This is a genomic window from Paractinoplanes rishiriensis, assembly GCF_016862375.1.
Lineage (GTDB): Bacteria > Actinomycetota > Actinomycetes > Mycobacteriales > Micromonosporaceae > Actinoplanes > Actinoplanes rishiriensis.
The window spans coordinates 1-51,183 of sequence record NZ_BOMV01000111.1; the positions used below are offsets into that span (position 1 = coordinate 1).

Annotated in this window: 55 protein-coding genes and 1 pseudogene; 31 read left to right on the top strand and 25 right to left on the bottom strand. The window is 69.6% G+C overall.

Annotated features, from left to right (window positions below):
• The 5 genes from Ari01nite_RS45825 to Ari01nite_RS50580 all read left to right on the top strand — a co-directional run.
• Positions 1-223, top strand: a 223-nt coding sequence (locus Ari01nite_RS45825; protein ID WP_203790599.1) for an efflux permease Rv1217c-related protein, incomplete at its 5' end; no start/stop codon positions are given.
• 146 nt (positions 224-369) lie between these two features.
• A complete protein-coding gene (locus Ari01nite_RS45830; RefSeq protein WP_239163585.1) occupies positions 370-1,935 on the top strand; it encodes a TrkH family potassium uptake protein in 1,566 nt (521 codons plus the stop codon).
• Complete coding sequence (locus Ari01nite_RS45835) at positions 1,928-2,593, top strand: potassium channel family protein (protein WP_203790601.1); 666 nt, start codon at positions 1,928-1,930, stop codon at positions 2,591-2,593. The genes Ari01nite_RS45830 and Ari01nite_RS45835 overlap by 8 nt, the downstream gene beginning before the upstream one ends.
• A gap of 439 nt (positions 2,594-3,032) precedes the next feature.
• The gene (locus Ari01nite_RS50575) at positions 3,033-3,350 is read left to right on the top strand and encodes a response regulator (protein ID WP_239163586.1); all 318 of its coding nucleotides are present in this window, start codon (positions 3,033-3,035) and stop codon (positions 3,348-3,350) included.
• The gene (locus Ari01nite_RS50580; RefSeq protein WP_239163600.1) at positions 3,284-3,472 is read left to right on the top strand and encodes a hypothetical protein; all 189 of its coding nucleotides are present in this window, start codon (positions 3,284-3,286) and stop codon (positions 3,470-3,472) included. The genes Ari01nite_RS50575 and Ari01nite_RS50580 overlap by 67 nt, the downstream gene beginning before the upstream one ends.
• Positions 3,473-3,578: 106 nt before the next feature.
• Here Ari01nite_RS50580 and Ari01nite_RS45845 read toward each other — a convergent pair whose 3' ends face one another.
• Positions 3,579-5,213 (bottom strand): glycoside hydrolase family 27 protein, encoded by a 1,635-nt coding sequence (locus tag Ari01nite_RS45845; protein ID WP_203790603.1) that lies wholly within the window; start codon positions 5,211-5,213, stop codon positions 3,579-3,581.
• Complete coding sequence (locus tag Ari01nite_RS45850; protein ID WP_203790605.1) at positions 5,210-6,325, bottom strand: ricin-type beta-trefoil lectin domain protein; 1,116 nt, start codon at positions 6,323-6,325, stop codon at positions 5,210-5,212. Before Ari01nite_RS45850 ends, Ari01nite_RS45845 begins: the two co-directional genes overlap by 4 nt.
• Before the next feature lie 649 nt (positions 6,326-6,974).
• Between Ari01nite_RS45850 and Ari01nite_RS45855 the strand changes: the two genes are divergently transcribed.
• Positions 6,975-8,672 carry a cellulase family glycosylhydrolase gene (locus Ari01nite_RS45855; RefSeq protein WP_239163587.1) on the top strand — a complete coding sequence of 566 codons (1,698 nt, stop codon included), beginning with the start codon at positions 6,975-6,977 and terminating at the stop codon, positions 8,670-8,672.
• Positions 8,673-9,025: 353 nt separating this feature from the next.
• Here the strand turns inward: Ari01nite_RS45855 and Ari01nite_RS45860 are convergent.
• The 4 genes and pseudogenes from Ari01nite_RS45860 to Ari01nite_RS45875 all read right to left on the bottom strand — a co-directional run.
• A pseudogene (locus Ari01nite_RS45860) lies at positions 9,026-9,154 on the bottom strand (ion channel); the annotation flags it as partial.
• A 715-nt stretch (positions 9,155-9,869) separates the two neighbouring features.
• Complete coding sequence (locus tag Ari01nite_RS45865) at positions 9,870-10,496, bottom strand: DUF305 domain-containing protein (RefSeq protein WP_203790609.1); 627 nt, start codon at positions 10,494-10,496, stop codon at positions 9,870-9,872.
• 84 nt (positions 10,497-10,580) lie between these two features.
• Positions 10,581-11,000 (bottom strand): hypothetical protein, encoded by a 420-nt coding sequence (locus tag Ari01nite_RS45870; RefSeq protein WP_203790611.1) that lies wholly within the window; start codon positions 10,998-11,000, stop codon positions 10,581-10,583.
• A gap of 90 nt (positions 11,001-11,090) precedes the next feature.
• Positions 11,091-13,022, bottom strand: a complete 1,932-nt coding sequence (locus Ari01nite_RS45875; protein ID WP_239163588.1) for a heavy metal translocating P-type ATPase — start codon at positions 13,020-13,022, stop codon at positions 11,091-11,093.
• A gap of 51 nt (positions 13,023-13,073) precedes the next feature.
• On the opposite strand from Ari01nite_RS45875, the gene Ari01nite_RS50585 reads away from it, so the two are divergent.
• From Ari01nite_RS50585 to Ari01nite_RS45890, 4 genes are all read left to right on the top strand, one after another.
• Complete coding sequence (locus tag Ari01nite_RS50585; RefSeq protein ID WP_239163589.1) at positions 13,074-13,244, top strand: hypothetical protein; 171 nt, start codon at positions 13,074-13,076, stop codon at positions 13,242-13,244.
• A gap of 183 nt (positions 13,245-13,427) precedes the next feature.
• Positions 13,428-13,832 (top strand): hypothetical protein, encoded by a 405-nt coding sequence (locus tag Ari01nite_RS45880; protein ID WP_203790612.1) that lies wholly within the window; start codon positions 13,428-13,430, stop codon positions 13,830-13,832.
• A gap of 258 nt (positions 13,833-14,090) precedes the next feature.
• On the top strand, positions 14,091-14,690 hold the full coding sequence (locus tag Ari01nite_RS45885; RefSeq protein WP_203790613.1) for an alpha/beta fold hydrolase: 600 nt from the start codon (positions 14,091-14,093) through the stop codon (positions 14,688-14,690).
• Positions 14,691-15,458: 768 nt separating this feature from the next.
• Entirely contained in the window at positions 15,459-16,268 is an 810-nt protein-coding gene (locus Ari01nite_RS45890) for a CBS domain-containing protein (protein ID WP_203790614.1), read from the top strand.
• Positions 16,269-16,289: 21 nt separating this feature from the next.
• Here the strand turns inward: Ari01nite_RS45890 and Ari01nite_RS45895 are convergent, their stop codons facing one another.
• Positions 16,290-16,655 carry a VOC family protein gene (locus tag Ari01nite_RS45895; protein WP_203790615.1) on the bottom strand — a complete coding sequence of 122 codons (366 nt, stop codon included), beginning with the start codon at positions 16,653-16,655 and terminating at the stop codon, positions 16,290-16,292.
• A gap of 133 nt (positions 16,656-16,788) precedes the next feature.
• Complete coding sequence (locus Ari01nite_RS45900) at positions 16,789-17,682, bottom strand: CE1 family esterase (protein WP_203790616.1); 894 nt, start codon at positions 17,680-17,682, stop codon at positions 16,789-16,791.
• Between the two features lie 552 nt (positions 17,683-18,234).
• Between Ari01nite_RS45900 and Ari01nite_RS45905 the strand changes: the two genes are divergently transcribed.
• The 3 genes from Ari01nite_RS45905 to Ari01nite_RS45915 all read left to right on the top strand — a co-directional run bounded on the left by Ari01nite_RS45905 (position 18,235) and on the right by Ari01nite_RS45915 (position 19,894).
• A complete protein-coding gene (locus Ari01nite_RS45905) occupies positions 18,235-18,687 on the top strand; it encodes a hypothetical protein (protein WP_203790617.1) in 453 nt (150 codons plus the stop codon).
• A gap of 114 nt (positions 18,688-18,801) precedes the next feature.
• The gene (locus tag Ari01nite_RS45910) at positions 18,802-19,029 is read left to right on the top strand and encodes a PLD nuclease N-terminal domain-containing protein (RefSeq protein WP_203790618.1); all 228 of its coding nucleotides are present in this window, start codon (positions 18,802-18,804) and stop codon (positions 19,027-19,029) included.
• 67 nt (positions 19,030-19,096) lie between these two features.
• Positions 19,097-19,894, top strand: a complete 798-nt coding sequence (locus Ari01nite_RS45915) for an alpha/beta fold hydrolase (RefSeq protein WP_203790620.1) — start codon at positions 19,097-19,099, stop codon at positions 19,892-19,894.
• 155 nt (positions 19,895-20,049) lie between these two features.
• On the opposite strand, the gene Ari01nite_RS45920 is transcribed toward Ari01nite_RS45915, so the two are convergent.
• The 3 genes from Ari01nite_RS45920 to Ari01nite_RS45930 form a co-directional block, all read right to left on the bottom strand.
• On the bottom strand, positions 20,050-20,727 hold the full coding sequence (locus Ari01nite_RS45920; protein ID WP_203790622.1) for a DUF2202 domain-containing protein: 678 nt from the start codon (positions 20,725-20,727) through the stop codon (positions 20,050-20,052).
• A gap of 83 nt (positions 20,728-20,810) precedes the next feature.
• Positions 20,811-21,086: a hypothetical protein gene (locus tag Ari01nite_RS45925; RefSeq protein ID WP_203790624.1), complete on the bottom strand. Its 276-nt coding sequence runs from the start codon at positions 21,084-21,086 to the stop codon at positions 20,811-20,813.
• A 13-nt stretch (positions 21,087-21,099) separates the two neighbouring features.
• A complete protein-coding gene (locus Ari01nite_RS45930; protein WP_239163590.1) occupies positions 21,100-22,707 on the bottom strand; it encodes a glycoside hydrolase domain-containing protein in 1,608 nt (535 codons plus the stop codon).
• Between the two features lie 177 nt (positions 22,708-22,884).
• Between Ari01nite_RS45930 and Ari01nite_RS45935 the strand changes: the two genes are divergently transcribed.
• The 3 genes from Ari01nite_RS45935 (at position 22,885) to Ari01nite_RS45945 (ending at position 24,673) form a co-directional block, all read left to right on the top strand.
• The gene (locus Ari01nite_RS45935) at positions 22,885-23,151 is read left to right on the top strand and encodes a GlsB/YeaQ/YmgE family stress response membrane protein (protein ID WP_203790626.1); all 267 of its coding nucleotides are present in this window, start codon (positions 22,885-22,887) and stop codon (positions 23,149-23,151) included.
• Between the two features lie 134 nt (positions 23,152-23,285).
• The gene (locus tag Ari01nite_RS45940; RefSeq protein WP_239163591.1) at positions 23,286-23,693 is read left to right on the top strand and encodes a universal stress protein; all 408 of its coding nucleotides are present in this window, start codon (positions 23,286-23,288) and stop codon (positions 23,691-23,693) included.
• Positions 23,694-23,794: 101 nt separating this feature from the next.
• Positions 23,795-24,673 (top strand): universal stress protein, encoded by an 879-nt coding sequence (locus tag Ari01nite_RS45945; protein WP_203790630.1) that lies wholly within the window; start codon positions 23,795-23,797, stop codon positions 24,671-24,673.
• 81 nt (positions 24,674-24,754) lie between these two features.
• Here the strand turns inward: Ari01nite_RS45945 and Ari01nite_RS45950 are convergent, their stop codons facing one another.
• From Ari01nite_RS45950 to Ari01nite_RS45960, 3 genes are all read right to left on the bottom strand, one after another.
• Positions 24,755-25,918 (bottom strand): hypothetical protein, encoded by a 1,164-nt coding sequence (locus Ari01nite_RS45950; protein WP_203790632.1) that lies wholly within the window; start codon positions 25,916-25,918, stop codon positions 24,755-24,757.
• A gap of 102 nt (positions 25,919-26,020) precedes the next feature.
• The gene (locus Ari01nite_RS45955; protein ID WP_203790634.1) at positions 26,021-27,649 is read right to left on the bottom strand and encodes an ABC transporter permease; all 1,629 of its coding nucleotides are present in this window, start codon (positions 27,647-27,649) and stop codon (positions 26,021-26,023) included.
• Complete coding sequence (locus tag Ari01nite_RS45960; protein WP_203790636.1) at positions 27,639-28,550, bottom strand: ABC transporter ATP-binding protein; 912 nt, start codon at positions 28,548-28,550, stop codon at positions 27,639-27,641. Before Ari01nite_RS45960 ends, Ari01nite_RS45955 begins: the two co-directional genes overlap by 11 nt.
• A 173-nt stretch (positions 28,551-28,723) precedes the next feature.
• Here Ari01nite_RS45960 and Ari01nite_RS45965 point away from each other — a divergent pair, with 173 nt between their 5' ends.
• Genes Ari01nite_RS45965 through Ari01nite_RS45980 form a run of 4 tightly spaced genes read left to right on the top strand, consistent with a single transcriptional unit; the run spans position 28,724 to position 33,972 of the window.
• Positions 28,724-29,614 carry a universal stress protein gene (locus Ari01nite_RS45965; protein ID WP_203790638.1) on the top strand — a complete coding sequence of 297 codons (891 nt, stop codon included), beginning with the start codon at positions 28,724-28,726 and terminating at the stop codon, positions 29,612-29,614.
• 8 nt (positions 29,615-29,622) lie between these two features.
• On the top strand, positions 29,623-32,322 hold the full coding sequence (locus tag Ari01nite_RS45970; RefSeq protein ID WP_203790640.1) for a cation-translocating P-type ATPase: 2,700 nt from the start codon (positions 29,623-29,625) through the stop codon (positions 32,320-32,322).
• Between the two features lie 26 nt (positions 32,323-32,348).
• Positions 32,349-33,365: a type I glyceraldehyde-3-phosphate dehydrogenase gene (gap, locus tag Ari01nite_RS45975; RefSeq protein WP_203790642.1), complete on the top strand. Its 1,017-nt coding sequence runs from the start codon at positions 32,349-32,351 to the stop codon at positions 33,363-33,365.
• A gap of 4 nt (positions 33,366-33,369) precedes the next feature.
• A complete protein-coding gene (locus tag Ari01nite_RS45980; RefSeq protein WP_203790644.1) occupies positions 33,370-33,972 on the top strand; it encodes a CBS domain-containing protein in 603 nt (200 codons plus the stop codon).
• A 47-nt stretch (positions 33,973-34,019) separates the two neighbouring features.
• Here Ari01nite_RS45980 and Ari01nite_RS45985 read toward each other — a convergent pair whose 3' ends face one another.
• Positions 34,020-34,844: a universal stress protein gene (locus Ari01nite_RS45985; protein ID WP_203790646.1), complete on the bottom strand. Its 825-nt coding sequence runs from the start codon at positions 34,842-34,844 to the stop codon at positions 34,020-34,022.
• A 188-nt stretch (positions 34,845-35,032) separates the two neighbouring features.
• Here Ari01nite_RS45985 and Ari01nite_RS45990 point away from each other — a divergent pair, with 188 nt between their 5' ends.
• Complete coding sequence (locus Ari01nite_RS45990; protein WP_203790648.1) at positions 35,033-35,971, top strand: universal stress protein; 939 nt, start codon at positions 35,033-35,035, stop codon at positions 35,969-35,971.
• Positions 35,972-36,230: 259 nt separating this feature from the next.
• Here Ari01nite_RS45990 and Ari01nite_RS45995 read toward each other — a convergent pair whose 3' ends face one another.
• Positions 36,231-37,124 carry a class I fructose-bisphosphate aldolase gene (locus Ari01nite_RS45995; protein WP_203790649.1) on the bottom strand — a complete coding sequence of 298 codons (894 nt, stop codon included), beginning with the start codon at positions 37,122-37,124 and terminating at the stop codon, positions 36,231-36,233.
• Positions 37,125-37,265: 141 nt separating this feature from the next.
• Between Ari01nite_RS45995 and Ari01nite_RS46000 the strand changes: the two genes are divergently transcribed.
• Together Ari01nite_RS46000 and Ari01nite_RS46005 are read left to right on the top strand one after the other, a co-directional pair.
• Complete coding sequence (locus tag Ari01nite_RS46000; RefSeq protein WP_203790651.1) at positions 37,266-37,769, top strand: PNPOx family protein; 504 nt, start codon at positions 37,266-37,268, stop codon at positions 37,767-37,769.
• Positions 37,770-37,893: 124 nt separating this feature from the next.
• The gene (locus Ari01nite_RS46005) at positions 37,894-38,397 is read left to right on the top strand and encodes a hypothetical protein (RefSeq protein WP_203790653.1); all 504 of its coding nucleotides are present in this window, start codon (positions 37,894-37,896) and stop codon (positions 38,395-38,397) included.
• A 58-nt stretch (positions 38,398-38,455) separates the two neighbouring features.
• Here Ari01nite_RS46005 and Ari01nite_RS46010 read toward each other — a convergent pair whose 3' ends face one another.
• Together Ari01nite_RS46010 and Ari01nite_RS46015 are read right to left on the bottom strand one after the other, a co-directional pair.
• Entirely contained in the window at positions 38,456-39,598 is a 1,143-nt protein-coding gene (locus Ari01nite_RS46010) for a carboxylate-amine ligase (protein WP_203790655.1), read from the bottom strand.
• Entirely contained in the window at positions 39,595-40,026 is a 432-nt protein-coding gene (locus tag Ari01nite_RS46015; RefSeq protein WP_203790657.1) for a CBS domain-containing protein, read from the bottom strand. Before Ari01nite_RS46015 ends, Ari01nite_RS46010 begins: the two co-directional genes overlap by 4 nt.
• A 656-nt stretch (positions 40,027-40,682) precedes the next feature.
• Here Ari01nite_RS46015 and Ari01nite_RS46020 point away from each other — a divergent pair.
• On the top strand, positions 40,683-41,069 hold the full coding sequence (locus Ari01nite_RS46020) for a CBS domain-containing protein (protein WP_203790659.1): 387 nt from the start codon (positions 40,683-40,685) through the stop codon (positions 41,067-41,069).
• Between the two features lie 71 nt (positions 41,070-41,140).
• Here the strand turns inward: Ari01nite_RS46020 and Ari01nite_RS46025 are convergent, their stop codons facing one another.
• Positions 41,141-42,640: a CoA-binding protein gene (locus Ari01nite_RS46025; RefSeq protein WP_275410942.1), complete on the bottom strand. Its 1,500-nt coding sequence runs from the start codon at positions 42,638-42,640 to the stop codon at positions 41,141-41,143.
• 301 nt (positions 42,641-42,941) lie between these two features.
• Between Ari01nite_RS46025 and Ari01nite_RS46030 the strand changes: the two genes are divergently transcribed.
• Positions 42,942-43,295 carry a hypothetical protein gene (locus Ari01nite_RS46030; RefSeq protein ID WP_203790661.1) on the top strand — a complete coding sequence of 118 codons (354 nt, stop codon included), beginning with the start codon at positions 42,942-42,944 and terminating at the stop codon, positions 43,293-43,295.
• Complete coding sequence (locus Ari01nite_RS46035) at positions 43,292-43,666, top strand: helix-turn-helix domain-containing protein (protein ID WP_203790662.1); 375 nt, start codon at positions 43,292-43,294, stop codon at positions 43,664-43,666. The genes Ari01nite_RS46030 and Ari01nite_RS46035 overlap by 4 nt, the downstream gene beginning before the upstream one ends.
• 59 nt (positions 43,667-43,725) lie before the next feature.
• Here Ari01nite_RS46035 and Ari01nite_RS46040 read toward each other — a convergent pair whose 3' ends face one another.
• Complete coding sequence (locus Ari01nite_RS46040) at positions 43,726-44,001, bottom strand: hypothetical protein (RefSeq protein WP_203790663.1); 276 nt, start codon at positions 43,999-44,001, stop codon at positions 43,726-43,728.
• Between the two features lie 171 nt (positions 44,002-44,172).
• On the opposite strand from Ari01nite_RS46040, the gene Ari01nite_RS46045 reads away from it, so the two are divergent.
• Positions 44,173-45,018 (top strand): universal stress protein, encoded by an 846-nt coding sequence (locus tag Ari01nite_RS46045; protein ID WP_203790672.1) that lies wholly within the window; start codon positions 44,173-44,175, stop codon positions 45,016-45,018.
• Here Ari01nite_RS46045 and Ari01nite_RS46050 read toward each other — a convergent pair.
• The 5 genes from Ari01nite_RS46050 to Ari01nite_RS46065 form a co-directional block, all read right to left on the bottom strand.
• Positions 45,007-46,221 carry a serine/threonine-protein kinase gene (locus Ari01nite_RS46050; RefSeq protein ID WP_239163594.1) on the bottom strand — a complete coding sequence of 405 codons (1,215 nt, stop codon included), beginning with the start codon at positions 46,219-46,221 and terminating at the stop codon, positions 45,007-45,009. The genes Ari01nite_RS46045 and Ari01nite_RS46050 overlap by 12 nt on opposite strands.
• Positions 46,222-46,236: 15 nt before the next feature.
• Positions 46,237-47,337: a glycosyltransferase family 2 protein gene (locus tag Ari01nite_RS50590; protein WP_239163595.1), complete on the bottom strand. Its 1,101-nt coding sequence runs from the start codon at positions 47,335-47,337 to the stop codon at positions 46,237-46,239.
• Complete coding sequence (locus tag Ari01nite_RS50595; protein WP_239163596.1) at positions 47,316-48,410, bottom strand: polysaccharide deacetylase family protein; 1,095 nt, start codon at positions 48,408-48,410, stop codon at positions 47,316-47,318. Before Ari01nite_RS50595 ends, Ari01nite_RS50590 begins: the two co-directional genes overlap by 22 nt.
• Entirely contained in the window at positions 48,407-48,646 is a 240-nt protein-coding gene (locus Ari01nite_RS46060; protein WP_203790664.1) for a hypothetical protein, read from the bottom strand. Before Ari01nite_RS46060 ends, Ari01nite_RS50595 begins: the two co-directional genes overlap by 4 nt.
• Positions 48,647-48,842: 196 nt before the next feature.
• Positions 48,843-49,427, bottom strand: coding sequence for a DoxX family membrane protein (locus Ari01nite_RS46065; protein WP_203790665.1), 585 nt, complete (start codon positions 49,425-49,427; stop codon positions 48,843-48,845).
• Positions 49,428-49,529: 102 nt separating this feature from the next.
• Here Ari01nite_RS46065 and Ari01nite_RS46070 point away from each other — a divergent pair, with 102 nt between their 5' ends.
• From Ari01nite_RS46070 to Ari01nite_RS50610, 4 genes are all read left to right on the top strand, one after another.
• Positions 49,530-50,126: an SRPBCC family protein gene (locus Ari01nite_RS46070; protein WP_203790666.1), complete on the top strand. Its 597-nt coding sequence runs from the start codon at positions 49,530-49,532 to the stop codon at positions 50,124-50,126.
• Complete coding sequence (locus Ari01nite_RS50600; RefSeq protein WP_239163597.1) at positions 50,123-50,266, top strand: hypothetical protein; 144 nt, start codon at positions 50,123-50,125, stop codon at positions 50,264-50,266. Before Ari01nite_RS46070 ends, Ari01nite_RS50600 begins: the two co-directional genes overlap by 4 nt.
• Positions 50,267-50,630: 364 nt before the next feature.
• On the top strand, positions 50,631-50,966 hold the full coding sequence (locus Ari01nite_RS50605; RefSeq protein ID WP_239163598.1) for a hypothetical protein: 336 nt from the start codon (positions 50,631-50,633) through the stop codon (positions 50,964-50,966).
• Between the two features lies 1 nt (position 50,967).
• Positions 50,968-51,132, top strand: coding sequence for a hypothetical protein (locus Ari01nite_RS50610; RefSeq protein ID WP_239163599.1), 165 nt, complete (start codon positions 50,968-50,970; stop codon positions 51,130-51,132).
• Positions 51,133-51,183: the final 51 nt, after the last annotated feature.

Consider the following 51,183-nt stretch of genomic DNA (forward strand, 5'->3'; position numbering starts at 1 on the left):
CATCATCGGCAGTCTGCCCGCCACCGGCGGGTTCCTGCTGCTGATCCTCGCCGAGAGCATCGCCGCACCGGCCTGGGTCCGCGACCTCTCACCTTTCGCGCATCTGGCCCCCGTACCCCTGACCGGCCCCAACACGACGGCCTCCACGGTGCTGCTGATCGCGGCAGTCGTCCTGACGGGCGCAGGTATCGCTGGGTACCGCCGCCGAGACCTTCGAACGTGAACGGCAGCCGACCCGGCGGATCGAGGCGGCGCCGGGTCGGGAGTGTTGCGACACCGAGGTGAACGCCCTGATGCGATCGCTGACCGCGGGACAGGCGAGTCCGTGAGACGATCATCAGCGACCGCAACCGAACGGAATCGTGGCTGATGGAGTCGACCGGGGCGCAGTTGTTGATGGGGCTGCTCCTGAGCGGTGGAGTGTTCCTGGGCATTGCTCTCGGTATCGCCGTGCTGTTCTGGACACCGATCAGCCGCGAGGAGGGACGCAGGCGGCAGACACCGCCGCCTGGTTGGTGGACGAGAACGAAGCAGGCACTGCAGTCGGTAGCCGCCCGGGCAGTACACCTCCTGCGGGGACGGCTGCCGGCCGCGGCCGCTCCGCTGTCGCAGGCGGTCCGGCATCCGGCCCGACTGGTCGTCCTCGGGTTCGCCGCCGCAGTCCTGCTCGGGGCGGGACTGCTGTCACTGCCGTTCGCCACCACGACCGGCGACCGGGCGCCGATCATGACGGCGGTTTTCACCGCTACCTCCGCGGTGTGTGTGACCGGCCTGGTCGTGGTTGACACCGCAAGTTACTGGTCCGTCTTCGGCGAGATAGTGATCCTGTTGCTGATTCAGGTCGGGGGGTTCGGCATCATGACCCTGGCCTCGATGCTCGGTCTGCTCGTCGCCCGCCGCCTGCGGATCCGGCTGCAACTGGGCACCCAGGCCGAGACCAAGGCGCTGGGCATCGGGGAACTGCGCCGGATCGTGCTCGGCGTCCTGCGGATCAGCCTCCTGGTCGAGCTGCTGGTCACCATCCTGCTCGCCTGGCGTTTCGCCGACGGCTACGGTCACGCCTGGCCCCGCGCCACCTACCTCGGCCTGTTTCACGCGGTGTCGGCGTTCAACAACGCCGGCTTCGCCCTCTATCCGGACTCGCTCGTGCGGTTCGTCGGTGACCCGATCATCTGCCTGCCCATCGCCGCCGCCATCATCGTCGGCGGACTGGGCTTCCCCGTGTTGTTCGAGCTTCGTCGCGAACTACGCACCCCACGCCGGTGGTCGATCCATACGAAGATCACGGTTGGGATGACCGTGACACTGCTGTCCGGCGGCTGGCTCGCCATCAGCGCGGCCGAATGGACGAACAAGGCCACGCTGGGGCCGCTGGGCGTCGCCGACAAACTACTCGCCGGCTTCGTCACCGCCGTCATGCCCCGCACCGCCGGGTTCAACAGCCTCGACGTGGCGCAGATGCGTGACGTTACCCTGCTCATCCACGATGTTCTGATGTTCATCGGCGGCGGCAGCGCCGGCACCGCGGGCGGCATCAAGGTCACCACCTTCGCCGTTCTCGGCTTCGTGATCCTCGCCGAGATCCGCGGCGAACCCAGCGTGCACGCCCTGGGCCGCCGGCTCCCGGCGGGCGTCCAGCGTCAAGCACTGACCATCGCCCTGCTCGGCGTCGCCGCCATCGCCGTATCGACCCTCGCGCTACTCGCCCTGACGCCGTTCCGCCTCGACGTGGTGCTATTCGAAACCGTCTCCGCGTTCGCCACCGTTGGTCTGTCCACCGGTATCACCGCCCAGGTCGGGACCGCCGGGCATGTCATCCTGTGCCTGCTGATGTTCATCGGCCGGCTCGGCCCCATCACCGCCGTCACCGCGCTCGCACTGCGCGAACGGACCCGCCGCTACGAACGACCCGAGGAGCGACCCGTCGTTGGCTAGGAAACCGATCGACCACCGCATTGTCGTCCTCGGCCTCGGCCGCTTCGGTGGCTCCCTCGCCGCCGAACTTGTCCGCCGCGGCTGGGAAGTCACCGGGATCGACGCCAACCCGCAAGTCGTGCAGACCTACGCCGACCAGCTCACGCACACCGCTATCGCCAACACCACCGACGAGGAATCGCTGCGACAACTCGGCGTGTCCGACATGACCCACGCCGTCGTCGGGATCGGCACCGACCTGGAAGCCAGCATCCTGACCACCTCGCTGCTTGCCGACCTCGGCGTACCGAAGATCTGGGCCAAAGCCGTCAACCGCCAGCACGCCCGCATTCTCGAACGTGTCGGCGCGCACCACGTCGTGCTGCCCGAACACGAGATGGGCGAGCGCGTCGCGCACCTCGTCACCGGACACATTCTCAACTTCATCGCGTTCGAAGACGACTACGCCCTCGTCAAAGCCCGCGCCCCCGAGGAAGCCATCAACAAGACCCTCGCAGACTCCGGCCTACGCTCGAAGTACGGCATCACCGTGGTCTCGATCAAGCGACCCGGCGAGCCATTCACCTACGCCACCGCTGACACCACCGTCTACAGCGGCGACATCCTGATCGTCGCGGGGCGAACCAGCGAGGTCGAGACCTTCGCCAGCCTCACCTAGGCAGGCGACGTCGGTCGGCATGCTGTCACACTTGCTGAGACCGGCCGGCGGCCGTGGTCCGGCCTCGCGAACTGGGCCATCGGATTGCAGAATTCCGAGGTCAACCTTCGTGCGGCGAATACGCCGATAGCAAGCGAGATACCGGCCCCGGGGGCGGCGGACCGCATCCCCGAATGTCCGGCTTTGTCGAGCGCCGCAACGACCTGCCAAACGCCGTTACCGATACCGGCAGCGGTGATTCCTTCAGGGGAGCCCAAGGTTTCATGGCCGGTTGCTGCATGACCTCGAACCGCAGTGTCCACCGTGTACAGTGGCGATCATTGGCGTGGAAGTGCTGCTCGCTTTGATCGAAGTCGGTCATGACGTTGTGTCCGCCGATTGCGGCCGGCACAAAATCAAGTTCCAATAGTAGTTTCACCAGTCTGTCACGGGGATGAAAATGACTGGAAACGGGGATGCTCGTATTCCGATTCTGGTGGTGATCGGAGCGGCGGGTCTTTATGACTTGACCGACGCGTTCACTGCCGCTGGGTATAACGTGGTCAACGTTGACTGCGGCGAACGAGCCGTCGCCACCACCTGCGAGAAGGCGGACTTGATCCTTTTGGACGTCAAAAGGATCAAGGCGGCCGGGAAGTTCCCGCCGAAATTGACTTCTTCGCGGGCCACAGCCTCGGCGAATACAACGCCCTGTTTGCCGCCGGTGCGCTCGACTTCGGTGCCGGCCTGCGCCTTGTACGGCGCCGCGGCGAGCTGATGTCACGCATAACCAACGGCGCCATGACTGCCGTCGTCGGCCTTCCCGTGGCAGCCATCCAGGAAGCGCTGTCCGCCGGCGGGGACCCCACAGTGGGGCTCCTTATGAGCGCAGCCGTGTGACGTGTCCTTGCGCCTACCTGTCCCGGAGAGGGCAGGTAGGCGCCAAGAACATCCCAGGACGTGCCAGGCTGCGGCCTCGATGAGTTGATGCTGCGGCCGTCGCCCGTCAGCGCCGGGTCCACCGCTGGTTGGCGGCACCGGTGCAGGTCCACAAGAGGGTCGCTGTGCCGTTGGCGGTCTGGTTGTTGTCCACGTCGAGGCAGAGGCCGGACGCGTTGCCCCGGACGGTGCCGTCGGCTTGGAAGGTCCATTGCTGGTTGGTGCCGCCGTGGCAGTCCCAGATAGTCACCCTCGCGCCCGGAACTGCGCCGGTCGGCGCGTCGAGGCACTTGCCCAGCGCCTGCAGGGTCTGCCCGGCCACTACCCAGTTCTGGTTCGCGGCGCCGGTGCAGTCCCAGATGATCAGCTGGGTGCCGTTGGTGGTGTTGCTGTTGGGCACGTCCAGGCAGCGTCCGGAGGAGACACTGACCAGGGTGGCCGAGGGCGGGGCCTGCGGCTCACCGGTGACGCCGCCGCTGACCCGGTAGACCACTGTTCCATGCGCGGGCACACTCGCGCTTATCGCGCCGCCGGTGGTCGTCGTGGCGCCGCTCCAGGCATCGATCAAGGTGTACGACGACGCTCCGGACTTTCCGATCGCCGCCGCCGTGGTGGAGACGGTCCGGGTGGCGCTGCTCTGGTTGAACAGCGCCACCGCGACATCGCCGTTGGACAGTCGTTTGGCGAGCACTCGCTGGTTGGCGTCGCCGGCGACCTGGACTCCTTGGCGGCCCAGAGTGTCCTGGTTGATCGCGATCAGCCGGGGGTTCTTCAGGATCGTCTGGGTGGCGGCGCTCATGTTCCGGATGTCGTTGCCCGCGATCAGCGGCGCGGCCATGATCGCCCACATGGCGAAGTGCGAACGTTGCTCGGTGTCGGTCAGGGTGCCGCGGCCGACCTCCATCATGTCCGGGTCGTTGAAGCCGCCCGGTTCCGCGTATGCGGCCAGCGGTACATTCACGTTGATGATGTTCTGTATGCCCATCGGATAGCCGTTGATCTGGTCGGTGTTCCAGACCAGCTGGATGTCCTCGGTGGTGCGCCAGATGTTCGCCACATCGCCCCAGTCGCGCTGCGGCCCGGTCTTCGAGTGCAGGCTGTTGGAGTTGATGCTGTAGAGGATCGGCCGGCCGGTGGCGGCCAGCGCGTCACGCATTTTCGCGAACGTGGTGACCTGCTCGTTGATGGTGCCGAGGGGCGAGCACCAGTCGTACTTGAGGTAGTCCACGCCCCAGGCGGCGAACTGCCGGGCGTCCTGGGCCTCGTGGCCCTGGCTGCCGGTCGCTCCAGGGTAGGAGTCGAAGTACTGCGCGCAGGTCTGGTCCAGTGGCGCCTGGTAGATCCCGAACTTCAGCCCTTTGCTGTGGATGTAGTCGCCGAGTGCCTTCATGCCGCTGGGGAAGCGGGTCGGATCACCCTGCAGGTTGCCGTTCGCATCGCGGGTGGAAGCCATCCAGCAGTCGTCGACCACCACGTACTCGTAGCCTGCATCGCGCATGCCGGAGGTGACCATGGCATCGGCCATTCCCCGGATCAGCGCCTCATTGATGTTGCAGTAGAACGTGTTCCAGCTGTTCCATCCCATCGGCGGCGTACGGCCTACCCCGTTGTCCAGGGCCTGCGCCGGTGAGGCGGCGGTGACGACTGCGGTGCCCGGCAACAGCAGAAGGCTCGCAGCGAGCAGTGCTTTCCAGCGTCTCATCGCACAGTCCAAACCTGATTGGTGGCAGCGGTGCACGTCCACAGGACGACCGAGCTGCCGGCGGCGGTGGCTCTCCCGTTCACGTCCAGGCAAAGGCCGGACGCTGCGTTGCTGATCGTTCCGTTTGCGTTGCGGCTCCAGCGCTGATTCGCCGCGCCGGAGCAGTCCCACAGCTGAGCCTTGACCCCCGCGTTGGCGTTGGTCGGTGAGTCGAGGCACTTGCCCAGCGCCTGCAGAGCTTGCCCGTTGAAAGTCCATCGCTGGTTGGCGCTACCGGTGCAGTCCCCGATGATCGGTTGGGTGCCGTTGGTGGTGTTGCCGTTCGGCACGTCCAGGCAGCGACCGGAGCCGGCGCCGACCAGGGCTCCGCTCGTCGGGGGGCCGACCACCTCACCGATGCTGCCCGGCACCGACTGGAGCGCGGCGTTCCAGACCGCTGCCATCTTGTCGTACCCGCCCGCGGTGGGATGGACGCCGTCGATCAGGTCCGCTGTCGTCAGCGCGGCGTGCATGTCGACCAGATGGACGCGCTTGCCGCCGTTCCTTTTACTCTGCACGATGCCGGGAACGGCGGAGTTGAAGGTGCGAGCGGCCGCCGCCTGGCCGGCGGACGCCAGCGGGATGATCGTTGCCACGAACACATCCGCCATCGGCGCGGCCGTGGTGATGCGGTCGATCAGGGTGGACAGCCGGCTCGGCGCGGACGACAGGTTGTAGTTCTGCAGCACGTCGTTGGTACCGATGTGCAGCAGAACGGTGCGTGGGCTGGTGGTTTGCAGCCACCCGGTGATGTTGGCGTCGATCTGGTCGATCCGCCATCCCGGGTGGCCTTCGTGGTCGCGGTCGCCGAGAGCGGCCGGACCGTTGAACTGGGTGCCGACGAAGTCGACCCGGTAGCCGGCGCCCGCGAGTCGTTGCCATAGCCCGATGCGGTAGCCGCCGGGGACCTGAGTTCCCTCGGTGATCGAGTCGCCCAGCGGCATGACCCGCACCCCGCCGTTCGACTCCGCCGCCGAAGCGCTGGCCGCCATGACCGTGCCGGCCAGCGCCAGACCGGCGGCCAAAGCGGCGGCCAGGGCGGCGCCGAGAATCCCGCTCGTTTGTCGGTGCATCCATGTTCCTCTCGGTGGTCCGCGGCCTCACGGCGGCGGATGGGGGTGGGCACGCGGACCCCGGCGGATGTGGGCAGCGACGTCGTCGTTCGCCGGGGCGTCCTTCGGTCCCGGTGCGGTGAAGCGATGGGGCGGCATGAGTTTCGGGGGAAGGACCGCATGCGTGGTGGTGTGCCAGGCGGCCCGCGAACGGTGCGGAGACGACGCCGGCAAGCAGCGGTCCAGACAGTTGAGAACGTTAACCTCTCGGATTGAGACATTGCCAGAACATTTCCAAACATTCAAGTACGAAAATATGGTGGTCGCCCCTCCGTGATGAGTCCTAAAACCGTCTCTGCGGTTGCCGGCATTACATTTTTCAGTTGGGGGAATTCCTTCCACCTTCCCCGACGGCGGAAACCGGCGGCGAACGTTACAAGAAGTCGTCTTCTAAAAACTGTTATGCCGCTGGCGACCATTGAAGACATTGACCAACGGCAATGAATGGGGGTAGCTTTCCCGGAAGAAACTTTCTAACGGGCGGCCCGACACTTTCGGATGCGCGGTGTGCCGGAACAACGAGGGCGAGGAGTTACCCATGGGTTCGCAGCACGCGAGAAGGCGTCGTCGCGTCGGTACCTTCGCCGCCGCAGTGGTCATACTCCTGGCGGTGGGGACAGTGCCGGCCGCCGGCGCGCAGGCGGCGGCCGGCTATCGGGTGGGGGACGAGGCATCGGTCACGTCGCAGGACGGTACGGCCAAGGCGTCGCCGCAGCCGTCAAGTCCGATGGCGCGGGTGGCTGCGATGCAGCCGGGGTGGAACCTGGGAAACACGTTCGACGCGATCCCGGACGAGACCTCTTGGGGCAATCCCCGCACGACACCCGAACTGCTGCACTTCGTACGGTCGCAGGGCTACAACAGCATTCGCATCCCGGTCACCTGGAGCAACCACCACGGCCCGGCGCCCGACTACCCAGTCGACCCGGCCTGGTTGAACCGGATCCGCGAGGTCGTCGACTGGTCATTGGCCGAGGGTTTGCACGTGATGATCAACCTGCATCACGACTCCTGGCAATGGATCAACAGTTACCCGACCGAACGCACCACCGTCCTGAACCGGTACACCAGGCTGTGGAGCCAGCTCGCCGCCGAGTTCCGCGACCATTCGGACAAGCTGCTGTTCGAGAGCATCAACGAGCCGCAGTTCGCCGGAACCTCCGGAGACGCGGAGAGCGACGAGATGGTGCACGAGCTCAATCTCGCGTTCGTGCGTCTGGTACGGCAGACCGGGGGGCACAACGCCACTCGGTTGCTGGTGCTGCCCACTCTGCACACCAGCGGCGAGCAGGCCAGGATGGACGCCCTGCTCAACACTTTCAACGAGCTGGACGATCCCAACCTGGTAGCGACGATCCACTTCTACGGCTGGTGGCCGTTCAGCGTCAACATCGCCGGGGGCACCCGGTATGACACAAACGTCGAACAAGACATCCTGGGCACCTTCGATCGGGCATACAACACTTTTGTCGCCCGCGGCATCCCCGTGATCATCGGTGAATGGGCCCTGCTCAGCTACGACTACACCAGGCCAGGCATCATCGAACGAGGGGAGTTGCTGAAATTCTTCGAGGCGGTCGGTTACCACGCCCGGACCAGGAAGCTCACCACCATGCTCTGGGACGCCGGTTCGTTCCTGCACCGCCCGGACCTGCGCTGGCGGGATCGGGGCATCCACGAGTTGATGGCGGCCAGTCTGACCACCCGCTCCGCCACCGCCTCCTCCGACCAGCTCCACGTTGCGCGCAGCAGCCCCGTCACCAGCAAAACCCTCAACCTCAACCGCAACGGCCTGTCGTTCCGGGGACTGTGGCAGGGCAACAACCCGTTACGCAACGGCAAAGACTACGTGGTTTCGGGAACCACGCTCACCTTGACCTCGGCGGCAATGAGACGGCTGGCCGGTGACCGGGCCTACGGGGTGAACGCAACTGTCGAAGCCCGGTTTTCGCAGGGCGTGCCGTGGCAGATCGAAATCATCAGCTACGACACCCCGACGCAGGCCGACACGACGGGTAGCACCAGTTCGTTCGCCATCCCAACGCAGTTCCGTGGCGATCAACTCGCCACCATGGAGGCCGAATATGTGGACGGCAGCCCAGCCGGTCCGGCGAACTGGACCCCGTTCAAGGAGTTCTGGACCCATTTCCAGCCCGATTACGCCGCGGGCGTCATACTCCTGAAACCCGAGTTCTTCGCCGAGGTGAACGACGGTGCCATCACGCTCACCTTCCACTTCTGGAGCGGTACCCAGGTCACCTATACCTTGACGAAATCCGGAAGCTCGGTGACCGGTAGCCACGCCTGACCGTTCTCTCTCGCCGCAGAGGGGGGCGGCGGCTCGGTGAAGACAGGGCTGCTCGCTTGTCAGTTCAACGAGCAGGTCATCGGTGGGTCGGCTGTTGGTGTCCTGCTACGTGGCGAAGTGCGCATCGCGCCGGCCATGCGCAGTGGTTGAACAAGTGTTTAATCTGGGCTGGTGATGCCGGACGGCGCGGGCCAGGAGAGTCGAGACGGTGAGTTCGCCACCTCGACGCGGATCCTCGATGCCGCCATCGGACGATTTGCTCATGACGGCTTCCGGGTGGGTCTGCGCTGACGAGCACTTGTCCGCGGGTGAGGCTGCCGGGGTCGTCCGGCCGAGCCGCGACCGAGGCGCCCGTACTGGTGGGTGAGAACCTCAAGTGTGGTGCCGACCAGAATGATCAGGAACATCACCCGCGCCGGTGTGATGACCAGAACGTTCACCAGGCGGGCGTCCTCAGTCACCGGCGTGATGTCGCCGTATCCGGGTGGATCATCAGTTCTCCGCCTGCACCTGCGTACGGTAGCCCGGAACCAGCGTTCGTGATACGGAGGCACGCTGCAGGATTCACAACCGGCGTTCATGGTCGCCGCGCGAGGTCGAAGTCGGTAAACGCGCGTTTCTTGGCGGCATCCAGCCGGGTTACAGGGGTTTACCGTGAGCTCTGCGCCTGGAACGGTTTGACGAAGCCCACACCGTACGGCTCCCTCGAGCAGGACGGAGCCCTGGAACCGCGGTTCAGGCCGGCCTGGTGGTCGGCAAGCACCTTGGACACCATCACCGCGCTCGACCAGAATTGCCAGTCGGCTGCTGAAGGGCGACGAGGCCGTGATCGACGCGTCCGCGCAGCGGCTCGAGGCGCTTGGCGAGGTGGACGCCGCGCACAGCTCCGCGCCGGGGACCTGTCGGCGGTCGCATTTGCAGCACGGTCATTGCCGTTGTGACGCGGTGAGCACTATGTACGCCGTGGGGAAGGCGGGCACGGCGGGATTGGCGCCCGTCACGGTCGCATAGTTGTCGCGGCGCGATCATGCTGCTGGTCACGGTGCTGGTGCTGTCGGTGTACAAGCCGCGCGGCGAGACACCTGGTGCGGCCGGTCGTCTGGCCCCAGACGCGATGCGGCAGGTGCACCCTGATAGAGCAGCGCCTGTGCCGCCGTCCACGCGCTGTGGTGGACGGCGGCACAGGCGCATATTGCGTCAGAGCCGGTCGAGGATCGCCTTCATCGTGGTGATCTCGGCCTGCTGATCGGTGATGATCTTCTGGGCCAGGGCCTTGGCGTCGGGGTTGAACCCTCGCTCGGTCTCCTCTGTGGCCATGGTGATCGCCCCTTCGTGGTGGCTGATCATCATGGTAAGGAAATGCCTGTCGAACGCGGCACCGGTGGCCTTGTTGAGGGTGGCCATGTCGGTGTCGCTCATCATGCCGGGCATCGAGCTGTGGTCCGTGCCAGACATCGGAGCGGGCTGCCCCCACGTGGTCAGCCAGTTGTTCATGGTGTCGATCTCGGGCTGCTGAGACTGCCGGACCTTCGCCGCGAGTTCCTTCACCTGGGTGTCGGACGCGTGCCTGGCGGCCATGGCCGCCATGGTGACGGCCTGCTGGTGGTGCGGGATCATGTGTTCGGCGAACGCCACATCGGCGTTATTGAACGTGGCGCCAGCCACCGCCGAGGCGGGCGGCATCATGCCGTCGTGGTTCGTGCCGGAGCCGGTCGTCGGGTGATCCCCGCCGCATGCCGACAGCAGAATGGTCGTTATAGCGGCGACGCCGGCGGCAAGGCCGGCTCGCCGCGCTGCCGAGGGCAGCGCAAAGGAACGCATCATGTGGCTTAGGACCTTTCAAACGTTGATTACGGGTAGGCGCTGGCGCCCCGACACCGGCCGCGGGGGCGGGTGCCGAGGTGGGGTCTATATGCGCAGGACCGTTGTCAACGGGAGGGCCGCGTTCCAGGATTGCCGGCCCGGTGATGCGCGCGGCGGCGAGCCCGGCAGCCATTCGAGTGTGCCGGCGGCGCCACGACGGCGAGTGGCCACGATCAGCACGACCAGCATGGCGACGACGGCGACGCCGGACAGGATCGCCAGGCAGGCGCTCCACCCGGCGGGCGAACCGTGGCCGGGAGTCATCGGGCAGCTGTCGCCCGGGCAGCCTTCGGTCCACGACGCGACCCCTGCCGTCGTCGCGGTGGACCGTGCATCGCCGTGGGTTTCATGGTGGCCGGCCATCCCGGCGTGGCCGAGGCTGTGCATCGCCGTCAGGCCGATCACGGTGCAGGCCAGCACCAGCCATCGGGCCATCCGGCCGCCTGCTGTCACCGCCCCGGTCACCACCTCACGCTAGCGTGAAAACCGATGCCCGCGACCATCGCCCCCCGCACGACCGGCTGCCTACAGGCGGCCGCTGGGCGTCTTGTGGCGTCACTGCTCGTCAGGTGACAGGTGCACCCGGCGTAGCAGTTGCGCGTTGAGGGCGACCACGATCGTGGAGGCGCTCATCAGCACCGCACCGACCGCCGGACTCAGTGTCACGCCGGCCCAGGCGAGCACGCCCGCGGCGAGCGGGATCGCGAGTACGTTGTAGCCGGCCGCCCAGGACAGGTTCTGGATCATCTTGCGGTAGGACGCCTTCGACAGGCTGATCACGCCCGTGACGGCGCGCGGGTCGGAGGCGGCCAGGACTACGCCGGCGGACTCGATCGCCACGTCGGTGCCGGCGCCGATAGCGATTCCGACGTCGGCGCGGGCCAGCGCGGGAGCGTCGTTGACGCCGTCACCAACCATCGCCACGGTGAGGCCGCGATCCCGCAGCCGGGTCACGATGCGGTCCTTGTCGGCGGGCAGTACGTCGGCGAAAATCTCGTCCTCGCCGGGCCGGAAGCCCAGCTCCGCGGCGACCGCCTCGGCGACCGGGCGGGCGTCCCCGGTGATCATCACGATCTTGCGGACGCCGCGCCGGCGCAGTTGCTCGATGGCCTGCCGCGCCTCTGGGCGGATCTCGTCCTCCAAGGCGAAGGCGCCGACGACCGCGGGCCCGTTGAGGCGGATCAGGTGCAGCACGGCGGCGCCGCGCCGTGACCACGCGCCGGTCGGTCCGGCCAGCTCGTCGGGGACGGTGGCGCCGAGCTCCCGCAGCAGCGCGGGCCCGCCGACGGCGTAGGTGGTGCCGTCGACGGTCGCTTGCACGCCGCGGCCGGTCAGCGACCGGAAACCGATGGCGACGGCGGCCAGTCCTCGATCCCGCGCCACTGCGACCAACGCGCGGGCGAGGGGGTGTTCGCTGTCGGCCTCGACCGCGGCGGCGATCCGCAGCACCTCGTCGTCGCCGTACCCGGCCGCGACGGCCGAGGCGGTGACCGTGTGCGCGCCCTTGGTCAGGGTGCCGGTCTTGTCGAACAGGACCGCATCCACCGTGCGCATCCGCTCGAGGGCGAGTCGGTCCTTGACCAAAATGCCGGCCCGTGCCGCCAATGCCGTGGACAGCGCGATCACCAGCGGGATGGCCAGGCCGAGGGCGTGCGGGCACGCGATGACCAGCACCGTCACCGTGCGTACGACGGCCTGGTCGAGGTCGCCGAGCGCCCACCACGTCACAAACGTGGCCAGCCCGGTCCCGGTGGCGATGTAGAACAGCCAGGCGGCGAAACGGTCGGCGAGGGCTTGGGCGCGGCCGCTTGACGCCTGCGCCTGCGCGACCAGCCGCCCGATCCCGGCCAATGCGGTGTCGTCACCGACCGCGTCGACCTCCACCCGGATCGCCGAATCGGTTGCCACCGTGCCGGCGATCACGCGGTCACCGGTCCTGCGGGACGCCGGCCGCGACTCGCCCGTGATCATCGACTCGTCGACCTCAGCGGCGCCTTCGACGATGTGGCCGTCGGCCGGCACCCGGCCCCCGGAACGCACCAGCACCACATCGCCGACGGTCAGCGCGGTCACCGGCACCGTCTCAACCGTATCTGCGGTGACCCGCTCGGCCTCGTCGGGCAGCAGCGCGGCCAGCGCCGCCAGGGCACCCTGGGCCTGGCCGATTGCCTTCATCTCCTGCCAGTGACCGAGCAACATGATCGTCACCAGTGCGGCCAGCTCCCACCAGAAGTCCAGGCCGAACCAGCCAACGCTGGTGGCCAGCGACGCCACATAGGCGACGGTGATGGCCATCGCGATCAGCAGCATCATTCCCGGCGCCCGGTCCCGCACCTCGCTGACCGCGCCGGCCAAGAACGGCCAACCACCGTGGAAGAAAACCGCCGTGCCCAGGACCGGCCCAACCCAGGCAATGCCGGCAAACTCGAGCGAGTAGCCGAACCAGTCCATCACCATCGGGCTGGTCAGCACGATCGGCACCGTCATCGCCAGGCTCAGCCAAAACTTGCGCCGGAAGACCTCCGGGTCGTGCCCGGCGTGTTTGTCATGACCGGCATGCCCGGCCCGATGCCCGGCGTGCGCATCGTGGCCGCCGGCCGGTATCCCATGGTGCTCATGAGCGTGCGCCGAAATTCCGGCCGGGGCAGGTCTGTGCGCGTGCATCGCCGCTTCGGTCATCTCGATCGCGGCGCCGCTTACCGCCGGTGATCCGCATTGTTGCTTCATGACGGCACCTCCACCCCGAACATATACCCCATGGGGGTATCAGCCAAGGGCCTTCAGTCCATCGTTGGCGGCGAGGGCGTCACTGATTCACCCCTGCGTTGGCGCGCGTCGCCGGTGACGGCGCGGTCAGCGGGGGCAGGCGAGGAAATGACGTAACCTGGCGTCGTGTATCGCCAGCAACCGGTCACCGCCGCCCGCCGGTGGCCGTTGTGGCTGCTTCTTGTACTGGTTATGACCGCGTGGGGGCTCTGGTCAGGCGGCCACTGCGCAGACGACCACCCGGCGCACGCCGACGCCGCGGTCGTCGCATTCGACAGCCCGATCGCGAGCGCCGCTGATCCCGTTCAGCGGAACGTCACCGGCGAACCAGCCGATCACCAGCAGCCGAGCGCAGCGGACGACGACTGCCACGTCCAGGCATCGCCGACAATCGCCTACGCCCCAGGCGTGCCCGCCGCGATCCCCGCGGTTCGCGGCCACGGCCGGATCAGCGCCGACAATCGGTCGCAGCCCGTGCAACCGGCACCGCCCCCCATCACGCTCATCGCCATCGGCGTCAGCCGAACGTAGAAACGGTCACGCCCGCGTCGCCCCTCGCTCGTCAACTCCGGGCTTGACGCGTCGTTCCTTCCGTTTCTGCGTTCGAAAGTCGATCACTGTCATGAATACCGATATCAGGCTGCCCGCACAGCACCGAGCGTCCCAAATGATCCGTCAGCGGCGGTGGTCATGATCGAGCCGCCGCTACCACCCGTGCGCTCAACCGAAGAATGGCCCGCCCGCGGTGGCGTGTGGACCTACGACACCTGGGGCAGGCACGGTCGCCCTGTGCTGCTCATCCCGGCGGTGCTGTTCGACCGGGTTACCTGGTGGCCGGCCGCCGCCGACCTGCGTCCGCACGCCACCGTGGTTGCCGCGGATCTGCCGGGCCACGGTGGGTCCGACCCCCGGCTGCGATACGAGCCGGATGAACTGGTCGACGACCTTGCCGGCCTGATCGCCGCCCTCGACGTCCCGCTGGCACCGATCGTGGTGGGCCATGGCTCGTCCGCCGGCCTCGCGACCTTGTTCGCCACCCGGTACGCCGTGCACGCCCTGGTCACCGTCGACGCCGACGACAGCTTTGCTCTCGACCGCGACCGCTACCTGCAGACCATGAACCTGGACGCGCTACCGGCCCCGTACCGGAACCTCGTGGACGTGGCCGACGAGCCGCGGCTGCTGCGCGATTACGCCGCCTGCATCCGCATCCGGCCGCATCCGGACCCGCCGTCGACCGCCCGGCACGCGCGCCTCGCGATCCGCAGCCGACCGCCCGCCGATCCCGACCCGGGCGACTGCCGGATGAACATCTACGACGTGCCCGGCCGGTTCGCGCACCTCATTGATGTCGACCGTTTCGTCTGCGATATCAAGCGATTGCTCTGACCGGCTCTACGCAGTGTGTCCGCCGCAGCAAGCAAGACGGCACGTGAACCTGCCTATCAATCCTTTCCCCTGTTTATGTGCACGCGCACCGGGACCCGGTCGAACGAGACCGGGTCGTCGGCATTCACGTGGTATGCCGCCCCGGTCGCCTGGGACGGCTGCTGCCGGCGAGCGGGGCGCGTGCCTGCTTCAGGTAGCCGGTGAGGGCTTCCTCGCCTGCTTGTTCGCGGCGCTGCGGGTGAGTGAGGTGGCCGTCGGCGTCAAATCGTACGTCGCGCAGGCGTAGCGGCGGCTCGGTGGCGGCGGCCCAGTGGTGCCAGAGCCCGGTGTGCGGGTCGAACCGGTAGTCGGTCAGCAGCCGGTGGCCGCGGGTGGCGACCAGGCCGACGGCGTCGATCAGATAGTCCCGGACGGTGTCGCTGATGAAGCCCGAGCTTGTACCGGGAGGCCCGACGGCTGGCCATGATACCTCCAGGGGTATGCCGACGGCACATGCTCGCCTGACGCGAGGCCACGGAGCGAGCCGGTCCCGCCGGGACCTTCGGCTCTGTCTGCCGTCCCCGGGCCGGCGCAACCTGGACGCGAGCCACTGTGTCGGCAGTGGGGACGGCGACGATGACCGGGGACTTGAATGCTGCGGCTCGACGTGACGATGGGCCAACGCCGAGAATGCGTATCGGACCCCGCGGATCACGCTGTCCGCCGGTGACCGGCTGGTGAAGTGACTTTCCGGCCGTCATCGGCCGGCGGGCTCCGAAGGAGGATCCCATGAAGCATTGGACGGTGGAGGACGTCATGACGCGCGACGTCGTGTCGGTCCCGCCCGGTGCCCCGTTCCGCGACGTGGTGAACGCTGTCCTCGAGCATCGGATCAGCGCCGTTCCGGTGGTCGACACCGGCGGACGGGTACTGGGCATCATCTCCGAGGCGGACCTGCTGCACGAAGTGCGGGCGACCCGAGGCTACCGGGCACGGATCGTCCGCGCGCTGCGACGACCGGCGGAGATCGGCAGGGTCACCCGGGCGGCCGATCTGATGACTGCTCCGGCGGTGACCACTGGCCCGGGCGCCTCGGTGCTCGCCGCGGCCGGGCGGCTGGAGGACGAAAAGGTGAAGCGGATGCCCGTGGTCGGCGACGATGGCCGGTTGCTCGGCATCGTTTCCCGCCGTGACCTGCTGCGGCTGCAGATTCGTTCGGACGCCGACATCCGGACCGACGTCGAGGACAGCGTGCTGCGGCGCACGCTATGGACCGAACCGGCAGCGGTCACGGTCGGTGTGGACCGGGGAACGGTGACGCTGCGCGGGCGACTGGCGAGTCGCGGCCTGGCCGATCTTGCGGTGCAGCTGACCCGGGAGGTCGCCGGCGTGGTAACCGTGGTGGACGAACTCAGCTGGCAGACGGGTGAGGATCGCTGGACCGCTCGTGCTTCCCACGTGGCGGGCATCCGTGCCGTACGCTCCGCCCCGCCGTCCGCCGGCCCGGCGGCAGGGCGGAGCGATGTCCCTGCTGGACTCCGCTGCGCCGGACGGCGCGGAGCAAGCGGCCACGACGCCGAAACTGCAGCACGGCTGTAGATCACTCGTCGCCGCCGCCGGCTACACCGGCCGGATGTCCTCGTCCGTGCGCAACAGCCCCATGATGTTGCCTTCGGGGTCGCGGAACAACGCAAACGACATTCGCTCGTCGATCTGGGTCGGTGGCACGAGTGGTGTGCCGCCGAGGTCGCTGATTGCTTTCAACTCGGCTTGCAGGTCATCGACCTGGACGTAAACAGTCACATACGGCGGCATCTGTTTGCCGGCCCGCATGAGGCCGCCACCGAGGCCGCCGTCGGCGGGATCCGCCAAGCGGTAGCCGGAGCCGCCCTCCCGGATGGCCCAGCCGAACGCCTTGGCGTAGAAGTCCTCCAGGACCTCGAGGTTGTGCCCGCCGATCTCCCAGTGCACCACGGGATGTGCCATCTCATCCATCCTCTCCGCAGTAGGGGTGAACACAAGACGCTCGCCTTCAGAACACCGATCCGGTCGACGGCCGCATAGGGCCGAACGTCCTTGCCGACGGATGTCGTGGCGAGATCCCGGAGGGCGTGGGCGACTACCGGGCGGATTTGGCTTTGGCCAGCAGGAAGTCCGTCACGGCCGGGGCGAACGCAGGCCCCAGCTGTGGCACGTGGAGGCCACCGTTGATCGTCCATGCCTGAACCGCCGAGCCGCCGGCACAACCCTGCGCGTAGGTGCGCACCGTCGTTTCGGCACCCGGCAGGTCGGTGACCAGGTCAAGCTGAGGAGCGTCGCGGCCGGTTTCGGTGCATTGGTTGTAGCGCAGCCAGTGGGCGACCGTGGTGGCGGCGGAAGGATAGGCGACGCCGTCGATGTCGCCGCCGGTGAAGGTGATGGTCTCGTCGGCGCTGCCGTGGATGGCGAGGACGCTTACCGGCTCCGAGGGGTGGCATTGCGTGGTGTCGTTCCACGTCGCGCCGTTGATGGCGACGATTGCGGCGATCTGATCGGCGTGGTCGCAGGCCATCCGGAACGTCATGAACGCACCGTTGGAGTGGCCGATCAGGTAGATGCGGGCACGGTCAATCCGGTACGAGTCCTGGATCGTGGAGATGAGCCCGCTGAGGTAGCGCGAGTCATCAGGTTGCGGACTGGAGAAGGCGCAACAGGCGTCGGTGGCGTTCCAGAAACGCTCGCCGCGGTCATCGACCGAACCGTCCGGATAGGCGTAGATGAAACCATGCCGCTCGGACTCGGGTGTCAACCGCAGGTAGGTCTCGAGTTCCTTCGCGTCGGACGTGTATCCGTGCAAGGCCATGACCAGCGGCGCCGGCCGGGCCGGAGCATAGGAGGCCGGGACGTGTACGGTGACCTGGCGGCCACCGATCTCCACGGTGCCGGTGCCAAGCGCCGGCAACGCCGACGCGACAGAAGCCGGCCCGGGACTGTCCGCCGAATTGCAGGCCAGCGTCACCATGACTGCCGCCACGGCAGCCATGGTTCGAGCCGCCTGCCACCCGTGTCGAGCCATCGCACCTCCCAAAATATCGTTTGTCCCCGGTTGGCGACAGCCCGACCGCTACCCAGGCAGGTGGGCGCGCCGAACGTGATCTGCCCGGTGAAGGGCCGCATCACGTCGCCACCGCCAGGGTCACCCGGCCGAGCGGGCCACGCGGGAGGCGTCCTCGCCGACCATGGCACGGAAATCGACGGTGGCGATGAAATCGCTGCGCCATCGCGAACCGGTGCGGGCCACGTTGTGCATGCCGACGACATCGGCAAGGAAGGCGTCCAGGGGAGTAGACCGTACGCCGTACGTTGCCGAACTGCTTGAAGGTGGTGTCGAGCTCGGCCAGGAATGCCGTCGTGCCGGCGCTGGACCCGGCGCTCGGCATGACCGGCCGCAGGTCGCGGAAGTCGGCGTAATCGACAGAATCAGCGACATGGCGCGGCGGGACCTCCGGCCGCACCGTCCGGGACCGTGGGCCCTCGCAGTCGTGCGTCGCACGGACTGATGCTTCTCGCAACAAGGGAGGCACAGATGTCCGTTCGGGAAAGCGTTTTCGTATCCGATCAGCGCTTGCAACTGATCAGCCTGACCGTGCAGGTGAAGATGTCGCACGACTTGACGGCCGCATTCTTGGAGCGTTACACCGTCTTTCCCGAGGAAATGCTTTCCGCGTACGCGCGGGAACTCGTGATGATCCGAGCCGTGCTCGACCGGCATGGTCTCGTCTGCCTGGACGGCACGCTCCACGCTGGTCGTTTCACCGGCCAACCGGATCAGGAGCGGTACGCCCGCCTGCTGCGCCGGGGATTCGCAAACCGGGCCGCGGCCTTGGACGTCGTTTCGGAGATGCTCGGTGAGACGGTTGCGATGATCGACTCGGCGCTACCGCATCTACGCACGCCCGACGTCCGGCAGGCATACCTGCAGCTATACGCGGCCTCGATGCGCCAGTGCCGTCTTCTGCAGGCGTGGGCCCGCCGGTGACAGCGATCTCTTGGCGCGGACGCGTGGTTTCTCCTCATCAGGACCTTTTCCCCTACCCGCCGGACCGGGCCCTTGTTCTCCTGAAGGAGAAATCCCGTGATGCGAGGTGGGAAGATGAAGCGACGCTCGTGGCGCGATCTGTCACCGGGTCAGCGCCTGGCCGTGTCCCTCTCGGCGTCGGCGGAAATCGCGTTGACCACGCTGGCCGTGGTGGACCTGATGCGGCGTCCGCGAGAGCGCGTCCGAGGACCGAAGGCCCTGTGGTGGGCGGCCCTGTTCGTCCAGCCGGTCGGACCGATCGCCTATTTCTGGAAGGGCCGGCGCGGCGCAACAGGTCCATGATCGGGCAGCCGTTGTTCGCCGTCACTGTGCTGTCGATTACGAACGAGCAGGCGAGGAGATGGTCGTCATGGCTGCCATCGCTGCCGGGGTGCTGGCGGGCGGACTGCCGTACGCCGCCCGCGGCTCCGGACCGCCGGTCATCGTCCTTCCCGGCATCACCGGGGACAACGCGGATCCCGCCGGCCGTGATCGGCGGGCCCAGCTGCGCGTTTTCCGGTCGCTGACAGACCGGTTCACGTTGTTGGTGATCAATCGGCGGCCCGGCCTCGCGCGAGGTGCGGCGCTCCAGGATCTCGCCGAGGACTATGCGAAGGCGATCGCGCACGAGTTCGGTGGTCGTCCGGTGCCGGTGATCGGCGTGTCCACCGGCGGCTCGATTGCCCAGTTGCTGGCCGCCCGGCATCCGGAACTGGTCAGCCGGCTGGTACTGGTGTCCAGCGCATGCCGGCTTTCCGCCGGTGGCCGGCGGGTTCAGCGCGACCTTGCCCGGTACGCCGCCGAGGGCCGGCCCCGCCGTGCGTGGGCGTCCACCGGCCCCGCGCTCGCCGGCGGCGTCGCCGGACGGTGGTGTTGCACCGCCCTGTTGTGGCTGTTCGGACGCCGGATGACCGCGGCCGACCCGACCGACCTGCTAGTCACCGTCGCTGCGGAGGACACCTTCGATGCGGCCCGGGACCTGCCCCGGATAGCGGCGCCCACGCTCGTCATCGGTGGCGCCCGGGACGGCTTCTACAACCCGCAGCTGTTCCGTGAGACCGCGTACCGCATCCCGGATGCTCGCCTGGTGCTGTATCGCCGGAAGGGTCATGCCGCGACGGTGGCCGGACGCGCCGCTGCGCGCGAGATAGCGGAGTTCCTCGGCTGACCGCACATCCGGCGTGTCCCATCACCGTGCGGCCGACCGATCCAAGCATGATCAGCGAGTGTGTGGCGGCGCAGCGTCGACCGGTCACCAGGGCCGCCGCGCGTCGGACGGGAACGGGTGTGGTGGGACGGAACCGTCCCACCACACCCAGGGTGTCATCGAGCCGGCCACCTGGTGAAGGCGGCCAGGTGCCGTTCGGACGCGGCCAGCAGGTTGGCGTAGACCTGTTTGACGTCCGGGGCGGTCAGCCCGCCGCGGGCGGCCTCCAGGGCGGCGATGTCATCGCGTTCCGCCTGCTGGGCGGCGGCCATGGCTTCGGACAGGCTGGCTTTGCCCTGCGCCACCAGCTTGTCGTATCGGGCCTTGAATGCTGGATCGGTGAATGTGCCGTCTGGCTGGTTCGCGGTCGGGTCGGCGACGCCGTAGCGCTGCAACAGCGTACGGATCATGATCAGATGGTGGGTCTCGGCTGTGGCGATGTGGTCGAATACGGCCGCGTCATACCGGGCCGCGAATGCCGCGTACACGTCGTGAGCGAGCTTTTCCTCCTGCGCCATCGACGCCAGCACGCTCCGCTGGGCAGCGGTGAGGCTGCCCTGCTCGGCGAGTGTCTGGCAGGAGCCCGAACCGGGGCCGAATCCCATACCGCCGCCGAATCCCATACCGCCGCCGAATCCCATGCCGTTGCTCTCGGCAGCCGCCGTGATGCGCGGCGCTGGGCCGGGACCGAAAGGCCCGGCCCCCGCCAGTGCCGGAGCCGCGACCGCCAGGCCGCCCAGGCCGAGCGCCCCGGCCGCCACGACCGTCGCCGCGCGGCGAGTAATGGTCTTCATCATTTTCTCCTCTCCCTGACACCCCCACCGTGGCTCGCCGTGTTGGCGACGGCGTGGAAGCGGTATGGAGACGATGTGGAGAATCAGGCCGGAGCGATGAGGCGCCGGCTCAGGTAGGCGTCGGTGTTCTGGTTCGCGTCCGGCGGAACGAGGTTGGTGGCCTCGGACTCGTAGACCACGACGCGGCCGTCGCCGCTGATCGCCGGCGTCAAACAGGCGTACGAGTCCGCCTGTTTGACGCCGGCCGACACCGAAACCCGGGATGTCATCCAGTTCGTGCCGGACGGGGCCGCGGCCGCCCCGCCTCCGAGGAGCACGGGGCACAGGCCGGCCGCGGCGATCAGCTGAGATGAGCCCATGCCGAGCCTCCGGTCACAGCAGTGGGGTGCGTCCCGCGAAGCCGGTGGCTACCTGGATGCGGGGGAGCAGAGTCGTGCCGTTGCCCTGGTAGAGGTAGAGGATGTTGCTGGAGATGTTCACGGCGGTCAGGTCGGGGTAGCCGTCGCGGTTGAAGTCGCCGACGCCGAGGAGGTCGCGCATGGTGTTCCAGCCGGTGTGGAGCTGGCGGCGGGCGGCGAAGCCGCCGGAACGTCCGGGGTAGAGGTAGAGGGCGCCGGTGGAGGTGAGCCGGGCGATCATGTCGGGGTAGCCGTCGCGGTCGAAGTCGCCGACGCCGGTGAGTTCGCTCATGGCGCCCCAGCCGCCGGTGCCGATCTGGATCCTCGAACCCAGCGTTGCGCCGGGCCGGCCGGGATAGAAGTAGAGATTGTTGTTGTTGGTCTGGGCGGCGATCAGGTCGGGGTAGCCGTCGCGGTCGAGGTCGGCGATCGGGGTGATCTCGCGCATGCCGTTCCAGCCGGCGCCGATCTGTTTGCGGGTGCCGAATCCGGAGCCGGTTCCGGGATAGAACCACAGGGCGCCGGTGGAACTCTGCCGTGCGACGAGGTCCTCCCGGCCGTCGAGGTTGAGATCGCCGATGCGGACGATCGCGCTCATGGTGTTCCAGCCGCTGTTGCCGACCGTGCGGGCCGCTGCGGTGTCGACGTACGTGCCGTTGCCCGGATAGAGAATCAGGCTGCCGTTGCTGGTGGTACGGGCGATCACGTCGGACCACCCGTTGCCGTTGAAGTCGGCGAACTGGGCCGGCGGCAGCGGTGCGAAGTCGACGTAGTCGTTGTCGATGTTGATGGTGACGCCGCCGTGCGTCTCGTTGTGCCCGCCCAGGTACTGCTTCATCCGCCGGTGCGGGGACCAGTACCCGGCCGGGATTGCGGTGTCGGAGACGGTCGCGACGCCGTCCCACCGCGCGAAGTCGAGGTAGTCCGGGCGTACATATCCGGCGGTGTTGTAGTTGGCGACCTGGTCGGCCACGCCGGAGCCCATGCTGCTGTAGAAGCCGGACAGGTAGCCGAGGTCGTGCAGCCGTGCGGTCCAGGCGCTCATGAAGGCCAGGACCCCGGCGCGGCAGGCGGCGTCGTCGGTGCGGTACGCCTCCATGTCGTAGATCAGGATGCTCTCCAGGCCCAGTCCGAGCGCCGTCGCCTGGGCGGCCGCGTCCTCGGCGGTGGCCCGGCCCTGGGCCGCGGCCTGGGTGTTGTCGATCCGGTTCGGCTTGGTCGTGGTGGTGCACGAAGCTTGCGGCCCGACGTACAGGGGCAGCAGGTGCCAGCCGGCGGCCTGCTGGCGGGCCACCCAGGCGGGCGTCAGGTTGGGCTGGGTGCAGCCACGGTTGTTGCCGCCGAAGTAGATGCCGACCGCCCGGTACGGCGAGGCGAGCCACGCGTCCATCGTGGCGTCCGACGGCGCCGTGCAGGCGTCGAAACCGGACCCGGTAAATGCTCCGGGCGCGGCGGGAGCAGCGGCTGCCGGCGCGGGAAACGCGGCAAGGGAGACAGCCGACAGGCAGAGGGCGGCGACGCCCGCGGACAGGAGGCGATGCAGAAGGCGCAAGTTCGGCGAACCCATGACGACCTCACTCACGTTGATTCCTTCGAGCTAAACAATCCGCGCCGGTCGCGGCAAGGGGCGAACGGCCTGACCGTCCGTCAGATCCGGCGCTGGTCTGCCACGCCCGCTGCCCGCTATGGTCAAGGCTCGCGACTGCTGACAGGGAAACCGGGCACCGGAAACTCCGCTACATCGATCAAGGAGCGGAATGTGGAAATCACCGGCATCTTCACCGCAATCATCATCGGTCTGATCATTGGCGCGCTCGGTCGGCTGGTCGTTCCCGGCAAGCAGAACATTCCGATCTGGCTCACCCTCGTCATCGGCGTCGTCGCCGCGCTGATCGGCACCTTCCTGGCCGCCGCCGTGGGCGTCGACGAGACGCCTGGCATCGACTGGATCGAGCTGGCTCTGCAGATCGGACTGGCAGCTGCGGGCGTGGCGGCCGTCGCCGGCGCGCGAGGCCGCCGCCATTGATCTCCTTAGTCCGGGCTGGGTGAGGTCCATCGTCCCTGGTGCGGCGGCGCGGGCCGGGTTGCGATGGAGGCAACGAACGGAGGCCCGCCATGTCGCAGGAACGGGTTGTGCATGACTCCGCAAGGACCGATGTCGTGGTCGGGGTGGACGGCTCACCAGCCGCCCGAGCCGCCCTGCGCTGGGCGGTCGCCCAGGCGCGGCTCACCGGAGCCCGGGTGCACGCCGTCACCGCCTGGGATATCCCGGCCTACGCCGCCTGGGGGGTGATCCCGTACGACGATCTCGCGGCCACCGCCGAGAAGCAGCTCCGGCGCGCGGTGCAGGAGACCGTCGGCGATGACGAGCGGGACCTCACGGTGGTCGAGACGGTGGCACCCGGGCATCCGGCGCAGGTACTGATCGACGCCTCGGACCACGCCGCGCTCCTCGTCGTCGGCTCTCGCGGGCACGGAGGCTTCGGCGGGACGCTGCTCGGCTCGGTCAGCCAGCATTGCGCCCAGCACGCGCACTGTCCGGTCGTCGTGGTACGCGGCAAATACTGAACGGCGGCGCCGGGACCTCCGGCCTGCCGGGACGGGACGAGCCGCCCTGCCCTCCTTTCCCTGAGCGGCGCACGCTCAGGGAAAGGAGGAAAGGAGCGGTCATGAGGCCCTATCCCATCGTCGTCGGTGCCGACGGCACCGACTCCAGCAAGAAGGCGGTCCGGTGGGCGGCGCACGAGGCGCAGCGTCGTGGCCTGCCGCTGCGGGTCACGCACGTCTTCGACTGGGAGTGGCGCGAGGCCCGGTTCGACACGAGTCACGGCTATCTGGATCTGGCACGCGAGCAGGCCGAGAGCATCACGGCCGGTGCCGAGTTCGAGGCGCGCGTGGTGGCCCGGAGTCTCGAGATCGAGGGCGATCCGGTCATCGGTCACGCCGGGGCACGGTTGCTCCAGGAGTCGGAGCAGGCTGAGCTGATGGTGCTGGGCAGCCGCGGACGCGGAGGGTTCGCCAGTCTCCTGCTGGGGTCGGTGAGCCAGCGGGTCGCGACCCACGCCCGGTGCCCGGTGGTCGTGGTGCGCGGCCGCGGCGACGCGACCGAAGGCCCGGTGGCCGTCGGCGTCGATGATTCACCGGCGGCGGACCTCGTTCTCGAGACCGCGTTCGAGGCAGCGGCCGCACGGGGTGCCGCGCTGCGGGTGATCCGGTCGTACCTGCCGGTGATTCCGCTGTGGCTGGAGAACGTACGGGCGGCCGACGTGGAGACCCCGGCGGCGGACGCGGAGGAGCGGGCGAACCTGGACGAGCAGCTGGCGCCCTGGCGCGCCAAGTATCCCGAGGTGCCGGTCGACGTCGTGCTGACACACGACAGCGCCGCCGCGGCCCTGGTCGAGGCGTCGGCGCAGGCCCAACTCGTGATGGTGGGCAGTCGTGGCCACGGTGTGATCGCCGGGTCGCTGCTCGGGTCCGCCGGGCTGCAGCTGTTGCAGCACGCGGAGTGCCCGGTGTACATCGTCCGCCCGGTGGCGCGGAAATCCTGACGAGGCCTGGCCGGACAGGTTCAAGCGGGCGACCACCACGATGGAGGTCGCCCGCCTGGTCGGCAATCGCCGGAGGTCGGATCAGTCCACGGCGCGGATCGGTACGGTGACGCCGTTGTTCCACGGGTTCGACTCGGCCAGCCGGACGGAGGCCGCGGTGGTGCCGTACACCTCGAGTTCGAGGGTGCGGCCGGTGACCGTGGCCGGGCGACGAACCGCGAACGTGTGACTCGCCGTGCCGCGGGCCGGCGGCGGCGCGACAGCGACAACGAATCCGGGGCTGGTCGGCGGGGTGGTGACCGGCGGCCAGGACGAGCCGGCCCGCTCGAGACCGGAGCCCGGGAAGAACTCGATCGCGAGGTTCGCGGGGCGGGTGCCCCAGCCGTGCCGGACCGTGACGGTCAGCGTGCCGTAGCGGTAGCCGTCGACGACCGGGCCGAGCACGATCGAGCCCGCGGCGACCGAGGTCTCGGTCAGGGCGGGATTGGCGGTCATCCGGGTCGGTCCCGCTACCTGGTGGAAGCGGGCGCCCTGCCAGCGGTATCCGCGGTGTTGCCAGACCTGCGGGGTCTCGTCCCCGCAGCACACCTGGTAGTCGCCGACCCGCGTGGTGACAGTGCCGCTGGTGCCGATCCGCGTGCTGCCGGTGTCGATGTCACGGATTTCGCCGGTCGTTGCGACGACGCGGCCCATCGTGACGATGCGGCCGGCCGCGTTCCGGTCGAACGCGACGATCTGCTTGCTTCCGCCCTCGGTCAGGCAACCGATTTCGGCCACCGTCTCGTCGGCACCATCCCGATCGACGTCGCCGTACGTCACGGCGAGGATGACCAGCTCCATCCCCTTCGGCGGCCGGTGGGCGGGGGCCGTCCCGGTTTGCGGGATCTGCACGGCGCCGTCGCGGAAGTGAACCCTGCCGGACGGTCCCTGCAGGTTGTCTGCCGGCCACGCGGGGATCTCCACCGTGCTGTTCCCGAGGGTGGTCAGCGAGATGCGGCCGTTCGGCGCACCCGCGGGCGGACGGGTCGTTGACGGCGGCGAGGTGGCCGTCGCCGGGGTGGGTGCCGCGTCGCCGGGTGCCGGTGTTTCCCGATCACCGTCGTGGAGCAGCAGGTACATGACGATGGGTAGAAGGAGCACCAGGGTACTGAGCAGCGCGACCGCGGCCGTACGCCAGGCGCGGCGGGAGCTGCGTACCGGATGCCCGGACGGTGCCGGGAATTGAAGAGTGGGTCGGTTGGACATCACGCACCTCCCACATCGCGACGTAACGTCTCCCCCCACCGTGCTGCCGGCCGTGGCCGGCAGCCAGAGGAGTTCGTCGCGTTCCGGTAGGCCCATCTGCTCTCAGGCGAGGGCGCCGCGCCGCCGCCGGACGATCAGCAGAGCCGCGACGGTCCACACGGCGAGTACGGCGAGGTGTGTCCAGGCGACTCCCGAGCCGGTCCCGTCGGGCCGGGTCGCGGCGAGCGTCACCTGCATGAGGTGCCGGAGCGGAAACACGTCGGCGATTGTCGTCAGAGTTGCCGGTAGCGGCTGATCGCCCACCACGAAGATCTCGGAGAGGAAGCAGAGCGGCAGCAGCGTACCGAGGGTGATGGCCACCAGCGAGCGGGCCGAGGGCAGCAGGGTGGTGAGGGCGAAGCCGAGCGCCGCGAAGCACAGGGTCCCGGCACCGATGGCCAGGATGAGGGCCGGGACGTGCGCGAGTGGCACCCGGACGCCGAGAAAACCCACTCCCACGGCAGCCAGTACGGCGGCGGCCAACCCGGCGCTGATAAGTGCGGCTCCGACGCGGCCGGCCAGGTAGGCGCGGAACGGCAGGGGCGTGCCTCGGAGCCGCTTGAGGACCCCCGCGGAGCGGGCACCCACCACGCCTTCGGGCAGGTCGACGTATCCGGCGAGGGCCACGGTGTAGGTGACCATGCCGGCGAACAGGTATTGCGCCATCGCCAGGCCGTGCACCTGTCCGTCGCCGAACACGGTGGGGAAGAGCACCAGCAGCAGCGCTGGGAAGATCACGGCGAAGAACACCGAGAGCCGGTCCCGGCGCAGGCCGAGCAGCGCGTACCCGATCTGGCCGGCCAGCATCCGCGCCGCCGTGGCGGGCGTCCGGTTCGGTGCCGACAGGCGCGCGGTCGGCCGGGCCGCCGGCTCCACGGCGGTCCGCGACGGACGGGCGCCGCGCGGCTGCCAGCCGAACCACCGGGCGGCGACCAGTGCACCGGCCAGTCCCCAGGCCGCCAGCACGGCCAGATGCCCGGGTGCGAAGCCGTACCCACCGGCCGGGTCGAACGTCTCCGCCATGGCCTGGGCGAAATGCTTGAGCGGCAGCGCGGAACCGATCATCGACAACCAGCGGGGCAGCTCGGCACCGACGATGAACACATCCGAGATGAACGCCAGCGGGATCAGCACGCCCTGCGCGAGCGTTTGCGCGGACTGCACGCTCCGGGTCAGGGTCGCGAGCCCCACACCCAATGCCGTGCAGCAGGCCACCCCCAGCCCGAGGGTCACCAGCATGGCGGGCACCTTGCGCCAGACGATTTCGACGTCGTACGCGATCGCGCCGACGGCGGTCAGCAGCGTCACGGCCAGGGCAGATGCGACCAGCGCCGCACCGACCCGGGCGCCGAGCACGGTCCACGGTGGTACCGGTGCTCCGCGCAGGCGAGCGAGGACGCCACTTTCCCGCATTCCGGCCATGTCCACGGCAAGGAGCGTGAACGACCCCTGCGCGACGCCGAAGACGGCGAACGGGGCCACCAGGAACTGGGCGATGGGCACGCCCGTCTCGGTGCGCTGATCACCGACGATCGACGCGACGATGACCAGGAACGCCAGCGGGAAGCCGAGCGTGAAGAACGCGGCGAGCGGATTGCGCAGGAACGCACGGACCGCGTGGGTGGTCAGCGGCCGGAGAACGGCTCGCCGCCGGACCTGCCGCGGCGCGGTGACACGTTCGTCAACGACCATCATCGGCCTCCTCGGTCAGTGCCAGGTAGGCGTCCTCCAGCGTGGGCGGGGTGACCGCGAGGTCGGGCAGCGCCAGCCCGCGGGCGTCCGCCCACCCGGTGAGGCGGGCGGCGTCGGGCACCGGATCCCGGGTCCGGACGTACACGCGTCCGTCCTGGACACCAACCGGTACGTTCAACGGCGGTATCTCCCGTACGCCGACATCTTGCGGCAGCCCGAAGCTGATCACCGTGGGCAGCTCGCTGTGGACCCGCAGTTCCTCCGGGGTCCCGATGGTGACCAACCGCCCGGCCCGCAGCACGCCGACGCGGTCGGCGAGACGCTGCGCCTCCTCCAGGTAGTGGGTCGTCAGCAGGATCGTGGTGCCCAGATCGCGCAGGCCGGCCACCAGATCCCAGGCGCGGTGCCGGGCGGCCGGGTCGAAACCAGTGGTGGGCTCGTCGAGGAAGAGCAACTCGGGTGCGCCGGCCAACCCGAGCGCGAGGTCGAGCCGGCGGCGCTGACCGCCGGAGAGGTTCTTCACCCGGGTGGTTCGCTTGGCGGACAGCCCGACCAGGTCGATCAGTTCATCGGGATCGTGATGCCGGGGGTAGAGCCTGGTCTGGAGCCGGACGAGCTCCCGTACGGTGAACTCCTCCTCGAACCCGGCCGACTGGAGCACCACGCCGATCCGGGCGCGGTAGGCCGCGCCGCCGTTCGCCGGATCGAAGCCCAGCACCTGCACGGTGCCGGCATCCCGGGTGCGGTATCCCTCGAGGATCTCCACCGTGGTGGTCTTGCCGGCACCGTTCGGGCCGAGCAGTGCGAATATCTCCCCGTCGTCGACCGTGAAGGTGACGCCGTCGACGGCCCGCACCGGCCCGTAGGCGCGGGCGAGGTCGCGTACCTCGATGGTGGCCATGTGGTCATGCTCGACCCGGTGCCGCGAACCCGGCAGCGCCGAAGGTCCCGACTCGGACGGCATTCGGCCCCGGTGCGGCCGGCGCGGCGTGGCCGCGTGGGGACCAACGGCCCTGGCAGCCGGCCGGAATTCGCGCTGTGGTGGAGAGAGACGCGACGGTGGGGAGGCCCGCCATGCATGACCTTGAAAGATACCGGGCACTTGTGGACAGCCGCCCCACCCGGTTCGGCGAGGCCGTCAACCGGTACCTGGGTGCGGTGGGACACCGTCCGGAGCAGCCGGTTGCCATGCCCGCTCGGGCGGGCGAGGTGATCGGGGTGGTTCTTGTCGGCGCGGACGAGTCGCCCGCCAGCTATTCGGCGGTCGACCACGCCGCGATCGAGGCCGAACTGCGGGGATGGGATCTCCGGATACTGCACGTCCAGCGCTCCGGCGGGCGACAGCAGACGACGCGGGAAACCGGCGCGCGTCTGCTCGAACGGCTCGCTGCACGGGTGCACGCCTGTTCGCCGTCGGTGGCGGTGACCAGGCGCCTGGCCGTGGGCAGCCCGGCTCACCTGCTGCTCGCCGAGGGGCGGAACGCGACGCTGGTGGTGGTGGGGCACCGGCACGGCGGAGCCGGGACGGCCTTCGGACTGAGCGTCGGCGACCGAGTGGCCGCGCAGCACCCCGGACCTGTTCTGGTTGTCCGGGTGCCGGGCTGGCCGCCCGGGCCGGGGTTCGGCGAACGCCCGATCGTCCTGGCCGCGGAACGGGCTGACCTGAACACCCCATCGGCCGTCTTTGCTCTGGCCGAGGCCAGGGTCCGCAGGTGCGACCTGGTGGTGCTGCGGGCGCATCCGGACGGGGCGGCGGTCGGTCGCACGGACACCGTCGAGGGTGTCCGGGTGCACTACCGGACGGTTCCTGCCGACCCGGTGACCGCGCTGATCGACGTCTCGAACCGGGCGGCGGCGATCGTGCTGGGCCGCCGGGGTGCGGCCGGGAGTCCGGTGGCGCTTCTCGGCTCGGTGAGCCGGGCCGCGCTGCAACGCGCCTACTGCCCGGTCTTCCTGGTCGATTGAGCAGGCGCATGACCGACACCCTGGCTGAGAACGGCACGGTGGACGGCCGCCGGCCGCCGGCCCAGCTGTTCCGTGATCTGCGCACCTCCGCCGATGGCCTGGGCGCCCGTGAGGCGGCGCGCCGGCTGACCGTGTACGGGCCCAACGAGCTCACCCGGCGCGCCGCTCGAACCTGGCCGGCGCAGCTGCGCGCTCAATTCACCCAGCCGCTGGCCGTGCTCCTGATGGTGGCCGCCGTGCTGGCCTGGCTCGGCGGTGCACCCGAGCTGGCCTGGGCGGTGGTGGCGGTCATCCTGCTCAACGCCGGCTTTGCGTTCGCGCAGGAACGGCAGGCCGAGCGGGCAGTCGAGGCCCTCGCCGCGTACCTGCCGGCCGCCGCCCGAGCCCTGCGTGACGGCGTAGTGGTCGAGGTGCCGGCGCGCGACCTGGTGCCCGGGGACGTCATCGAACTCGCCGAGGGTGACCGGGTCTGTGCCGACGGCCGGCTGCTCGACGGCGAGCTGACACTGGATCTTTCTGCGCTCAACGGTGAATCCGTTCCCGCCGCACGGACCGCGGACGCCGACTTCGCGCCGGGACCGTTGCTGGAGGCTCGCGAGCTGGTGTTCAGCGGGACTGCCTGTCTCACCGGGCTGGCCCGGGCGGTGGTGACGCACACCGGGATGCACAGCGAGATCGGCCGGATCGCGGCCCTGTCGCAGCGTGGCCACACCGGCCCGAGTCCCCTCGAGCGGCAGGTGCGACGCGCCACCTGGATCATCGCAGCCGTTGCGGTGGCAGCCGGGGCCGCGTTTCTGCCCATCGGGGTGGTGTCCGGGCTGGGCTGGGCCGCAGCAATCAGTTTCACCATCGGCCTGATCGTGGCCAACGTGCCGGAGGGCCTGCTGCCGACGATCACGCTGGCGCTGGCGGGCGGCGTACGCGAGCTGGCCCGCGACGGTGCCTTGGTCAAACGGTTGTCCGCGGTGGAGACGCTGGGTTCCACCACGGTGATCTGCACCGACAAGACCGGCACTCTGACCGAGAACCGGATGCGTGTCGCCCGGCTGTGGCTGCCCGGCGCCGAGGTTGATCCGGCGGACCCGCGGGCTGGGCCGCTCGCGTACGCCGCCGCGCTGTGCACCACGGCCGCGGACGCCGGGGACCCGACGGAGCTCGCCCTGCTGCGGCATGCGGCCGATTTGCGGGTACCGGTCCGGCCCGCCGACCGCGACCGCGGCCGGCGGGCGCTCTACGCCTTCGATGCGCGGCTGATGCGGATGAGTACGGTGGACGGCGACGAGGTGCACACCAAGGGCGCACTCGAGTCGGTGCTGCCGCTGTGCACTCGGGTACGGCTGCCCGGCGGCGAGGCGGCCGGGCTGTCTCCCGAGGTGCGCGCCGGGCTCGCCGCCGCCACGGATCGGTATGCCGCCTCCGGCCTGCGCGTTCTGGCCGTCGCCAGCCGGCCGGCGGCCGGGTTGCCCGCCGATCGCGCGTCCGCGGAGCGGGACCTGACTCTGCTGGGCCTGGTCGCCATGGTGGACCCGCTGCGTCCGGAGGTGGCGGCGGCGGTCACTGCGGCGCACGAAGCGGGCATCCGGGTGCACGTCATCACGGGTGACTACGGCCCGACCGCTGCCGAGATCGCCAGGCAGGCCGGCATCGGTCGCGGTGGCATGCGGATCGTGACCGGTTCCGAGCTGGACCGGATGACCGAAGCCGACCTCGACTCCCTGCTCGCCCGTCCCGGCGAGGTGGTCTTTGCCCGATCGTCTCCGGAGGGCAAGCTGCGGATCTGCGAGGCGCTGCGCGCGACGGGCCAGATCGTGGCGATGACCGGCGACGGGGTCAACGACGCACCGGCGCTGCGACACGCGGACATCGGCGTCGCCATGGGCCGTTCCGGGACCGACGTCGCGCGGGAGGCGGCGACGATGGTGCTCACCGACGACAATTTCGCCACCATCGTGCGGGCCGTCGACGCGGGACGGCGGGTCTTCGACAACGTCCGCAAGTTCGTGCTCTACATCTTTGCCCACGCGGTTCCCGAGGTGGTGCCGTTTCTGATCTTTGCGTTGTCCGGTGGTGCGGTGCCGTTGCCGCTGACCGTGCTGCAGATTCTCGCCATCGACCTCGGCACCGAGACGCTGCCCGCGCTGGCCCTGGGCCGGGAACGCGCCGAGCCGGGGCTGATGAGCCGGCCGCCGCGGTCGCCCAGCTCCGGGGTGATCGACCGGCGGCTGCTGTTACGGGCATGGGGGGTACTCGGCGTGGTCTCCGCCGTACTGGTGGTCGCCGGCTACTTCTGGTCGCTGTGGCGGGCCGGCTGGCAGCCGGGAGTTCCAGTCGGCACCGGCAGCGCGCTGCACGAGGCGTACCGGCAGGCCACCACTATGACTTTCGCGGGCATCGTGGCCTGCCAGATCGGCACCGCGTTCGCCGCCCGCACCGAGCACGCGTCATTGCGCTCGATCGGGCTACTGAGCAACCGGCTGCTGCTGGCCGGGATCGCGTTCGAGGTGGCCTTCGCGGCCGCGGTCATCTACCTGCCTCCGCTGCAGGCGGTGTTCGGTACCGCCGCGCTGGAGCCGGTACATCTGCTCGTCCTGCTGCCGTTCCCGGTTGTCGTCTGGGCGGCCGATGAGCTGTTCCGGTGGCGGGGCAGGGCGTCCCGCTCCGTCGGGACCTTCGGCCCTGCCCGTGCGGCCGCCGCAGCGAAACGCTGAGGAGACGAACGACCTCGGAGGACACCATGACCTACCGCATTGCAATCAACGGTTTTGGCCGGATCGGCCGGAACTACCTGCGCCGGCTGGCGGACAAGGCGCTGGCCAACGAGGGCCTTCAGGTGGTGGCGATCAACGACCTGTACGATGCCGCCACGCTCGCCCACCTGCTGGAGTACGACTCGACGTTCGGCCGCATCGATGCCGAGGTCGGTCACGACGACGACAAGCTGGTCGTGGGCTGGCACACCATCCCGACCTTCTCCCGTCGCCGTCCCGATGAGCTGCCCTGGGCCGACCTCGGTGTCGACCTTGTCATCGAGTCCACCGGCAAGCTGCGTACCCGCGAGGACGCGGCGCTGCACCTCAAGGCCGGTGCCGGCCGGGTGCTGATCTCGGCTCCCGGCAAGGGCGTCGACGCCACCCTCGTGCCCGGTGTGAACGCGGACAGCTACGACCCGGTGCGACACCAGATCCTGTCGGCCGCCTCGTGCACGACGAACTGCGTTGCGCCGTTGCTCAAGGTGCTGTACGAGGCGTTCGGAATCGAACAGGGCTATCTGACCACCGTGCACGCCTACACCAACGACCAGAACGTGCTCGACGCGCCGCACAAGGACCCGCGTCGCGCCCGGGCGGCCGGCGTCAACATCATTCCGACCAGCACCGGGGCCGCCAAGGCAGTCGGCCTGGTCCTGCCGGAGCTGGCCGGCCGCCTGGACGGCGTCGCCCTGCGGGTGCCGGTGGTGGACGGCTCGGTCAGCGACCTGTCGCTGGTGCTCGGCACGGAAGTCACCGCCGGCCGGATCAACGAGGCCGTGGCGGTGGCGGCAGCCGCCGGCCAGCCGATGGACGGCATCATCCGCTACTCGGAGGCGCCGCTCGTCTCCACCGACATCGTCGGCGATCCGGCGTCCTGCGTGTTCGATGCGGGTCTGACCCAGGCGCAGGGCCGTCTGGCCAAGGTGTTCGGCTGGTACGACAACGAGTGGGGCTACACGAACCGCCTCGTCGACCTGACGAAGTTGATGGCGCGGAGGTGACGTCATGCGCGCCAAGGACATTATGAGCAGTCCCGTCTACACCGTGGAACAGAGCACGACGGTGGAGAGCGCGGCGGAGCTGATGACGACGAAGGCCGTCACCGCCCTGCCGGTCGTGGACGCCGGTGGCGCGCTGGTCGGTGTGGTCAGCGAGGGTGACCTGCTGTGGCATCACGTGCCCTCGGACCCCACTGCCCACCTGCAACGCCGGCCGGACGTCGACCCGGCGAACCGGCCGCACGCCGTCGGTGAGGTCATGTCGCCGTACCCGGTGATCACCAGGCCGGACGCCGACGTGGCCGAGGTGGCCGAGATGATGCTCGACCGGGATGTCCGCAGCATGCCGGTCCTCGACGACGGCACGCTGGTCGGCATCATCAGCCGCCGGGACATCCTGCGCGCCATGGTGCGCACCGACGACGTGCTGACCGCCGACGTGCAGCATCGCCTCGACGAGTACAGCGACGGTGAGCAGCGCTGGGCGGCAACCGTGGTAGGCGGCGTCGCGCGGATCGCGGGCAAGTTCCGCGACGAGAACGAGCAGGCCGTTGTTGCCGTACTGGCGCGCACCGTGCCGGGCGTGGCCGCCGTCGACATCGGTGCATGACACCGGCATCTGACGAAGCCCGGGGTACACACCCCGGGCTCGTGGTGTCAGCCGGCGTGAGCCACCACGACCGGGCACTCCAGCTGATGCATCAGCTGGAGGCCGGCCGATCCGTGTGGGCAGCCCAGCACGACTGCCCGGCCCCAGTGCGAGGCGGCCGTCAGCGCGCCGGCTGCGCTGTCGCGGGTCAGCACGGCTTCGACCCGGACCCTCGGGTACCGGGCCCGCCACGGCCTGACCTGCTCCTCGAGGCGGGCGTTCTCGCCGACATCGTCGGCCGCCGGTCGGAGGACGGGCAACAGGCCGAACAGCCAGGCGGGAACGGCGGGCCCGGAAGCACGGAACACCACCAGCGGGCAACCCCATCGGTCCGCCGTCTCGAAAGCGGTACGCAACACGTCGTCGGCCGCAGGCGAGTCGTCCACGCCGGCCGCGACGGGGCCGTCCGCCGCGCCCGGACCGGGAACGACGACGATCGGGCAAGGGGAGTGGGTGACCAGCCGCCGGCTCACCGAGCCCAGGAACAGCCCGGCCACGCCGCGGCGACCGTGGGCGCCGAGGACGAGCAACTCGGCGCCGTGGGCCGCCTTGAAAAGCTGGGGACCCGCGCGGCCGATGAGAATGTCGGTTTCCACGTCGATGCCGGGTGCGGTCTGCCGTGCCCGGTCCGCTGCCGCGGCCACGACCGCTTCCGCGAGAACGCGGGTCACGTCCATGTACTCGCTGCCGATGTCGAGGCGGGACTCGTACCAGTCCCAGTCGTAGGCGTGCACGATTCGCAGGCCGGTGTTCCTTCGCTGCGCCTCGGCAGCGGCCCAGTCCACGGCCGTTGTTCCCGAGTGCGTGCCGTCGGTACCGACGATGATGGTCATGGCAGACTCCCTTCGACCTGCTCCGATCGTCGGCCGCGCGGATGGTTGCCGGCAGGGCGTCAGGTCTCTGGCTCGGGTGCCGTAGGTCCCGGATGCCGCCCGCGGTCGAGTGCGGTCGGGACGAATGGCCCGGGTGGCACTGTCCACCAGCCGTACTGGCCCCTCGGCGGGCCGCCTAGCGTTCAGGTATGAGCAGCGAGGTATCGGCACCGCAATCCGGGCCTGTTGTGGTCGGGGTGGACGGCTCGCGCACCACGCCGGCTACGTTGGATCTTGCCGTCCAGGAGGCGGTGCGCCACCGGGCAGCCCTGCTCGTCTTGCATGTCTGGCCCGGGCGCTACACAGGTGTGTTCCGTAGCCGTGGCGTGGTCCCGTCCCCGGCCGACGGCCGGCGGTTGCTCCGGGTCGCGGCGCAGCGGGCCCGGCTCGCCGGACCGGAACTGCCGATCAGCACCGAACTGGTCGACGGCGGCGCTGCGACCGTGCTCACCCAGTACTCGGCGCAGGGCCGACTCCTGGTCGTCGGATCCCGCGACGACGTACCGGCGCGTACCAGCTGGGGCTCGACGGCGGCCTATCTGGCGCACCACAGCCAGTGCCCGCTGCTCGTACATCGCGGCGTGATAACCCACGACGGTCCGGTCGTGGTGGCGGCGTCGGCGCGGCCGTCGGGGGCGGCCACCCTCGGCTACGCGTTCCGCGAGGCCGCGCTGCGTGGCACGCGGCTCGTGGTGATTCACATGTGGACCCGTCCGGGTGCCGCGGAAGGCGTGGCGCCGGTGGTCGTTCCCGGCGGATACGCGGGTGAACGTGCGGCGGCCGAGCATGCGCTGGCCGAGGCTCTCGCGTCCTGGACCACCCGGTTCCCGGAGGTGGCGGTGGACCGGCTCGTCGTGCCCGACCTCGACATCGCCTATACCGTCGCGCGGGCGTCGCGTCGCGGGCAGCTGCTGGTGGCCGGGATCGGCCGGCGCGGGCGCTTCGCCGAGCTGCTGTACGGTTCCCCATTCGCCCGGCCCGCCGCTATGCGCCAGGCAGTCTGTCCGGCCGCACTTGTTCCGGCGGGATGGCCGGTTGCCGACCCGGCAGTGGCGCGAAGTGGGCCGGCACCGGCCGACCCACGTTGACTGTCGCTGTACCGGTCACGCGGACTGGCGCTGGGTGAGCAGGAGCGCGGCCAATGCGGTCGCCCACTGCCGGGCCCGAGCGGCTTCGCCGTCCAGCAGGCCGGTGAGTTGTGGCGAAGACGTCGAGGTACTCGCGGATGCCCGCGTCGGCGGCGCCTCGCCGGACGCTGTCCTGGCGGGTGGCATCCTGTCGGGTGCCCGGGCGGCTGAGCCCGAAGGCGTGCGTAGGTCCGCCGAGGGCCCTCATGGCGGTCTCCGTTTACGGAGTCGGGTACTTGGCGAGGATCTGGCGTAGCCGCTCCACGAAGCGCAGTGACTCGTCGTGATCGCGTTGCCAGATGTTACGTCCGAAGATCAGCCCGGTCGCGCCGGCCGCCATCGATTCGTGCGCCTTCTCGAACATCACGTCGTCGCCGGTCCGGCTGCCGCCGGAGACGAGCACCAGCGTGCGGTTCGCCGCCTGCACGACGGCGTCCATCGCCTCCTGGCTGCTGAACTCGTCGGCGTACGCGGCCGGTACGTCCACGCGTTTCTCCGGGTGGGGGAAGTTCACCTTGACCATGTCGGCGCCCAGCTCACTCGCGACCCGCGCGGCATAGTGCACGGCGTAGAAGGAGTCCTTTCCACCCTTGTGCTCGACGGCCTCGCCGCGTGGGTAAGCCCATACGATCAGCGGCATCCCGAGCCGCTGTGCCTGCTCCCGGACTTTGCGGTATTGCGCGAAGTCGGCATCCTGTGCCGGGGAGCCGACGTACAGGGTGTAACCGACGGCGTCTGCGCCGAGCCGTACCGCATCCTCCACCGAGGCGTGCAGCGGGGACAGGGCACGGGCGTCACTGGGTATGTCGGTCTTGCCGTTCAGTTTGAGGATCAGCGGCACCTCGCCGGCGAAATCCCAGTAGAACTTCTCGGCCAGCCCGACCTGGATGACGATGCCGTTGAATCCACCTTCGAGAGCGAGCCGGACGATGTACCTCGGGTCCGCCGCGACCGGGTCGGCGAAGAAGTCCCGCGGTCCGTGTTCGAGTCCCTGGTCATACGGCAGGAACAGGGCCGTGCCGTTGCACAGTCCGTGCTTGTACAGAATGCGATGCAGGCGAGCCTTCTTGCCCGCGCTCAGCCCGCAGTCGGCCAGCCGCTGCCGTGCGCTCATGGCGTACTCCTTTCCAATACCTTCACCGTGTCCGGTGCGCTGCCGCGCCGTCAGGGCCACGTGGCCTGCAGCGCCCGGTCGATCGGCACTGCTCCGTACCTCGGGCGCCGCGGTAGGGCTGAGAGGCGAAGGAGGAGCATCATGACCATGTCGGTTCTGCAGAAGGGCGGCGGTGCCCGATCCCGGTTGACCGCCGCGGACGTCTGGCGCGCGGTGACCCACTCGTCATTCGCTGTGCTCAGCCATGTCACCCCGGCGGGCACGCCACGCTCCAGTGGCGTGGTCTACGTCGTGGACCAGGGACGGATGTTCGTCGTGGTGGCCCAGGACAGCTGGAAGGCACGACACATCGCGATGGACGGCGAAGTTGCCGTCACCGTGCCGATCCGCCGTGGCGGCATCATGTCGCTGTTGCTTCCCATCCCACCGGCGACGGTCAGCTTCCGCGCGGTGGCGGTGGTGCATCCGGGGGACGTGCTTGCCGGTATGCCGCGCCTCGCCCGTGTCGTTCCCGCCGAGCGTCGTTCCGCCTGCGCGGTGCTCGAGGTCAGACCCTTCGGGCACTACCTGACCTATGGTCTCGGTGTCCCGCTGTGGGCGATGCGGGAGCCGGCACGATCGCGGGCCCGGATCCCGGTCGGCTGATCAGGCGCAACACCTCGATGGCGCCGAGCCACGGCAGGCCGGAATCCCGTGCGTAGGCGGGACCTTCGGCCCTGCCGCCGCGACGGCGGCGGCGGGACGCTGAGGGGGAGCCACGGAGGCAGCTATGGCGCACCCCATCGAGGACAGCGGTACGGTCACGGCCGGCATCCTTACCGTCGACTCGGCCGAGGACGTGGTGCGGCATGGTTTCGCAGTGGCGCAGGACCACGGCGTGGCGTTGCATGTCTTGCTCATGGAACAGGCCGCGAACGTCCTACCGACGGGGGAGCTGACCGATCTCATCGAACGCTGGGCGGAGAAATACCCCCAGGTGCCCGTGACCGTTTCGGTCCGCGCCGGAATCGACGCCGCAATCGTGCTGGCGGCGGCCTCGCGTCGTTGCGGCCTGCTCGTCTTGGCAGCGCCGCATGGAGCACGAGAAACCGGTGTGTTCCGTGCTGTGAGGCGTCGCGCTCGCTGCCCGCTGTCGGTGGCAAAAGCGGACCCGGGAGGTGGAGGCGCGGCCGGAGAGCCTGGAGGGCGTGCTGGTCGCCAAGCTCCTGACCGCCGAGGCCGCCGAACGGCGACATCGTCGGAGGTTCACCCGGGGAGGTCGCCGGTGTCGTGACCGTGGTCGACGAACTCACCCGGCAGTTCGACGACACCGAGTTGGAACATCGGCACGGTTACCTGTCCGGCAGCCCCGAGGACCTGACGTTCCCCGGCCGCTGACCCTCAACCGGGACGCCCGTGGTGACCGCCAGCTCAGCCACCAGGGCGGAAGGGGTAGCAGCACGGTGCCAGGCGGCCCGTTGCCACGAGGCTCCGGTGCGCCGGGTCGCGACCACCTCGGACAACCCTTCCGCGATCTCCTGGTCCCCGAGCGCGACGAGCGCGTCGCCGACGTACTCGACCAGGCGCATCACGAGCTGCACGGGATCGGTCCGGACACCCGTGAACGGATCGACGCCCGGACCGGTTAGCCCGTGTACCGCGGCCGCGACCAGACCACGCTGAATGCCCTGCCGGTGCAGCGGTAGCGGCGGCCGGCCAGTGTGGATCTCCCGGGTTGCGGTCACCACGAGCGCCCGGACGAGAACCGCCAACGACACCGCCGTGTCCACATCGGCACAGACGTCGCCGATCCGAACCTCGATGGTCGGATACCGAGGCGACAGCCGGGCAAACAGGTAGACGTTGCGTTCGTCCATCGCCGCGCCGCGAGCGATCAGCCTGCGAATGAACCGGTCGTAGTCGGCAGCGCCGGGCCATACCGACGGCACCCGGGCGGTCGGCCAATGCGCTACCGCAGCGTAGCGGCGGCTCGCCCAACCTGTGTCCCGGCCGTTCTCGAGTGGTGAGTTCGCGCTCACTGCCAGCAAGGTCGCCAGCCACGGCCGGAGCCGGGCGAGGATACCGACGCCGAGGTCGCGTGACGGCACGCCGACATGGATGTGGCAGCCGCAGGTGCCGGACAGTGCGGTGAGGCCCGGGTAGCGCCGCGCCATCTCGCGGTATCGCGGCTTGTCGGTGAGGGCGGCGAGACCTGGTGTCCGGAAGGGTGAGGAACCGCTCGCGACGAGGCGGCACCCGCAGGACCGAGCGGCGTCGCCGACGAGTAGCCGGAGGTGCTGAAGCTCATGGCGCAGGTCGTCCGGGGTGACCCAGACCTGGCTCGCCGTCTCGAGCTGGTAACGCATCAATTCGGCACGAGGTCCGGAGCGGCCCCGCAACAGACCGAGCACCCGGGGCGCGGCCGGCACCGGTCGACCGGTGAGTGGATGGAGAAGCAGGAACTCTTCCTCGACACCGAACGTCGGCGGCCTCATCGTGTCTCTCCTTCCCTGAGGAAGGGCGGCACCGTTTCGGTGCCTGCGGATCGGTCCGGCACCTCACCCAGCATGGCGACCGCGAGCGCGCGGCTCAGGTCGCCCGCGGTCAGCACACCACAAGGCCGGGCACCGTCGAGGATGACGGTCATACGCAGTGGTCCGGCCGGCCGGGCGGATCGGTCACGGAGCGGCGTTCCGCGCTGGGCGACGGCGAGGCGGGACATCGGAACGGACACCTGGCCGAGGCGGGTCGCCGATCGCTGCCCGGCCGGCACTCGGGCGAGCGTCGCGGTCGTGACCAGGCCGACGAGGTTCCCGTCGAGGTCGACCACGGGATAGCCGCGATGCGGGTGCGCGGCCGCGACGGCCGCGCCGAATGCGGTTACGGTCTGGCCGGCGTACCCGCAAACGGGCGGTGCGGACATCAACCGGAGGGTCGCCGTCGATTTCGAAGACGCCGCCGAGCAGCCAGAGAGTGATGGCGCGGACCCGGATGCCGTAATGCTGGGCGGTGCGGGCGTGTGCGTACTCGTGGGCCAGCAGGGCCATCAGGAACAGCCCGGTGAAGCCCGCCGCTGCCAGCCAGTAGGCCACGATGGCGTACCCGCCGGCTGCCGCGGGCAGCAGGCCCACCGCCAAGCCCTGGGTGAGCAGGAACAGGATAAGGACGGTCGACCAGTGCACGCCGACCGGTATACCGTGTGCTGTCCCGAGCCGGATCGACTGCCGCACCGCGCTCACCTCCGATCGGTTGGGGTGCGATGTCAGGCGCACAGCTCGAGGAAGCGGCGCCGCGCCGCTTCGAGCCGCTGCTCCGCGACGGCCAGCACTCGATTGGAGAGCTGGATGGCGAAAACGCGGCACGTCAGTTCGGTCATCACAGCCTGCCGCTCCGAATGTCAGTCTTCGTCACCTCAGATGATGCGTGCGGTGTCGGGACGCCCGTAGAGGCTTTCGTCACCATGCTCGCCGGACGGTGGTACTGAGCCGGTCGGGAGTTCGAGGCCGAGGACCCCCACAGCCCTGCCGGATGGCCCTGCCGTGCGTCTTTCCGGGCTTCTTAGCCTGACGAGGGGGAGAAGTGAGTTCGCCGGCCGTCGTGGTGGTCAGCGGCACGTCGATCATCGCGGCGGCCCGGAAGCTGGACGGCGCGGGGGTCAAACGGCTGCCCGTGGTCGACGACATGGGCCGGCTGCGCGGCATCGTCACCCGGACCGACCTGCTGAAGGTGCACCTCCGCTCGGACGCCGAGATCCTGTCCGACGTCGAGACCGGCGTATTGGGCAGCTTCCTTGCCGCAGATCTCGCGACCGTCGACGTCGCGGTGGTCAACGGTGTGGTCACGCTGTCCGGGGAGGTCGACCGCTGGTCATCCAGGGAGTTGGTCGTGAAGCTGACCCATCAGGTCGCTGGAGTGGTGGATGTGACGTCGCGCCTGAGGTACGACTTCGACGACGTCCCCGGCTGACCGCCGGAACGACCTGACGCCCTGAACCGGAGTGGAGAGATCACCTGACACCGAACGGCCGGCCTGGGTCTTCAGGAGGACCCGCGAGGCCCGCGGCCGGCTCGGGCGGGCCGTGACGGCACGGTGCGACCCCGGTAGACGGGCCGGACGACGAAACGCCGGACTTGCGGGGATTCCAGCCGCCATGCGGCATAGTCACGGGCATTCGCCACGGCACGCACGGCCTCCTCCGGCCCACGGAACACGGGGGCGCCCGCGGGACCCAGCCGGTGCAGGTGATCTCGGCCGCCGATGACCACCGCGGCGATGGTGAGGTGGGCGTGGTCGTCGAGCACCGGCGCCAGCGCCGCCACGTTCGCCGCGAGCACGTTCGAGCGGTTGCCGACCAGGGTCAGCAGCAGGATGTCTGCCTCGTTGCTGTTGGCGATCGTCTCGACGACATTCGCCAGGCGGTCGGCCGGAGTATCGACGCCCAGGCCGACCGGGTTGTCGCAGCGCGTCGAACCGATCCGGATCGGCAGCTGGGCACGGGTTGGTCCACTCAGCGGCACGATGTTGAACCCGTGCACTCGCGCCGTATCAGCGGTGAACCTGGTGAGGCCGTCGGCGTTGCCGACGATCGCCATCCGGTTGCCGGCAGGAAGGGGTTGATCGAGCAACATCCGGGCGGTGTCGAAGGTCTCTCCGATGCCGGCGGTCCGGATGACGCCAGCGCTGCGTAACGCTTCCTCGTCGGCTGTCGCCGGTTGGGCGTGTCCGGTCAGGAGTACCGGCTTGCGGTTGCCGAGCGTCCGGGCCACCGAGGCAAAGGTCGCTGGATCACCGAAGGACTCGGGGGACAGCGCGATCGCCCGGGTCGCTGGGTCGTCGAGCCAGTAGCTGAAGAGCTCGTCGACGGAGACGTCGAGCTCCTGCCCCAGCGAGACGAGGGTCGATACGCCGCAGTGGTCGCGGACCGCCTGCTCCAGCAGCGCGATGCCCAGGGCGCCGGACTGCACCGCTAGGGCCAGCCCTCCGCTGGGCGGCCGCGCCGGCGAAAGGCTGGCGTTGAGCCGCACCGCCGGAGCGGCGTTGAGAACGCCCAGGCAGGATGGACCGAGGACGCGGACATGGTGCTGCCGGGCGGCGCGCAGGACCTGGATGCGATCCTGTTCAGCCAATCGTTCCCCCAGCAGGACGGCGCCCTGGGCGCCGACGCGGGCGCCGCTGCCGAGCACGTCCGGTATCTCCGCCGGAGGAACGGCCACGACCAGAAGGTCGACCCTGGTGGGCAGGGCAGCGACGGAGGGATAGGTGGGTACGCCGCATACCGGGCGGCCGGACCCGTTGACCGCGAGGAGCCTGCCGCCGAACCCGTAGTCACGCAGCGCGCGGAGGGCCTCGTGGCCGGTGCCGCCGTGCCGGCTTCCCGCTCCCACGACGGCGACCGATCGCGGCGCCAGCACGCGGCGCAATGAGGAGGGCTCAGCACCGCGCGGGTGGCCGAGCGCACCGACGGCACCTCGAACGTCAGGCTGATCAGAGGCGTGGGTCAGGGCGGTGCGTGCGGACGTGGGCGTCACCTTGGTCATCGTTGACCTCCGGATGTCCTCGCGTGCTGCTCCAACAGCCTCCGCGCGGTCCGGCGGAATGGCAACGGACCGCTGTAGACGGCGATGCCGCCGGGAGACTCAGGAATCGCAGCATGGCACCGGCCGGAAGCCAGCGAACAGGGTCGATGGTCCCGCCGGGCACGACGGGCGAGCGAAGGATTCTCCTGGCGTCCTGCGCTGACTCGGGCAATCCCGCCGATATGGGCAAGGGAGCCGTTAGCTCCGGGCACCGGGACCTCCGGCCCGTGTGCTGTCGGGTGCAGCGAGGGAGGCTGATGTGATGAGCACCGGAACGGCACACAACGGTCCGATCGAGATCGCGTTCGAGGTGGAGGGTCCGGTGAGCGGTTACGGATTGCCGGACATGGTCCGGGTCTTCCGGGTGATCGGTTCGACCGGATATCCGCGTGACGACCAGTGGATCCGCGACGCCGCGGTACGCAGCTTCGACCAGGCGCACGACCCGGACGGCGTGCGCCGGCAACTTGCTGCGATCATGACCGCTACGGATCGGCGGCCGATGCTCCGTCAACTCGTGGTCTTCACCGGTATGGGACACGATCTGCCGGCCGCGCTGCAGCCGGTGATCGCCGACGAGATCGCCGGGATCTGCCGGAAGGAGCGGCCGTCATGACCCGCGTCGCACGTCTCGGGCCGGACCTCGGTGACATCATCCGCCGGCGCCGGGAGTTGGCCGAGTTGCCGATCCGCCAGTTCGCCTCGATGGTGGGCATCTCCGGCCCGTACCTGTCGCAGATCGAGCGGGGGCTGCGGGCGCCGTCCGATCGGGTGTTGCACGCGATCGCTGATTCATTGCGGACAACCGCCGACGTGCTGCGCCGGGAGGCGGCGCCCGACGGCGAGGCTCCGCTGGCCGTGCTTGCCGCGATCGCTGCGGATCCCCGGCTCACGGCCCGGCAACGACAGGCGCTGACCGAGGTCTACCTCGCTTTCGTCCGCAGTTGCGAGGGAGGTAAGCCGGAATCAGATCGGCCCGGGGGTTGATCCCGGGCCGACCCTCTCCTCACTCACTGCAATATCCGGACTCACTGCAATATCCGGACTCACTGCAATATCCGGCGTGCCGTTTTGACGTACGCGGCGCCGACATCCTCGATGAGCCCGGCGCTTACCGTAAGTGCCGACCGCATCCACGGGTACGGCGCGATCTTCGCGGCGTCCTTCTCGAACGCCACCATGTCGGCAATGCCGCGTTCGTAGACGTTCACGGCCAGCCCGCCGACATCCCGGCCGACGTGCCGCACACGGCGGTTCGGGGTCTCCGGCCGCGCGGCCTTGGACGGTTCGGCCGGCCGTACAGTCTTGGTGGTGGCTGTCATGACTTTCGCCTCCTCCCTGTCCCAGCTCTGTTAGCAACGTTAGCTGCGGCTAGCTAACGCGGTCAGAGGCGGTCGCCCCCCATTCGCCCGGGACCAACGGCCCTGCCGTCCGGCCGGCCGGCGGTTGACGCTGGAGTCGAGCGTTCGTCCGGGAGGTGCGCCGTGCACATCATGCTTTGCTATGACGGTTCAATGGCGGCCGGAACCGCGATCGACTGTGCCGGCACGCTGCTGCCGGGCGCGTACGCCCGGATTGCGCACCTCTGGGTTCCGCCCTTCGCCAGCGACGCGGTCCGCCGCCGGCTGTGGCAGGGCAAACGTCATCTCAACGAATTCGTCGCGGCGATCGAGCGCGAGGGCGCGGCCGAGGCGGACCGCCTGGTCACCACGGGGGTCGTGCTGGCGCGGGCCGCCGGATGGGAGGCCGAGCCACTGGTCGAGCGCAGCTTCGGCGGCGAAGGCCTGCACCTGGCGGAGCTGGCCGAGAAGCTCAGCCCGGACCTGATCGTGCTCGGGTCGCGGGGCCTGGGCGGCGCCCGGGCGGTCCTCGGCAGCGTGTCCGACATCGTCGTGCACTACGCGCCGGCGCCGGTCCTGGTGATACCGCATCCCTTGCTCACCGCTGAGCGAGCCGCACTGGCGGGTGGGCCGATCGTCGTCGGCTGGGACGGCTCGGTCGGGTCGCGCCGGGCGCTGGCCGCGGCGGAGCATCTGTTCGGCGTACGGAAAATCGTCCTGGCCACTGTCACCGGCGATGGGCCGACGGAGCCGGCACCGTCCGGATACGACTCCGTGACCCGCGAGCCGAGGCACCGGTATCCGGCTGGCGGTCGCGCGGTGGCCGAGGCACTGTGCGCGACAGCGGCCGAGCAGCGAGCGGCCGCCGTGGTGGTCGGTTCCCGAGGCCGGTCCGCGGCACGCGAGATCCTGCTGGGCAGCGTGGCGATGGCCGCCCTGCACCACGTGCCGCGTCCCGTGGTGGTGGTGCCGCTGCGGAGCCCGGACCTACCCGATTGAAGCCGGCGGGCTGGACGCCTGTCCGGTGTTCGGCGTGCTGGCCGGCGTCGATGTGGCGGATCGCGAGCGCGAGGGGGAGGGCGACGGCGACGGCGACTTGCTCGGGGAGCGGGACGGCGTCCGGGTGCTGGGATACGTTGCCCCGCTGCTACCCGTATGGTGGACGGCCGGTCGCGAGGACGGAACGGCGGACGGCACGGCCGGTGCCGACGGCGCGGGCCGGGGCGCGCCGGGGAACCAATCGAACGGATCGGTGGCGGCAACGGCGGCACCCGCCGAAAGCAGCACCGACCCGACGGCGACCGCAGCCGCGATATGCCGCCGGCGCCGGCGCACCGGCGGTATGCGGCGGGGAACGACCGCGACGGCCCGGCTGACTGACGGTGCCGGGCGAACCGCTCGTTCGGCAGCTGCCGCCATGGCGGCAGCTGACGGGAAGCGAGCCGCAGGATCCTTGGCGAGCGCGGTGGCCACCACGGCGCGGGCCGCCGCCGGCACATCGTCCGGAAGAGGCGGCGGCTCGTCTTTGAGATGTCGCATCGCCACCGAGATGGAGTCTGGGCCGAAAAACGGCGGATGCCCGGCGAGGCAGTGGTAGGCGACGACGCCCAAGGCGTAGATGTCGGCGGCCGGTCCGACGGCGCGCTTGGCAACCTGTTCGGGCGCGATGTAGCAGGCGGTGCCGACCACCTCACCCGCACCGGTGAGCAGGGCGGACCGGGCCGACCGGGCCACGCCGAAGTCGACGAGGACGACGTCCCCGGCCGGCCGGACGATCATGTTGCCGGGTTTGACGTCGCGGTGCACGATCCCCGCGTCGTGCGCTACCTGCAGGGCGCGGCCCACCTGAGCCACGACGGCCATCGCCTCGGCGGCGGTGAGCCGGCCCTTCTCCGCGATCCGCCCGTCGAGCGGCTGACCGTCCACGTGCGCCATCACCAGGTAAGCGTCGCCGGCGTCCTGCCCGAAGTCGTACACGTCGGCGATACCGGGATGGTGCAGCGCGGCCATCGCGCATGCTTCGTGCCGGAAACGGCTTCGGAACTGCGGATCCACCGCGCGGTCGGCACGCAGCGTCTTGACGGCAACGGTGCGGCCGAGGACCGTGTCGCGGGCCTGCCACACCTCACCCATGCCACCACCGGTGATGCGGTCGTCGAGCCGGTACCGGCCGCCGAGCAATTCTCCTGATGTATGCGGCATCGCTGTCCTCCTCGCCTACCCGGGCGCCGCCGGGACCATCACCTCGCCGGTGCGGCGAAGCTTCTGCCAGCGCATCCGCCGGCCGGCCAAAGCTGCCAGCGCGGCGCGGGTCAGCACCAGGTACATCAACTGGCGGTAGACCACCTGCTGGAACGGCAGCGTCCACAGGGGCCGGAGCGACTCATGATCTAGCCGGAACGCCACCACCGCCGTCACGGCCTGCACGACGAGCATCGCGAGCCAGGCCACTGCGGTGTCCCGGCGGTCCAGGACCACGAGGCCCAACACCGCCATGATGTCGACCAAGGGAGCCAGCAGCGGCAGCAGGACGGTGAAGAAGGCGATGGACACCAGCCCGCGTCGCCCGAACCGGCCGGACGGCCCGCTCTCAACCAGCGCCCGGCGGTGCTTCCACAGGGCCTGCATGGTGCCGAAGCTCCACCGGTACCGTTGCCGCCAGAGTTGTCGCAGGGTGGTCGGTGCCTCCGTCCACGCACGCGCCGTCTCCTCGAAGACCACCCGCCAGCCGGCGCGTTGCACCGCGACGGTCAAGTCGGTGTCCTCGGCCAGCGTGTCGATTTGCAGGCCACCGGCGTCCAGGACGGCGCGGCGGCGGAACGCACCCAACGCACCCGGAACGGTCGGGATGCAGCCGAACGTGTCATAGAGGCGCCGGTCGAGGTTGAAGCCTATGACGTATTCGATGTGCTGCCACGTGCCGATCAATCCGTGCCGGTTGCCGACCTTGACGTTTCCGGACACGCCGCCGATGGCAGGGTCGGCGAACGGCTGGATGAGCCGGTGAACCGAGTCGGGCTCCACCACGGTGTCCGCGTCCACCATCACGAGGAGATCGTGGCGGGCTAACGCGATCCCGGTGTTGAGCGCGGCTGCCTTGCCGCCGGCCGGCGCGCGGACAACCCGAACGTTGCCGAGTTGCAGGCGCTCCACCGCCGCCCCGGTCCCGTCGGTCGAGGCGTCGTCCACCACGAGCACCTCGACGCCTGGATGCGCCGACAGCGCCAGGGACCTCACCGCCGGGCCGATGGTCGTCGCCTCGTTGAAGGCCGGCACGATGATGCTGACCGGGTCGGTCACCGCCGGGCCCAGGACCATGCCGGTCCGCGACGGCGGCGGGCATGTCCCACCGACAGCGTCAGAAGCAGGGCGGTGCGGGCCAGCATCAGGGCGCCGGCGCCGAGCAGCAGTACCCAGAGCACCCACAGGGTACGGTCGGCGGCCCGGATCATCTGCGTCAGAGCCCAGCCGCGCGCCGTCTGCTCGTGGCCCGCCCGGGGGTTGGCGAACGGGACACGCCCGGCGAGCGCCTCGGAGACTGCGGTGAACCGGTAGCCGCGTGCCTGCAGACGGGGGATGAGCCGGTCGAGGGCGGCAACGATCTGCGAGCGGTCACCGCCAGCGTCGTGCATGAGGACTATTGCTCCGGAGCCGTCCCGCGGCGTGGAGTGGCGCAGGATCGTCTCCACCCCGGGCCGTCGCCAGTCCTCGCTGTCCAGGTCGTTGAGCACGGTTCGGTAACCCTGCCGACCGGTCTCGCGCAACGTGGCGAGGTCGGTGTTGTCCAGTGCGCCGATGACCGACGAGTAAGGAGGCCGGTACAGCAAGGCCAAACGCCCGGTGGTGTAGGCGATTGCCTCTTGAGTTGCCGAGTGCTCCAGCGTGCGTAGCCAGATCGGCAACGCCGACACCAGTGGGTGGGTGAAGGTGTGCACGCCGATCTCGTGCCCTTCGGCGACGATCTGCCGGGACAGCGCGGCGTTGCGGGTGACCTGGGTACCGAGCACGAAAAAGGTGCCGTGCGCCCGGTGCCTGCGCAGAACTGCCAGGATTTGCGGGGTCCACCGCGGATCGGGACCGTCATCGAACGTGAGGGCGATGGTGCGGGCCGGCATCCGGTACGTGTGCGGCTTGGCGCCAGTGAGATCGATCACCGGGCCGCCCGTGCGCACCGCGGCCGGCAGCGCATCGGCCGGCCGGGCTTGCTGGGGTGCGCTGTCCGGGGCGAACCCGGCGGCTAGATATGCCTCAATCAGGAGCATGTTGCCCAGCATTGCGATCAACGCCAGGACGACGAAGGCGCGTAGCAGGGAACGCCGCCGCCGGACCGCCGGGATCTGTCCGGTGGTCAGGGCGGGCTCGTTGCACGGCGCGCCGTGGTAGACGTTCATCGGGGGGCGACTCCCACCGCTACTTGGCTGAGCCAGAAGGCCAGCAGCAACGCGAAAAGCAGGGCACCGACGACGTATGCCAGTTTCCGCAGCCGGCGTCGCCGGGTTCCACCGGGATCCGCGAAGACGGCCGGGTGCTGGTCGTCGAGGTGCGTCACCTCGGTCTTGGCCCGCTCGATCGGCTTCACCTGGCCGATCACCGGTCCGACGCGTACCCGCCCCACGACCCGCCCCACCGGACGTGGTCCATCCGTTCGTCCTGCTCGTCGTCGGGCCATGACTCGACGCTAGACAGGCCGGCCGTGGTCGAGCAGGTACCGAAGGTCCCGGCGGGATGGGCCGCTGCGACCGACTTGCCCGGCGGACGCGCCGGACCGCCCGGACCTCAGCGGGTCCGGGCGGTCGCGGTCCGGTCGAGCCGAATGCGGGCGATCAGATTAGCCAGCGGTTTTTCTGGACGATGGGAAGTCCGGCCCACCATTTGCCGAGGCCCCAGGTGTGTCCGGCGTAGGTGAGGGCCAGGACGATGCCGGCCAGGCCGTAGATGAGGTGGTAGTCGACGATGGGGTTGGTGGAGCCGCTGGGTTCGCCGGCGCTGGTGGTTTTGTCGAGGGGCCATTCGGCGATCCACATGAGCGCCATCATGAGAGCGCCTGCGGCGGCGGCGATGCGCATGCCGATGCCAAGGATGAAGGCGAGGCCGATGCCGAGCAGTCCGAGCATGAACAGCCAGTCGGCCCAGGGGTCGCCGGCGATGTTGTGGAAGAAGCTCTCGAAGGGGCCGACTTCGACGTTGGAGAGGAAGCCGCGCGTGGGGGAGCCGCCGTTGATCCAGGCGCGTTCGGTGGGGGTGGCGTAGCCGAAGCCGAAGGTCTTGTCGAGGAATGCCCACAGGAAGGCGAATCCGGTGGAGATGCGCAGGACCGCGAGGGTCCGGGCGGCGGTGTGGGTGAGCATGGAGCCGGGTGCCTCGACCTTCTCGAGGTTCGCGGCGGAGCCCCGGCCGGTGGTGGTCATGGTGTCCTCCTTCATCGATTTCGATACCCACGACACTGCCGGATCGCCGCGGTATGGCGCCTGAGCCCAACCGCCCTGGTTGCCGGGACCAAGGTCCTGTCCATGACCCGGCAGGGCGACTCGGGCCGGATGCCCCTACCGGTGGGCCCGCGGCGCGCAAAGCCTGGAGGTATGAGAACGGCAGGGTGGACCGGAATCGGCGGCGCGGCTCTGCTGGCCGCGACCGCGGCAGCGTACTCACCGCCGGCCCGGCGCTGGTATCTGACCTACGGGGCCAGCGGGGAGGAGGTCGGCCAGGTATTGCCCGGCGACGAGTTGCTTCCGGATCCGGATCTGCTGTCGACTCGCGCGGTAACCATCGAGGCGGCTCCGGCGACGGTCTGGCCCTGGCTGGTGCAGATGGGCAGCGGACGCGGCGGGGCGTACGCCTTCGACTGGCTGGAGAATCTCCTCGGGCTCGATATGCACAGCGCCGACGAGATCCTGCCGGAATTTCAGTGCCTTGCCGTCGGCGACCTGGTGTCGCTGGCTCCGGAAATGTCGGAAATGCGCGTCGAGATCTGTGAACCCGAGCGCACCCTTGCCTTCCGGTCCACCGACGGGACCTGGGTCCGGATCTTCCACCTGACGATCCGATGGCTGAACACCCGGCTGATCAGCCGGAACCGGATGATCAGCGGCAGAGAGGAGCGGTCATGAGCCTCCGACCCACGACAACCGGACTTGCGCTGCCCCGCAGTGTCCTGGTCGGCGGTGTGCGCGCCGCCACCGCTGCGCCTTCGCTGCACCACAGCCAGCCGTGGCGGTTCCGGATTCGCGGGTCGGTCGTCGAGGTGTAGCCGATCCGAGCCGGCGTCTGCGGGTGCTGGACCCGGCCGGGCGAGAGCAGCTGATCAGCGTCGGTGCGGCCGTCTTCAACCTGCGGTTGGCGCTGCGACGGGCCGGCTTCTGCACCGACGTGGCCTTCTTCCCGGACGCTACGGACGATGAACTGGTCGCGCGGGTCGTGGTAACCCATGCAGCGGCGGTCACCGCGACGGTGGAGGCGCTGGCGGCGGCCATCGTGCACCGGCACACCAACCGTCAGCCGTATGCGCACACTCCGGTGCCGCCCGATGTGCTCGATCTCCTCCGCGACGCGGCCCGCACCGAGGGTGCTGTGCTGGCCGTGACGAATCCGGCTGCCGGGACGCCGTTCTGGAGATGGCTCACTTGGCGGACCGGTGGCTGCGAGCCCGGCCCGGCTACCGGGAGGAACTCTCCCGATGGACCGGACGGGAACACAGCAGCGACGGTGTCCCGGCGTCGGCGGCCGGGCCGTGGGACGCCCTGGAGTCGGTGCCGATCCGTGATTTCGCCGAGCTGACGGCGCAGCCTCGCCCGAGTGCGGAGTTCGAGCCCTACCCGACCATCCTGGTCCTCGCGACCGCGGGTGACCGGCAGCGCGACTGGGTGCGGGCCGGGCAAGCCCTGCAGCGGGGTGCTGCTGACGGCGACCTGGAAGGACCTGGCGACGACGCCGATCAGTCAACCGGTTGAGGTGCCGGCGATCCGCCGGCTGCTCATCGACCCGGTCGCGGGCCTGTCGGTGCAGATGGTGCTACGCATCGGGTACGGCCGACCGGCCGGGCCGACGCCGCGGCGACCGCTGACCGACGTCCTCCTGCCGGCCGGGCAGCCGGACCGGTCCGACCGTGCCAGGTGAGGCCCGCGGGGGTGGCCGGGTCTTAAGGCCCTGCCGTGCCCTGCGGTTGCC

What these genes read in the sequence shown, in the direction of transcription:
- Ari01nite_RS45875 (WP_239163588.1), bottom strand. Translation starts at nt 13,022, where the DNA reads ATGACGGTGCCGATCGTGCTGACCAGCCCGATGGTGATGGACTGGTTC.
- Ari01nite_RS45845 (WP_203790603.1), bottom strand. Translation starts at nt 5,213, where the DNA reads ATGAGACGCTGGAAAGCACTGCTCGCTGCGAGCCTTCTGCTGTTGCCG.
- Ari01nite_RS45910 (WP_203790618.1), top strand. Translation starts at nt 18,802, where the DNA reads ATGAAGCGACGCTCGTGGCGCGATCTGTCACCGGGTCAGCGCCTGGCC.
- Ari01nite_RS46035 (WP_203790662.1), top strand. Translation starts at nt 43,292, where the DNA reads ATGACCCGCGTCGCACGTCTCGGGCCGGACCTCGGTGACATCATCCGC.
- Ari01nite_RS45850 (WP_203790605.1), bottom strand. Translation starts at nt 6,325, where the DNA reads ATGCACCGACAAACGAGCGGGATTCTCGGCGCCGCCCTGGCCGCCGCT.
- Ari01nite_RS46010 (WP_203790655.1), bottom strand. Translation starts at nt 39,598, where the DNA reads ATGAGGCCGCCGACGTTCGGTGTCGAGGAAGAGTTCCTGCTTCTCCAT.
- Ari01nite_RS45990 (WP_203790648.1), top strand. Translation starts at nt 35,033, where the DNA reads ATGAGCAGCGAGGTATCGGCACCGCAATCCGGGCCTGTTGTGGTCGGG.
- Ari01nite_RS45995 (WP_203790649.1), bottom strand. Translation starts at nt 37,124, where the DNA reads ATGAGCGCACGGCAGCGGCTGGCCGACTGCGGGCTGAGCGCGGGCAAG.
- Ari01nite_RS46065 (WP_203790665.1), bottom strand. Translation starts at nt 49,427, where the DNA reads ATGACCACCACCGGCCGGGGCTCCGCCGCGAACCTCGAGAAGGTCGAG.
- Ari01nite_RS45965 (WP_203790638.1), top strand. Translation starts at nt 28,724, where the DNA reads ATGCATGACCTTGAAAGATACCGGGCACTTGTGGACAGCCGCCCCACC.
- Ari01nite_RS46030 (WP_203790661.1), top strand. Translation starts at nt 42,942, where the DNA reads ATGAGCACCGGAACGGCACACAACGGTCCGATCGAGATCGCGTTCGAG.
- Ari01nite_RS45945 (WP_203790630.1), top strand. Translation starts at nt 23,795, where the DNA reads ATGAGGCCCTATCCCATCGTCGTCGGTGCCGACGGCACCGACTCCAGC.
- Ari01nite_RS46050 (WP_239163594.1), bottom strand. Translation starts at nt 46,221, where the DNA reads ATGCCGCATACATCAGGAGAATTGCTCGGCGGCCGGTACCGGCTCGAC.
- Ari01nite_RS45925 (WP_203790624.1), bottom strand. Translation starts at nt 21,086, where the DNA reads ATGGGCTCATCTCAGCTGATCGCCGCGGCCGGCCTGTGCCCCGTGCTC.
- Ari01nite_RS46000 (WP_203790651.1), top strand. Translation starts at nt 37,266, where the DNA reads ATGACCATGTCGGTTCTGCAGAAGGGCGGCGGTGCCCGATCCCGGTTG.
- Ari01nite_RS50595 (WP_239163596.1), bottom strand. Translation starts at nt 48,410, where the DNA reads ATGAACGTCTACCACGGCGCGCCGTGCAACGAGCCCGCCCTGACCACC.
- Ari01nite_RS46025 (WP_275410942.1), bottom strand. Translation starts at nt 42,640, where the DNA reads ATGACCAAGGTGACGCCCACGTCCGCACGCACCGCCCTGACCCACGCC.
- Ari01nite_RS45890 (WP_203790614.1), top strand. Translation starts at nt 15,459, where the DNA reads ATGAAGCATTGGACGGTGGAGGACGTCATGACGCGCGACGTCGTGTCG.
- Ari01nite_RS46040 (WP_203790663.1), bottom strand. Translation starts at nt 44,001, where the DNA reads ATGACAGCCACCACCAAGACTGTACGGCCGGCCGAACCGTCCAAGGCC.
- Ari01nite_RS46005 (WP_203790653.1), top strand. Translation starts at nt 37,894, where the DNA reads ATGGCGCACCCCATCGAGGACAGCGGTACGGTCACGGCCGGCATCCTT.
- Ari01nite_RS45920 (WP_203790622.1), bottom strand. Translation starts at nt 20,727, where the DNA reads ATGAAGACCATTACTCGCCGCGCGGCGACGGTCGTGGCGGCCGGGGCG.
- Ari01nite_RS50590 (WP_239163595.1), bottom strand. Translation starts at nt 47,337, where the DNA reads ATGGTCCTGGGCCCGGCGGTGACCGACCCGGTCAGCATCATCGTGCCG.
- Ari01nite_RS45955 (WP_203790634.1), bottom strand. Translation starts at nt 27,649, where the DNA reads ATGGTCGTTGACGAACGTGTCACCGCGCCGCGGCAGGTCCGGCGGCGA.
- Ari01nite_RS45950 (WP_203790632.1), bottom strand. Translation starts at nt 25,918, where the DNA reads ATGTCCAACCGACCCACTCTTCAATTCCCGGCACCGTCCGGGCATCCG.
- Ari01nite_RS46045 (WP_203790672.1), top strand. Translation starts at nt 44,173, where the DNA reads ATGCTTTGCTATGACGGTTCAATGGCGGCCGGAACCGCGATCGACTGT.
- Ari01nite_RS45960 (WP_203790636.1), bottom strand. Translation starts at nt 28,550, where the DNA reads ATGGCCACCATCGAGGTACGCGACCTCGCCCGCGCCTACGGGCCGGTG.
- Ari01nite_RS50600 (WP_239163597.1), top strand. Translation starts at nt 50,123, where the DNA reads ATGAGCCTCCGACCCACGACAACCGGACTTGCGCTGCCCCGCAGTGTC.
- Ari01nite_RS45970 (WP_203790640.1), top strand. Translation starts at nt 29,623, where the DNA reads ATGACCGACACCCTGGCTGAGAACGGCACGGTGGACGGCCGCCGGCCG.
- Ari01nite_RS45830 (WP_239163585.1), top strand. Translation starts at nt 370, where the DNA reads ATGGAGTCGACCGGGGCGCAGTTGTTGATGGGGCTGCTCCTGAGCGGT.
- gap (WP_203790642.1), top strand. Translation starts at nt 32,349, where the DNA reads ATGACCTACCGCATTGCAATCAACGGTTTTGGCCGGATCGGCCGGAAC.
- Ari01nite_RS45915 (WP_203790620.1), top strand. Translation starts at nt 19,097, where the DNA reads ATGGCTGCCATCGCTGCCGGGGTGCTGGCGGGCGGACTGCCGTACGCC.
- Ari01nite_RS45895 (WP_203790615.1), bottom strand. Translation starts at nt 16,655, where the DNA reads ATGGCACATCCCGTGGTGCACTGGGAGATCGGCGGGCACAACCTCGAG.
- Ari01nite_RS45980 (WP_203790644.1), top strand. Translation starts at nt 33,370, where the DNA reads ATGCGCGCCAAGGACATTATGAGCAGTCCCGTCTACACCGTGGAACAG.
- Ari01nite_RS45905 (WP_203790617.1), top strand. Translation starts at nt 18,235, where the DNA reads ATGTCCGTTCGGGAAAGCGTTTTCGTATCCGATCAGCGCTTGCAACTG.
- Ari01nite_RS46015 (WP_203790657.1), bottom strand. Translation starts at nt 40,026, where the DNA reads ATGTCCGCACCGCCCGTTTGCGGGTACGCCGGCCAGACCGTAACCGCA.
- Ari01nite_RS50575 (WP_239163586.1), top strand. Translation starts at nt 3,033, where the DNA reads ATGACTGGAAACGGGGATGCTCGTATTCCGATTCTGGTGGTGATCGGA.
- Ari01nite_RS46070 (WP_203790666.1), top strand. Translation starts at nt 49,530, where the DNA reads ATGACCCGGCAGGGCGACTCGGGCCGGATGCCCCTACCGGTGGGCCCG.
- Ari01nite_RS45985 (WP_203790646.1), bottom strand. Translation starts at nt 34,844, where the DNA reads ATGACCATCATCGTCGGTACCGACGGCACGCACTCGGGAACAACGGCC.
- Ari01nite_RS45865 (WP_203790609.1), bottom strand. Translation starts at nt 10,496, where the DNA reads ATGATGCGTTCCTTTGCGCTGCCCTCGGCAGCGCGGCGAGCCGGCCTT.
- Ari01nite_RS50605 (WP_239163598.1), top strand. Translation starts at nt 50,631, where the DNA reads ATGGCTCACTTGGCGGACCGGTGGCTGCGAGCCCGGCCCGGCTACCGG.